Here is a 55945-nt window from a genome sequence, read left to right as displayed (position 1 = left end):
CTGAACCCGGCGCCCACATCGGCGACTGAGCCGCCAGACGCGCCAGCACCGCGGACACATCGAACCAGATCGTCGGATCGACCGCCTCGGAAAAGCCCGGCAGGCCCGACTGGTGGCTCATCAACTGAGCGACGGTGACCTCCGCCTTGCCCGCCGCGCCGAACTCGGGCCACAGCGAGGCGACCGTCTGATCATAGCCGATCTGACTCTCCTCGACCGCGCTCGCCATCAGGATGGCCATCACCGCCTTGCCGGTCGAAAACACCGACGTCAGGGTGGTGTCGGTGAACGGCGTCGTCTTGGCCGTATCCGCATGCCCCGCCCACAGATCGACGACCGTTTCGCCCTCGACCAGCACGGTGAACCGCGCCGCCTGCTCGTTCAGCCCCTCGGGAGCCTCGGTGAAGTTGGCGGCGAATGCCTCGCGCACGGCCTCATAGCCGGGGGCGCAGACGCCGTGGATGTCGATGAGATCGGTCATGGGCAGGTCCTAGCGCGCCCGCCGCCCACGAAAAAGGCCTCCCGCCGAAACGGGAGGCCTCAAATCGTTCGATCCTTCGACGGGATCAGGCCGCGACGACCTCGGTGGCCTGTTCCGCCAGGATGGTCAGGCCTTCGCCGTTCACGTCGGCGAAACCGCCGTGAACGTCGTACTGGGTCTTTGAGCCGTTGTTATAGACGGTCACCAGACCCTCGCGCAGGGCGGTCATGAAGGGCGCATGATCCGGCAAAACGCCGAAGTCACCCTCGACGCCCGGTGCATCGACCTGGTCCACGAGGCCCGAGAAGACCTCGCGTTCCGGCGAGACGAGGGAGAAGTTCAGCTTGCCGGCCATGATCAGGCTTCCGACGCCATCTTCTCGGCCTTGGCGACGGCCTCTTCGATGGAGCCGACCATGTAGAAGGCGGCTTCCGGCAGGTGGTCGTATTCACCGGCGACGATGCCCTTGAACGAGCGGATCGTGTCGGCCAGCTCGACGAACTTGCCGGGCGAATTGGTGAACTGTTCGGCCACGAAGAAGGGCTGCGACAGGAAGCGCTGGATCTTGCGGGCGCGCGAGACGACCAGCTTGTCCTCTTCCGACAGCTCGTCCATGCCCAGGATGGCGATGATGTCCTTCAGGCCCTTGTACTGCTGCAGCACTTCCTGAACCGAACGGGCGACGTTGTAGTGTTCGTCGCCGATGACCAGCGGGTCCATGATCCGCGAGGTTGAGTCCAGCGGGTCAACGGCCGGGAAGATGGCCTGGGCGGCGATGTCGCGGCTCAGAACCGTCGTCGCGTCCAAGTGGGCGAACGAGGCGGCGGGCGCCGGGTCGGTCAGGTCGTCGGCAGGCACGTAGATGGCCTGGACCGAGGTGATCGAACCCTTCTTGGTCGAGGTGATGCGCTCCTGCAGGTTGCCCATCTCGGTGGCCAGCGTCGGCTGATAGCCCACGGCCGAAGGGATGCGGCCCAGCAGAGCCGACACTTCCGAACCGGCTTGCGTGAAGCGGAAGATGTTGTCGACGAACAGCAGCACGTCCTTGCCTTCCTCGTCACGGAAGTATTCCGCGATCGACAGGCCGGTCAGGGCGACGCGAGCGCGGGCGCCGGGGGGCTCGTTCATCTGGCCGTAGACCAGGGCGCACTTGGAGCCCTCGGTCGAGCCGCCGTTCTTGGACGGGTCCACGTTAACGTTGGACTCGATCATCTCGTGATACAGGTCGTTGCCTTCGCGGGTGCGCTCGCCCACGCCGGCCAGAACCGAATAACCGCCGTACGCCTTGGCGATGTTGTTGATCAGCTCCTGCATGGTCACGGTCTTGCCCACGCCAGCGCCGCCGAACAGGCCGATCTTGCCGCCCTTTGTGTAGGGGCACATCAGGTCGATGACCTTGATGCCCGTGACCAGGATTTCAGACGAGGTCGACTGCTCTTCGAAGCTCGGCGCTTCCTTGTGGATCGGACGGTATTCGGTGGTGGCGATCGGGCCGGCTTCGTCGATCGGCTGGCCAACGACGTTCATGATGCGGCCGAGGGTGCCGGGGCCGACCGGCGCCTGGATCGACGATCCGGTGTCTGTCACGGGCTGGCCGCGCGTCAGGCCTTCGGTCGTGTCCATCGAGATGGCGCGGACCATGTTCTCACCCAAGTGCTGGGCGACTTCCAGAACCAGGGTGAAGGGCTCGCCCGTCTTCTGGTCGATGTTCTGGGTGTGCAGGGCGTTCAGGATCGCCGGCAGGTGGCCGTCGAACTCGACGTCGACGACGGCGCCGATGACCTGGGCGATCTTGCCCGTGGCGACGGCCGCGCCGGGCGCGGTCGCGGCGACAGGCGCCTTCTTGACGGCGGGCTTCTTGGCGGCGGGTTTCTTGGGGGCGACGGTGTCGGTCATGGTCAGGGTCCGTATCGGAATGTCTGTTCGGTCGGGATCAGAGGGCTTCGGCGCCGGCGATGATCTCGATCAGCTCGGTGGTGATCTGGGCTTGGCGCTTGCGGTTGTATTGCAGCGTCAGGGCGTTGATGAGGTCGCCCGCATTGCGCGTGGCGTTGTCCATCGCCGCCATCTGCGAGCCGAAGAAGCCGGCCTGGTTCTCATACAACGCGGCCAGGATCTGGGTCGTGAGCGCGCGCGGCAGCAGGGTTTCCAGGATTTCCTCTTCCGAAGGCTCGTACTCATAGACCGCGCCGTTCAGGTTGATCGGGGCCGCGTCGCCCTCGACCACGGCCGGGATCAGTTGCTTGGCCGTCGGGACCTGTTGGATCACCGATTTGAACTGGCTGTAGAACAGGGTGACCACATCGGCCTGACCCTCTTCGAACGCCGTGGAGATCATTTCGGCGACCGGCTGGGCCGACGGCAGGCCAACGGTCTTGTGCTCGCTCAGTTCGAAGGTGTGGATCACCTTGTCGCCGTACAGACGCGCCAACTGGTCGCGCGACTTCTTGCCGACGGCGATGATCTTCACGTCCTTGCCGGCGTTGATCAGGCTGTTGATCCGCTCGCGCGCGGCGCGGATGACGTTGGTCGAGAAACCGCCCGCCAGACCCTTGTCCGCTGTCGCCACCACGATCAGGTGGCGCTGGTCCTGGCCCGTGCCGGCCAGCAGCTTGGGCGCGTCGGCGCCCGAGACGCCGGCGGCCAGATTGGCGATGACCGAGGCCATCTTCTGCGCATAGGGCCGGGCGCTTTCGGCCTGGTCCTGGGCGCGCTTCAGCTTGGCCGCGGCGACCATCTGCATGGCTTTCGTGATCTTCTGCGTGGCTTTCACGCTTCCGATCCGATTGCGCATTTCCTTGAGGCTGGCCATCCGGCGCTTACTCTCTCAGCTTACCAGACGGGTTCAGGCGAAGGTCTTGACGAAGGCGGCCAGGATGTCCTTCAGCTCGGCTTCGAGGTCCGAGGTCAGGTCCTTCTTGGTGCGGATGCCTTCCAGCAAGGAGGCGTGGTTCGCATGGATGCGCGCCAGCAGCTCCTTCTCGAAGCGGCCCACGTCGCCGACGGCGATGCCGTCGATGTAACCGCGCGTGCCGGCGTAGACCGAGACGACCTGCTCTTCCATCGCCAGCGGCGAATACTGCGGCTGCTTCAGCAGTTCCGTCAGACGGGCGCCGCGCGCCAGCAGCTTCTGGGTCGAGGCGTCCAGGTCCGAGCCGAACTTGGCGAAGGCGGCCATCTCGCGATACTGGGCCAGCTCGCCCTTGATCGAACCGGCGACCTTCTTCATCGCCTTGGTCTGGGCCGACGAGCCGACGCGCGACACCGAGATGCCGACGTTCACGGCCGGACGGATGCCCTGATAGAACAGGTCCGATTCCAGGAAGATCTGGCCGTCGGTGATCGAGATCACGTTGGTGGGGATGTAGGCCGAAACGTCGTTGGCCTGGGTTTCGATGATCGGCAGGGCGGTCATCGAGCCCGAACCGTAATCCTCGTTCAGCTTGGCCGAACGCTCCAGCAGGCGGCTGTGCAGATAGAAGACGTCGCCCGGATAGGCTTCACGACCGGGCGGACGGCGCAGCAGCAGCGACATCTGGCGATACGCAACAGCCTGCTTGGACAGGTCGTCATAGACGATCAGGGCGTGCATGCCGTTGTCGCGGAAGAACTCGCCCATGGCGGTGCCGGCGAACGGGGCCAGGAACTGCAGCGGGGCCGGTTCCGACGCCGTGGCGGCGACGACGATCGTGTATTCCAGCGCGCCCGACTCTTCGAGGGTCTTGACGATCTGGGCGACGGTCGAACGCTTCTGACCGATGGCGACGTAGATGCAGTAGAGCTTGGCGCTCTCGTCGTCGGTCTTGTTGACGTTCTTCTGGTTCAAGATGGTGTCGACGGCGACGGCGGTCTTGCCGACCTGACGGTCGCCGATGATCAGCTCGCGCTGGCCGCGGCCGACCGGGATCAGGGTGTCGATGGCCTTCAGGCCGGTCTGCATCGGCTCGTGAACCGACTTGCGCGGGATGATGCCCGGCGCCTTGACGTCTACGCGGCGGCGCTCGGTGAACTGGATCGGGCCCTTGCCGTCGATCGGCTCGCCCAGCGGATTGACGACGCGGCCCAGCAAACCCTTGCCGACCGGAACGTCCACGATCTCGCCCAGGCGGCGCACGTCGTCGCCCTCGGCGATGGCGGCGTCGGCGCCGAAGATAACGGCGCCCACGTTGTCGCGCTCGAGGTTCAGGGCCATGCCCTTCACGCCGGCCTTGGTGAACTCGACCATTTCACCGGCTTGGACATTGTCCAGACCGTGGATGCGGGCGATGCCGTCGCCGACCGACAGCACGCTGCCGACGTCAGAGACATCGGCTTCGACGCCGAAGTTGGCGATCTGCGACTTGAGGATGGCCGAGATTTCAGCGGCGCGGATGTCCATGACGGGCTCTCTGTTCTTCAGTCTTCTGCGGGTGCGCCGTTCAGGCGCGCATTCTTGGTGGCGGGAGCGCGTTTAGGCGCGCTTGAGGGCGAACTTCATCTGGTCGAGCTTGGTCTTCAGCGAGGCGTCGAACAGTTTCGAGCCCACCTTGACCTTCAGGCCGCCCAGGATCGACGGATCGACGCGCGCGGTCAGTTCCGGCGCCTTGCCCAGGCTCTTGGACAGGGCGGCGGTAATGGCGGCGACCTGTTTGGCGTCCAGCGGCTGGGCCGAGACGACCTCGGCGGCGACGACGCCGGCGTGTTTGGCGTAGCGTGCCTCGAATCCGGCGATCACGGCAGGCAGATCCTTGGCGCGATGGTTCTGACCCAACAGACCCAGGAAGTTGGTCGTGGTCTGCTCGAACCTGGCCTTGACGGCGATGGCCACCAGACCCTTGGCCTGGTCGGGCGCGGCGATGACGGGCGAGGTGGCCAGACGACGCAGGTCGGCGCTTTCGGTCCAGGCCGCCTTCAGCGACTTCAGGTCGGCGCGGACGGCGTCCAGACGGCCGGTTTCCAGCGCCAGGTCGAACAGCGCCTGTGCGTAGCGATCGCCGACTTCCGTCGTTCTGAAATCATCAGCCACTGATTAGGGTCCGAGGTCGTTGTGTCAGGGTCGCAACCGACTGCGAGGCTCGCAACGGTCAAAAGCTTGAAATGCTTACGGAAAGCACGACGGAGGCCGTATCCGTAAATACGCCCCCTTCAAGCCGGGCGCCTGATAGCACGGGGTTTCGCCGCTCGCAACATTGCGTGAAGGCGCACCGATGCCGCAGGGCGAGAGCGCGCCGCCGATTCCTTCCACACAGCGTAGGAAGGGCGACCGCGCCCAGGGGGGTGCGACCATGACGCCGCACCCCGTCGCTTGATCGGAACCTGCGTCGGCCCTAGCGCTTTCCGCTCAAGCTTTATTTTCCATCAGGAACCCCAATGCTCGACAGCATCACCCCCTTGCTCTCCGATCCGGCCGCCTGGGCCGCATTGGTGACCCTCATCGTGATGGAGGTCGTGCTTGGTATCGACAACCTGATCTTCATCTCCATCCTCTCGAACAAGCTGCCCGAGCATCAGCGTCAGAAGGTCCGTCGCCTCGGCATCGGCCTGGCCCTGGTCATGCGCCTGGCCCTGCTGTCGATCATCGCCTGGCTGGTCGGCCTGGTTCAGCCCGTCTTCACCGTCATGGGCAACGAATTCTCGTGGAAGGATCTGATCCTGATCGCGGGCGGCCTGTTCCTGGTCTGGAAGGCGACCAAGGAAATCCACCACACCGTCGATCCCACGCCCAGCCATGACGTGATGGACAAGAAGGACGTGATGATCATGAACGCGGGCGCCGCGATCTTCCAGATCATCCTCCTGGACATCGTCTTCTCGATCGACTCGATCCTGACCGCCGTCGGCATGACCGAACACCTGCCGATCATGGTCGTCGCCGTCCTGGTCGCCGTGACCGTGATGCTGCTGGCCGCCGATCCCCTGGCCAACTTCATCAACAAGAACCCCAGCGTGGTCATGCTGGCGCTCGGCTTCCTCTTGATGATCGGCATGGTGCTGATCGCCGACGGCTTCGGCTATCACGTGCCCAAGGGCTACATCTACGCCGCCATGGCCTTCTCGGCCGGTGTCGAGGCCCTAAACATGATGGGCCGTCGCGGCGCCACCAAGAAGGAAATGGCCGAACGGGCCCGCAGCGACGCCAACGCCGCCGAGGTCCGCGCCCAGAAGGCCGAGGCCGAAGCCGCCGCCGAGCGGGGCTGAGGCTCATGAACCGCCTGTCGTCCCGTCTCGCCGGTCTGATCGCCGGTCTGATCCTGACGACAGGCGTTTGCCCGTTCGTCAGGGCCGAGGTTCCGGTCCAGTCCTGGGAGGTCGTGCGGGCCTATCCGCACGACACGGGGGCCTTCACCGAGGGCCTCTTCTTCCACGACGGCGGCCTGTACGAGAGCACGGGCCTGTATCCGTCCTTCATCCGCAAGGTGGATTTGGAAACCGGCCGCGTGGAGCGCCAGCGCGACCTGCCGACCATCTATTTCGGCGAGGGCATGACCACGCTGAACGGCAAGCTCTACAGCCTGACTTGGCGCAACCACATCGGCTTCATCTGGAAGCTGGACGATTTCTCGCCCCTGGGCGGTTTCTCCTATCCGGGCGAGGGCTGGGCGCTGACCACCGACGGCCGCCGCCTGATCATGAGCGACGGCACAGACCAGCTGCGCTTTTTGGACCCCGAAACCCTGGCCGAGACCGGCCGCGTCTCCGTCACCGCCGACGGCCGTCCGCTGGATCAGATCAACGAGCTGGAATGGATCGACGGCGAGATCTTCGCCAATATCTGGCAGGACAACCGCATCGCGCGCATCGATCCCGAGACCGGCGTGGTCAAGGCCTTCATTGACCTGACCGGCCTGGTCCCCAAGGGCGCGAACCTCGACCCCAACGATGACGTCCTGAACGGCATCGCCTGGGACGCGGCGGGCAAACGCCTGTTCGTCACCGGCAAACGCTGGCCGCAGCTGTTCGAGATCAAGCTGCGCTGATCCGCACGAAGAAAAGGCCGGACGCTGCGACAGCGCCCGGCCCTCTTCTTTTTCCGCCTCTGCCCCCGGCTCAGCCGTGCAGGTCGAACCGGTCCAGCTCCATCACCTTGGTCCAGGCCGCCACGAAGTCAGAGACGAACTTCCCTTCGGCGTCTGCCCCGGCATAGACCTCGGCCAGCGCGCGCAGCACGGCGTTGGAGCCGAACACCAGATCGACACGCGTGCCGGTCCACTTGGCTTCGCCCGTCTTGCGGTCGCGGCCTTCGAAGACGTCCTTGGCGTCCGAGGTCGCCGCCCACTTCACGTCCATGTCCAGCAGGTTGACGAAGACATCGTTGGACAGCACGCCCGGCCGTTCGGTCAGCACGCCGTGCGTCGCGCCGCCCGTATTGATGTTGATCGCCCGCAGGCCGCCGATCAGCACCGTCATCTCCGGCGCCGTCAGCGTCAGCCGCTGCGCCTGATCGATCAGCAGCGACTCGGCTGGCACCGCATAGCGGGCCTTCTGGAAGTTGCGGAAGCCGTCAGCGACCGGCTCCAGATAGCCGAAGGATTCTACATCCGTGTCCGCCTGGCTGGCGTCCGTCCGGCCGGGCGTGAACGGCACGCTGGCGTCGTGGCCCGCCGCCTTGGCCGCCTGCTCGACGCCGGCATTGCCGGCCAGCACGATCAGGTCGGCCAAAGAGACCTTCTTGCCGCCCGTCTGCGCCTGGTTGAACTCGGTCTGGATGCGCTGCAGCGTCCTCAGCACCCGATCAAGCTGTTCGGGCTGGTTGACGGCCCAATCCTTCTGCGGCCCCAGGCGGATGCGGGCGCCGTTGGCCCCGCCCCGCTTGTCCCCGCCCCGGAAGGTCGAGGCCGAGGCCCAGGCCGTGCCCACCAGTTCGGCGGCGCTCAGGCCCGAGTCCAGCACCTTGGCCTTCAGAGCCGCCGCGTCCGTGGCGTCGATCAGCGGATGATCCACCTCCGGCACCGGATCCTGCCACAACAGGACTTCGCTCGGAACTTCCGGTCCCACGTAGCGCGAACGCGGCCCAAGATCGCGGTGCGTCAGCTTGAACCAGGCCCGCGCAAAGGCGTCGGCAAAGGCCTGCGGATCGTTCAGGAACCGGCGCGAGATCTTCTCGTATTCCGGGTCAAACCGCATCGACAGGTCGGTCGTCAGCATCGTCGGCCGCTTCTTCTTGGCCGGATCGTGGGCGTCGGGGATGATCTCGCCCGCGTCCTTGGCCACCCACTGATGCGCCCCGGCGGGGGACTTCTCCAGCTCCCATTCGAAGCCGAACAGGTTCTCGAAATAGAAGTTGCTCCACTGGGCCGGCGTCTGGGTCCAGGTGACTTCCAGGCCGCTGGTGATGGCGTCGGCGCCATGTCCCGTGCCGAAGCTGGAGGTCCAGCCCAAGCCTTGCGCCTCCAGACCGTCGCCTTCCGGCTCTGCGCCGACGTGGTCGGCAGGGCCCGCGCCGTGCGTCTTGCCGAAGGTGTGGCCGCCGGCGATCAGGGCCACCGTCTCTTCATCGTCCATCGCCATCCGGGCGAAGGTGTCGCGGATGTCGCGCGCCGCCGCGATCGGATCGGGATTGCCGTCCGGCCCCTCCGGATTGACGTAGATCAGGCCCATCTGCACGGCGGCCAGCGGGTTCTCCAGATCGCGCGAATGCTTGTCGCCGTCCGCATTGTCATCGCTGACCAGCACGGCCTCGTCGCCCGGCTTCACAACACCGTCCGAGCCGTGGGCATAGCGCTCGTCGCCGCCCAGCCAGGTCGTTTCGCGACCCCAATAGACGTCCTGATCCGGCTCCCAGGTATCGGCGCGGCCGCCGGAGAAGCCGAAGGTGCGGAAGCCCATGGTCTCCAGCGCGACGTTTCCGGTCAGGATCATCAGGTCGGCCCACGAGATGGCTTGGCCATACTTCTGCTTGATGGGCCACAGCAGGCGACGCGACTTGTCGATATTGACGTTGTCGGGCCAGGAGTTCAGCGGCGCGAACCGCTGCTGGCCCCGCCCGCCGCCGCCCCGACCGTCGCCGACGCGATAGGTGCCGGCGCTGTGCCAGGCCATGCGGATGAACTGCGGGCCGTAATGGCCGAAGTCGGCCGGCCACCAATCCTTGGAGTCCGTCATCAGCGCGCGCAGATCCGCCTTCAGCGCCTCATAGTCCAGCTTGGAAAAGGCCTCGCGGTAGTCGAACGACTCCCCCAGCGGGTCGGACTTGGTCGAGTGCTGGTTCAGCAGATCGACCCGCAGCTGATTGGGCCACCAATCGCGGTTCTGAACGCCGCCGCCTGCGACCGACCGGGGCGTCCGGCCGGAAAAGGGGCATTTGGCTTCGTCGGTCATGGTGTTTTCTCCCTGCTGCTCTGGCGCACGACGGCGAGCGATTTTTGCATCGCCCTGTAGATGATGGGGTCATACGACACGGGTCAAACGGATAAAGCCAATCGATTATCCTTGGCGTCAGCATAGGACAGGCCTATTTCCCTTCCATGCTCCCCACGTTGCGTCAGCTCCAGTATCTCAAGCTCCTGGCCGAACACGGCAGCTTCTCGCGCGCCGCCGAGGCCGCTCATGTCAGCCAGCCCGCCCTCAGCGCCGGGGTGCAGGAGCTTGAGCGCATCCTGGGCGCGCCGGTGGTCGAACGCGCGCGCGGCGCCGTAATCATGACCGCCGTTGGAGCCGAGGCCGTTCGCCGCGCCGAGGACGTCCTGGCCCGCACCGAGGATCTGGTCGAGGCGGCCAAAAACGCCGGGCGTCTGCTGTCCGGCCGATTCCGCCTCGGCGTAATTCCGACCGTGGCCCCCTTCCTGCTGCCCGCCAAGCTCCCGTCGGTGAAGGCCGCCTATCCCAGCCTGAAGCTGTTCATCCGCGAGGATCTTACACCCCGGCTGATCGCGGCGCTGAAGGCAGGTCAGATCGACGCGGCGGTCATCGCCCTGCCTTATGATGCGCCGGGCATCGCCCACGCTCGCATCGGCGATGACGAGATCATGGCTGCAGCCCCCGCCGACCATGCCTTGGCCGCGCCCGGCCCCATCCGTCCCGGCTCGCTGCGGGCCGAGGATCTGATCCTGCTGGAAGACGGACATTGCCTGCGCGACCACGCTCTGGCGGCGCTGGACATCGAGGCCCCGCGCGGCGACGACGTCTTTGCGGCCACCAGCCTGCACACTCTGGTCCAGATGGTCGGCTCGGGCCTCGGCGTTTCCTTCCTGCCGAAGATGGCGGTGCAGGCCGGTCTGGCCGACAACCCCTGCGTCGCCATTCGCGCCTTCGAAAACCAGGCCGACGGCGTCCCGCCCCATCGCGAGATCGTCGTCGCCTGGCGCGCCGGCTCCAGCCGCGCCGCCGAGGCCCGGCTGCTGGCCGAGGCCCTGAAGCTAGATTGAAGCTAGAGTGAAAACGGACTGAGGCTCGATTGATCGATTGACCTGAGCGCCGAACAGGCCGCTTGGAAGCAGATGGCAACCGAAACCGTCTATATCGTCCAGGCCTATGTCCAGGGCCGGGGCAAGGCCCTGCGCGCAGAACCCCAGGTCGGCTGCAAGGACGCCGAAGAGGCGCGTCGCAAGGCCGAACGGCTGGGGCCGTTGCGTCTGGGCGTCGTCGCCTTCGCCGTCTCGGCCGACACCGAAATGGGCGATTACGACGAAGAGCCGACCATCCTCTTCAAGTCCGGCCAACTCCCGCCGCCGTTCAGCGATCCGGACTGAGGGCCAGGCAACCCGCCCCGATAGGTCGCGTTTGCTTTCCTGACAACGGATCGGCGCCGCCCCGGGCGTCCGACCGAAGCTTCAGGACGACCCATGGCCTATCGCACCCTCAATCCCTTCACCGAACAACTGGTCGAGGACTATCCGGAACACACTGACGACGCCGTCGAGGCCGCCCTGGCCAAGGCAGACGGCCTGTTCCATTCGGATTGGTCGAAGGGCGACATCCAGCCGCGCCTCGCCGTGCTGAAATCCCTGTCGGGCCTGCTGACCGAAAACCGCGACGACCTGGCCGGCACCATGGCCGAGGAGATGGGCAAGCCCCTGGCTCAGGGGCAGGGCGAGATCGATCTGTGCGCCGGCATCGCCGCCTACTATGCCGAGAAGGCTGCCGATTTCCTCAAGCCTGAAAAGATCGACAGCGAACTGGGCGAGGCCTGGATCGAGTTTCACCCGATCGGCGTGCTGCTGGCGGTCGAGCCTTGGAACTTCCCGATCTATCAGCTGATCCGCGTGGTGGCTCCCGCCATCGCGGTCGGCAATCCCGTGCTCTACAAGCACGCGGGCATCGTGCCGCGCTGCGCCGCCCGGTTCGCCGAACTGGTGCGCGAGGCCGGCGCGCCCGAAGGCTTCGTCGCCAACCTCTACATCTCCTCGGACAAGGTCGCCGAACTGATCGGCGACGACCGCATTCAGGGCGTGGCCCTGACGGGTTCCGAGGGCGCCGGCGCCAAGGTCTCGGCCCGTGCATCGGAAATGCTGAAGAAGTCCACGCTGGAACTGGGCGGCAGCGACGTCTTCGTCGTGCTGGACGACGCCGACATCGAAAAGGCGGTCGCGGCAGGCGTCGAAGGCCGCCTGTCCAACGCCGGCCAGGTCTGCACCGGCTCCAAACGCTTCATCGTCCAGAAATCGGTCGCTGACGCCTTCACCACCGGCTTCGTCGAGGGCATGAAGAGCGCCGTCATGGGCGACCCGCTGGACGAGGCCACCGTCCTGGGTCCGCTGTCGTCCGAGGACGCGCTGAAGACATTGACCAAACAGGTCGAGGAGGCGGTCCAGCACGGCGCCAAGGCGGTGATCGGCGGCAAGGCCGCCGACCGCACCGGCTTCTTCTACGAACCCACCGTCCTGACCGACGTCGCCCGCGACAACCCGGCCTTCTATCAGGAGTTCTTCGGCCCCGTGGCCCAGGTCTTCGTGGTCGAGGACGACGATGCGGTCGTGGCCCTGGCCAACGATTCCCGCTTCGGCCTGGGCGGTTCGATCTTCTCGGGCGACACGACCCGCGCCCGCAAGCTGGCCTCGCGGATCGAGACCGGCATGGTCTTCATCAACACCACCACGACCTCCATGCCCGAACTGCCGTTCGGCGGCGTCAAACGCTCGGGCTTCGGCCGCGAGCTGGGCGACGTCGGCATCAAGGAGTTCGTGAACCGCAAGCTGGTGGTCGTCAGCGCCGACTGACCACCGCCTTTCGGCAAACGGAAAAGGGCCGGCGGATCGCTCCGCCGGCCCTCTTTTCTTGTCTGGGCGAACCGCGACCTATTCGGCGGCGATCGGCGCTTCGGTTTCCGGACCGCGCGCCAGGTTGCGCAGCACATAGGGCATGACGCCGCCGGCCAGCAGATAGTCCAGCTCGGTCTGGTTATCGATGCGGCAGCGGACCGGGAAGCGGGCCATCTTGCCGTCCGACGGGCGGAACAGCTCGACCCACAGGTCCTGACGCGGCTTCAGCTTGCCGATGTTGGCGTCCGACAAGCCGCGGATCGTGACGATCTCTTCGCCCGTCAGGCCCAGCTTCAGCCAACCGTCCTGCTTGAACTGCAGCGGCACGACGCCCATGCCGACCAGGTTGGAGCGGTGGATGCGCTCGAAGCTTTCGGCGATGACGGCGCGAACGCCCAACAGACGCGTGCCCTTCGCCGCCCAGTCGCGCGACGAGCCGGTGCCGTATTCCTTGCCGGCGAAGACGACCAGCGGACGGCCTTCCGACTGATACCGCATGGCCGCGTCATAGATCGACATGGTGTCGCCCGACGGGAAATGCTTGGTGACGCCGCCTTCGATCTCGGGCGTGATGCGGTTCTTGATGCGGATGTTGGCGAAGGTGCCGCGCATCATGACTTCGTGGTTGCCGCGACGGGCGCCGTAGCTGTTGAACTCGGCCGCCTCGACGCCGTGGTTGGTCAGATAGACGCCGGCGGGCGAGGTCTTCTTGATCGAACCGGCTGGGCTGATGTGGTCGGTGGTGATCGAGTCGCCGAAGATGGCCAGAACGCGGGCCTCGACCACGTCCTGAACCGGGGTCAGGTCCATCGACAGGCCGTCGAAATAGGGCGGGTTGGCGACGTAGGTCGAGCTGTCGTCCCACTCATAGGTCTGACCGCCGGTGACCTTGATGGCCTGCCAGTGCTTGTCGCCCTTGAACACGTCCTTGTAGCGTTTGGCGAACATGGCCGGGGTGACGGACTTGCGCTGGATGTCGGCGATTTCCTGCGTGGTCGGCCAGACGTCCTTCAGGAAGACGTCGTTGCCCTTCTTGTCCTGACCGATCGGATCCTTAGTGATGTCGATCCGCATCGAGCCGGCGATGGCGTAGGCCACGACCAGCGGCGGCGAGGCCAGATAGTTGGCCTGGACGTCGGGGTTCACGCGACCTTCGAAGTTGCGGTTGCCCGACAGGACCGAGGTCGCGACCAGGGCGTTGTCGTTGATCGCCTTGGAGATGGCCGGATCCAGCGGACCCGAGTTGCCGATGCAGGTGGTGCAGCCATAGCCGACCAGGTTGAAGCCCAGGGCGTCCAGATCCTTCTGCAGGCCGGCGTCGGTCAGATAGTCGGTCACGACCTGCGAGCCGGGGGCCAGCGAGGTCTTGACCCAGGGCTTGGCCTTCAGGCCCAGCGCATTGGCCTTGCGCGCCACCAGACCGGCGGCGATCAGCACCGACGGGTTGGAGGTGTTGGTGCAGGAGGTGATGGCCGCGATGACCACGTCGCCGTCGCCGACGGTGAACTTCTGGCCATCGACCGAGACGCGCTCGGCGTCGGACGGACGGGCGAAGACGTCGGTCAGGGCGGTTTCGAACGCCGGAGCGGCGGTGGTCAGTTCGACGCGGTCCTGCGGACGTTTCGGCCCGGCCAGCGACGGCACGACGGTCGAGATGTCCAGTTCCAGCACGTCGGTGAAGACCGGATCTTCCGACGTCTCGTCGATCCACAGGCCTTGGGCCTTGGCGTAGGCTTCGACCAGGGCGACGCGCGCCTTGTCGCGGCCCGTGGCGGTCAGATAGCCGATGGTGGCGGCCGAGACGGGGAAGAAGCCGCAGGTGGCGCCGTATTCCGGGGCCATGTTGGCGATGGTCGCCTGGTCCTCGATGGTCATGTTCGGCAGGGCGTCGCCGAAGAACTCGACGAACTTGCCGACCACGCCCTTCTTGCGCAGCATCTGGGTGACGGTCAGCACCAGGTCGGTCGCCGTCGTGCCTTCGGGCATCGAACCCGTCAGTTTGAAGCCGATGACCTCGGGGATCAGCATCGGGATCGGCTGGCCCAGCATGGCCGCCTCGGCCTCGATGCCGCCGACGCCCCAACCCAGGACGGCCAGGCCGTTGATCATGGTGGTGTGGCTGTCGGTGCCGACGACGGTATCGGGATAGGCGACGGTCTTCTTGCCTTCGTCCAGGGTCCAGACGGTCTGGGCCAGGTTCTCCAGGTTCACCTGGTGGCAGATGCCGGTGCCGGGCGGCACGACGCGGAAATTGTTGAAGGCCGACGAACCCCAGCGCAGGAAGTTGTAGCGCTCGATGTTGCGCTCGTATTCGCGCTCGACGTTCTGGCCGAAGGCTTTCGACGTGCCGAAGTTGTCGACCATGACCGAGTGGTCGATGACCAGATCGACCGGCACCAGCGGGTTGATCTTGGCGGCGTCGGCGCCCAGGGCGCTCATGGCATCGCGCATGGCGGCCAGATCGACCACGGCGGGAACGCCGGTGAAGTCCTGCATCAGCACGCGGGCCGGACGGAAGGCGATCTCGTGCTCGACCGAGCCCTTGTTCTCGATCCAGGCGGCGACGGCCTTCAGGTCGTCTTCGGTGACGGAAACGCCGTCCTCGTTGCGCAGCAGGTTCTCCAGCAGCACCTTCATCGAGCGAGGCAGACGGGAAATCCCGGCAAGCCCTGCTTCCTCGGCGGCGGGAAGGCTGTAATAGGCGTATTTCTTACGCCCGACGGAAAGGTCCTGGCGGGTCTTGAAGCTGTCGATCGACGGCATGGAGAGTTCCTCTGGTCAGCGCCGCCCGACAATCCGGTTGCGCCTTCGCGCGGCAGACGCAGCGGCTCACAGGGCCCCTGCGCGCGCGGCGAAAGCCTGCTGCGGCGACCGTGCCTATAGCCCCGCCGCGCCGCACCGTCCATGTGTCCACACCCCTGACGTGGACATTGAGAAGGGTTCGCAGATTTGGCGCGGCGGGTGGAACGCGATGATCCACACACTCACCCTCTCCGGCCTGACTGTCTCGCGCGGCGAGCGGCGACTGTTCGACGATCTCGACCTGACCTTGCGCGCCGGCGAGGTGCTGGCCCTGACGGGCGCAAACGGGGCGGGCAAGACCAGCCTGCTGCGCGCCATCGCGGGCCTGTTGCACCCCGACGCCGGGACGGTCGCCTTCCAGGACGGCGACGGTAATCCGCTGGACGAACGGCAGGCGCGTGGACGTGAGACCCATTTCCTCGGTCATCTGGACGGGCTGAAAGGCGGCCGCACCGCGCGCGAAGAGCTGGGGTTTCAGTGCGACTGGCTGGGTCACACCCAGTACGGCGTCGATCACGCCGTCGAGGCCTTTGGCCTGAAGCCCCTGCTGGACCTGGAGGTCCGGCGTCTTTCGGCCGGTCAGCGCCGTCGCCTGGCCATGGGCCGGCTGGTCGGATCGCCGCGCGCCCTGTGGCTGCTGGACGAACCGATGGCGCCGCTGGACGCCCGCTGGCGCGAAGCCTTCACCGAGCAGATGCAGCGGCATCTGGACGCCGACGGCCTGATCGTCGCCGCCGTCCACGACCCCCTGCCGCTGCCGACCCGCTCTCTCGATCTGGGGGCGCTGAAGTGAGCCGCCACGATGTCGATCAGGAACCCCGTCCGCCCGGCCTGCGCGGCGCGACGCGCGTTCTGCTGGAGCGCGAGCTGGATCTGGCCTGGGGCGGGGGCGGCGGCCCGTTGCTGGCCTGCGGCTTTTTCGCCTGTCTGACCGCCATACTGCCGCTGGCGGCCGGCGGCGATCCGCGCACGCTCGGCCCGGTCGCCGGCGGCGTCGCGTGGTTGGCGCTCGCCCTGGCGTCCCTGCTGTCGCTGGAGCGGCTGTTCGAGCGCGACATGGAGGACGGGGCGCTGGATCTGCTGGCCCTCGGTCATCTGGCGCTGGAGCAGGTCGTCTTGATCAAGGCCCTGGCGCAGTGGATCGCCGTCGGTCTGCCGCTCGCTCTGACCGCTCCCGTCGCCGCCCTGGCGCTTGGCCTGCCCGCGTCGCTGACGCCCCTGGTCGCACTGACCGCCCTGATCGGCGGCGCAGGCTTCGCCTTCACCGGGGCGCTGGGCGCCGCCCTTGCGCTGGGCGCCAAGCGTGGCGGGCTGCTGATCGCCGTCGTCGTCCTGCCGCTCTTTATTCCCCCCGTCGTCTTCGGCGCCGGCGCCCTGGAGCGCGCGGGATCAGGCCAGCCGGTCGGCCCGGCGTTGGCGTTGCTGTGCGCCTACGTGCTGTTCGCCGCCATCGTCGCGCCCTTCGCCGGGGCCGCCGCTGTTCGCAACGCGCAAGGGTGAGCTTGCCCGCCGTCCATTCGTTGCGTAAGCGCTGAACCGATGTTCGGCCTGTCCAATCCGCAGCGCTTCATGGCCTTCACCGGCCCGTTGACGCCCGTTCTGTGGGGGCTCGCCGCCGTGCTGCTGGGCGTGGGCGCCTGGCTCAGCTTCACCGTTCCGGCCGATTATCAGCAGGGCGACACGGTGCGGATCATGTTCGTCCATGTCCCCGCCGCCACCCTGGGCCTGGGCGCCTATGCGGCGCTGGGCGTGTCCAGCTTCTTTGCGCTGATCTTCCGTCACGCCCTGGCCGACGCCGCCGCCCGCGCCGCCGCCCTGCCGGGCGCCGCCTTCACGGCCCTGGCCCTGTTCACCGGCTCGCTGTGGGGCCAGCCGATGTGGGGGACCTGGTGGGTGTGGGACGCGCGCCTGACCAGCGTGCTGGTGCTGTTTCTCTTCTACCTCGGCTATATAGCGCTGCGGGCCTCGATCGACGATGAGCAGAAGGCCGGGCGCGCCGCCGCCGTCCTCGGCCTCGTCGGGCTGATCAATCTGCCGATCGTCAAATTTTCGGTCGACTGGTGGAACACCCTGCATCAGCCCGCCAGCTTCCTGACCCCCGGATCGTCGGGTCTGGACCCGGTCTATCTGCCGCCCTTCCTGACCATGCTGGCGGCCTATGGGGTGCTGTTCGCGGCCCTTTGGCTGACCGCCATCCGCACCGAGATCCGCCGCCGCCGCGTCATGACCCTGCGCGCCCGCCAAGCCCAGGAGGCGTAGAATGCTCGACCTCGACATGACCCCCTACGCCGCCTTCGTCTGGCCCGCATGGGGCGTCAGCGCCCTGGTCCTGATCGCCCTGTCCGCCCGAGCCATCGTCGCCTCGCGCAAATGGAAACGGGAACTGGCCAGACTTGAGGCAGACCAAGGCACACCCCCGCAAGCAGCGGACATCAACCGCCCTCAAGTAGCGCGAAGCGCGATAGGGCCACAAAAATGAACCGCTGGCTGGCCCTGATCCCGCTGGTCGTCCTCGCGGCGCTGGCGGCCCTGTTCGTCGGCTGGTCGCTGAAGCGCGATCCAGCCTTCAAGCCCGACGCCCTGGTCGGCCAAACGATCCCCGAGACGGTCCTGCCCCTGCTGTCGGGCGACCAGGCGGGACCGGGCAATCTGGACCTGAAGACCGCCGGCGTCGGCCGGCCCATGCTGGTCAATGTGTTCGCCTCCTGGTGCGCGCCGTGCCGGATCGAACATCCCAAGCTGCTGGCGCTGAAGGCGCGCGGCGTCGCTGTGGTCGGCATCGCCTACAAGGACGAGCCGGTCGCCGCCCGCGCCTTCCTCGACGAACTGGGCGATCCCTACGCCATGGTGCTGGTGGACCGCGAAGGTCGTGCAGGCCTCGACCTCGGCATCTCCGGCGTGCCCGAGACCTTCGCGGTCGACGCCATGGGGCGGATCACCGCCAAACAGTCCGGCCCCCTACTGGACGACGCCGACATCGACCGGTTGGTCGCCTCCATGCAGGCCCCGCTCCGTCCCGCGCCTACCAAGCGGTGAGGCCGCGTTAACCCTTTTTCGAGGGTTTCCGTTAACCATGTCGGCATGAGCGCGATTCGTCCCGGCCTACCGCTGAACACGCCCGCCCAGGGCCTTGATCTGCCGAGCGCACGCAGCGCCCAGGCGGCCTTCTTCCGCGCTGCCCTGAACCAGAACGCGGTGGATCAGACTGCGACGCCCAAGCCGCCGGTGCCGGCCGCCGCAGTTATGTCCACGATCCGAACCGCCAACCCGGCCCGGCCGGTGGAGGCGCCCCCCGCCCCACCTCAGCGCGAGGAGGCGCGGATCATGCGCCCCGGCTCCTACCTCGACATCCGGGTCTGATCAGTTCCAGCCGCGGCTGGCGATATACTGCTGCAAGGCCTCGATGCGGGTCGCGTCCGACGGGTGGGTCGAGGCGAACTGCGGCGTCTGGGTCTGACGCTGCGCCGCCATCAGCCGCCATAGCGCCACGGCTTGCGACGGCTTGAAACCGGTTCCGGCCATATAGTCCACGCCCAGACGGTCCGCCTCCAGCTCGTCGCGCCGCGAATAAGGCAACAGCAGCCCGTATTGGGCGGCCAGACCACCATAGGCGTTGACCGCATCTCCGTATCGACCCGCCGCACCGCCGACGGCCGCCAGACCGACGCTGGTCACCGTCTGGTTCGAGGCGCGCTCGGCCGCATGGTTGGCGACGACGTGTCCGATCTCGTGGCCGATCACGCTGGCCAGCTGGTCGTCATTCTCGACCAGGGCCAACAGGCTGGTCGTCACGCCGATCTGGCCGGACGGCAGGACGAAGGCGTTGGGGCTGGCCTCCGTGAACACTGCATAGTCCCAGGTCCGCCCGCCCAGACCCGCCGCCTGGACCAGACGGTCGCCGACGCGCCGAATCCGGTCGACCTGGGCGCCGGTCGTCATCACGCCAGGCTTGGCGATAGCCTCGCGCCAGGCCGCCGTCGACTGCTGCGACAGGGCGGCGTTGTCCACCAGCAGCAACTGATTGCGGCCCAGGGCTTCGTTATAGGCGCAGGCGGACATGGCCGAGGCCGCGACGGCGGCGGCCAGGACAAGGGCGGAACGGCGGGGCAGGATCACGGAAGCGACCTCTTCGAGCAGGACGAAACAGCAAGGCAAATGGCCGCGCTGCGCCTGTGGTTCCACCGTCACTCGATCGGCGTCGCGCCCAGCAGGGTCCGGCACGCCTCCGCCTCGGCCGCCAGGGCCTTGCGCTTGGCCTCACCGAACTTCTCCAGCGTGCGGTACGGCATGGCCAGCCGCACATTGTCCCGCAGCCGGCCGCGATTGCGCTCCAGAAAGCCCCAGTACAGCCTGTTGAACGGACAGGCCGCGTCGCCGCTCTTGCTCTTCACGTCATAGCGACACGGCCCGCAATAGTCGCTCATCCGGTCGATATAGGCCCCGGAGGCCGCATAGGGTTTGGACCCCACGATGCCCCCGTCGGCGAACAGGGCCATGCCGCGCGTATTGGGCATCTCCACCCATTCATAGGCGTCGGCATAGACGCACATGTACCAGTCATCGACCTGATCAGGATGCACGCCCAGCAGCAGGGCCAGATTGCCCGTCACCATCAGCCGTTGGATATGGTGGGCGTAGGCATTGTCGCGCGTGGTCTTCACGACATCGGCGACGCAGGCCATGTCGGTCTCGCCGGACCAGAAGAACCAGGGCAGCTTGCGGTCCGCATCCAGGAAATTGCGCGCCCGATACTCCGGCGCCTTCAGCCAGTAGATGCCGCGCACGAACTCGCGCCACCCCAGGATTTGCCGGATGAAACCCTCCACCGCATTCAGGGGAGCCTTGCCCGCCCGATAGACCGCCTCGGCGCGCTTGCAGACGTCCAGCGGGTCCAGCAGGCCCAGGTTGATCGAGGTCGAGATCAGCCCGTGCCACATCCACGGCTGACCCTCGGCCATCGCATCCTGCCAGTCCCCGAATGAGGGCAGGACATCCTTCAGGAAGTGCTTCAGCGTCGTCTCCGCTTCGTCCGCCGTCGTGGCCCAGCCGAACCCGTCCAGCGATCCGAAATGGTCGCCGAACAGCCGCTCCACATCCGCCATCGCCTCGCGCGCCACGGCGTTGGGCGGGATGCGCAGGCGATCGGGCGGCGTCACGCCCTTGGCCAGCTTCTTGCGGTTCTCGGCGTCATAGTTCCAGCGCCCGCCCTCCGGCTGATCGCCGTCCATCAGGATGCCCGTCGCGCGGCGCATCTCGCGATAGAAGAACTCCATGCGCAGCTGCGACTTGCCCGAGGCCCAGCGACGAAAACGGTCGTGGCTGCTGATGAAGCGGCGATCCTCGCGAATCTCGACCGGCAGCCCCGCCCCTTGCGCAAAGGCGGCCAGATGCTCGGCCAGCCGCCACTCGCCGCATTCGGTCATCACCACCGCCTCATGGGCGCCGTCGTCCAACGCCCGGGCCAGTTCGCCGCTGATCGAGCCGCTGTTGTCAGCATCGTCGATCCGCACATAGCGCACATTGACGCCCCGCCCCTTCAGCCGCTCGGCGTGATTGCGCATGGCGGCGAAGACCAGGGCCAGCTTCTGCTTGTGATGCCGGACATAAGTCGCCTCGTCGCGAACCTCGGCCATCAGAACCGTGTCGGCGTCCGGGTTCAGATCCTTCAGCGCCGACAGGTCGTCCGACAACTGATCGCCCAGCACCAGCCTAAGCACGGACATGCGTTATTCCCATCACCGGGCCCATTTGCGAGCGAGAGATTGAAGTCGAGGACGCAGGCGCAGAAACACCCGGTACGTTCCCTCCAACGCCGCAAGGACCCAGGGGATGCGTGCGGCCAGGCCCAGTGGGCGCAACAGCGGAATAGCCCGCCACATCGCCGCAAAGGCCGCCGCACCCGACAGCAGCCTTCCGTTCTCCGTCGCGTGGAATCGCGCCAACAGCGTCTCGCGGTCCAGCGGGCAGCTCGTCTGACCGTCCGACACATCGACGAAGCGGATCGCGCCGCGTCGATCCAGCCGCCGCATCAAGGCGATCTCGCGTCGGCACATGGGACAGCCGCCATCGTACCAGACAAGCAAGGGGGTCATGACGGTCCAAGGTTCTCGGCGACGGCGAACGGGCTCGCCATCCTATACGGCCGTCCTCTACAGTCTGGATCGCAACCCGCCTCGACAGGTGTCCGATGACGATTGAACCCACCGGCCGACATCGCTTGCCGCCGCTCGCCCGCATCCTGGGTTTCGCCGGTCTGTTGCCCCAGGTGGCGGCGGTCGCCGTCCTTCTTGCAGGCGATGCGGACCAGAAGACCGCCGCCCTCGGCCTGGCCTATGCCTACGCCGCCCTGATCTTCAGCTTCCTGGGCGGCGTCTGGTGGGGACTGGCGGCCGCGACGGGCCTGAAGGCGCCCAAATGGGTCTGGATCGCCTCTGTGGCGCCCTCGCTTCTCGCGCTGGCGACCAGCGTCGTTTGGGCGGCGGGTTCCGATCCGGCCGTGTCGCTGGTCGTGCTGGGCGTCTTCATCGCCGCCAGCGTCCTTGTCGACCTGAAGCTGAAGGCGGCCGGTCTGACGCCCGAGGGCTGGCTCGCGCTGCGGGCGCCGCTGTCGATCGGTCTTGGCATGCTGACGCTCGTCGCCGGACTGATCTGAAAACATCTTAGGCAGCGGGCAAAAAATCGGGGCCTGCCGCAACCGACAGGCCCCTGATTTTATTCGTCTCGACTTGGAGCGGGCGAAGAGATTCGAACTCTCGACCCCAACCTTGGCAAGGTTGTGCTCTACCACTGAGCTACGCCCGCACTCCGTAGGAGCTAGGTGCGCTCCCCGTCGAGGAGGGGGCGTATAGCGGAGGGTTGATCGGTCCTGCAAGAGAGAATTTGCAAAAAGCGATCAAGTCCCGCTCACGCCCCCCGCGCCTCAGCGCGGCGCCAAACGAATGGCGCCGTCCAGACGGATGCATTCGCCGTTGATGTAGACGTTTCTAGCCAGCTCCAGCACCAGCGACGCATAGTCGGCCGGCGTGCCCAGACGGCTGGGGAAGGGGATGGCGGCGGCCAGGGCGTCCTGGATCTTCTGGTCCATCCCAGCCATCATCGGCGTCCACATGATGCCGGGCAGGATGGTGTTGCAGCGCACCCCTTCCTGAGCCAGATCGCGCGCGATCGGCAGGGTCATGGCATAGACGCCGCCCTTGGACGCCGAATAGGCCGCCTGGCCGATCTGGCCGTCCTGCGCCGCTACCGAGGCTGTGTTGACGATCAGGCCGCGCTCGCCGTCCGCCATCGGCTCCAGCGTCACCATGCCCGCCGCCGACTGCGACAAAACGCGGAAGGTGCCGAACAGATTGACCCGCACGGTGCGCTCGAACTGAGCCATGTCGTGGGCCTTGATCTCGCCGGTGTCCTTCTTGCGCGAGACGGTCTTCTGGCCCGTGGCGATGCCGGCGCAGTTGACGGTCAGACGTTCCTGGCCATGGGCGGCGCGGGCCTTTTCGAAGGCGGCGGCGACCGAGGCGTCGTCCGTCACGTCCACCTGACAGAAGACGCCGCCGATCTCTTTCGCGATTTCCTCGCCGCGTTCGGCGTTCAGATCGAACAGGGCGACCTTGGCCCCCGTCGCCGCGATGGCGCGCGCGGTGCCTTCGCCCAGGCCCGAGGCGCCGCCGGTGACCACTGCGGCGATGGTGTTGTCGAGTTTCATCCTGTTCGTTCCTATATTGTCGTGAACCTGAGTTTCGATTGAGGATTTAGCGGCCATGACCGCCAAAGCCAAACCCGCCGATCCGTCGGATGTCCTGGACCCGAAAAAGGCGCTCGTGCCGTCGGTCGTGAAGATCAACGAGGCCCGCGTGGCCAAGGGCTTCTGGCCCAAGATCCAGCGCACGGCCGCCCGCATCCCCTTTGCGGACCAGGCCCTGGCCGCCTGGTACGCCGCGCGCGATCCGCAGACGCCGATGGCGGCTAAGGGCATGATCTTCGCGGGTTTGGCCTATTTCGTCATGCCTGTGGACGCCATTCCCGACATCTTCGCGGGCATCGGTTACACCGACGATGCGGCCGTCATCACCGCCCTGCTGGCCCTGGTCGGCGCCAACATCAAACGCCGCCACCGCGACCAGGCCGAGGACGCGGTGCAGCGGCTGAAGGCGAAATAATGATCCTCCCCCGCTCCGCGAGGGAGGATTCAGCTCTCGACCGTCACCACGATCTTGCCCAGGGCTTGACGGTCGCCCAGGGCCTTGATGGCTTCGCCGGCCTTTTCCAGCGGGAAGGTCTTTGACACGCGCGGCCTGATCTTGCCGTCGGCGTACATCTGCATCAGCTCGGCCATGTTGGCGGCGTGGGCCTTGGGATCGCGCATCACCGCCGCGCCCCAGAAGACGCCGATCACCGACACCGACTTCAGCAGCGTCAGGTTCAGCGGCAGGGACGGAATGCCCGCCGGGAAGCCGACCACCAGATAGCGCCCGTTCCAGTCCATGGCCCGCAGCGCCGGATCGGCGTAGTCGCCGCCGACCGCATCATAGACGACGTCCGCGCCGTCGCGGCCGGTCGCCAGCTTGAACTCGCCCGACAGCTCTTTCTGCGCCGCCTTGTCCATCGGTCCCGACGGATAGATCAGGCCGTTGTCGGCGCCCAGTTCAAGCGCGAACTCCACCTTGTCGTTGGTCGAGGCGGCGGCGACCACTCGCGCGCCCATAGCCTTGCCCAGTTCGACGGCGGCGGCGCCGACGCCCCCGGCCGCACCCAGCACCAAGAGGGTTTCGCCCGCCTTCAGCTGCGCCCGGTCCTTCAGCGCATAGTAGCTTGTGCCATAGGTCATGATCAGGGCCGCCGCTTCTTCGAAGCTCATGGCGTCGGGGATGGGGATGACCGTCTCGGCCCGCACCGCCAGCCGTTCGACCAGCCCGCCCCAGCCCGGCACGGCGATGACCCGGTCGCCCTTGCGCACGCCCTTGACGCCCTCGCCCACCGCCTCGACCACGCCGGCAACTTCGGCGCCCGGCGAGAAGGGCCGCTCGGGCCGGAACTGGTATTTGTCCTCGATGATCAGGGTGTCGGGATAGTTGATCCCAACCGCTTTGACCTCGATGATCACCTCGCCCGTCTTTGGCGTCGGGTCGAGCACGTCCTCCACGACCAGGGTTTCGGGGCCACCAGGCGTCTTGGACAGAACAGCGCGCATCTTTCCTCCTTGGCCGACATGGCGCGGCCTTCATCGCGACGCTAAAGAGCGCCACGCCCGTTTGAAAGAGGCGATAAGGACAAGGCTCAGGAAGACGACATGACCGCCCTCATCCTCCACGGCGGCGCCGGCGCCCGGCGCGAACGCAACTACGACGCCGAGGTCGTGCATATGCGCGAGGTGGTCGACGCCATGAAGGTTCGGCTGGAGGCGGGCGACAGCGCCTTGGACGTCGCCACCGCCGCCGTCGTCATGCTGGAGGATTCCGGTCTTTACGTCGCGGGCAAGGGCGCCTCGCCCAATCTGGCCGGCGCCTATGAGCTGGACGCCAGCATCATGGACGGATCGACCAAACGCGCTGGCGCCGTCGCCGCCCTGCAAGGCTTCCGCAATCCCGTCGTCGCCGCGCGCGCGGTGATGGAGAAGACGCCGCATATCATGCTGGCGGGCGAAGGCGCTGGCCTGTTCGCCCACGACCAGGGGCTGGAGCCCATCGCCGACGAGGCCGCCTGGTTCACCGGCGCGGGCAAGGGTGAGGACAACCATCCGCCCGGAACCCTCAGCCACGGCACCGTCGGCGCCTGCGTGCTGGACAGCCAGGGCCGTCTCGCCGCCGCCACCTCGACCGCCGGCGTCTTCGGCAAGATGCCGGGCCGCGTCGGCGACACGCCGATCCCCGCCGCCGGAACCTGGGCCGACGCCCACGCCGCGACCTCCTGCACCGGCCAGGGGGAATATTTCATCCGCGTCGCCGCCTCCGCCCAGGTCGCCTGGCGCGTCGCCGCCGGCCAGACCTTGGCCCAAGCGACCCAGGCCGTGATCGACGAAATCGGATCCATGGGCGGCGACGGCGGCATGATCGCCCTGGACGCCGCCGGAAACATCGCCGCCCCCTTCAACAGCCAGGGCATGAAGCACGCCTGGCTGACGCCCGCCGGCGAGATCGGCGTCCAGGTCTTCCGCGACTAGGTCTTTGCGGACATCACGTCGGAGATGGTGGTCAGCAGCAGCTTCAGGTCGATGGGCTTGCTGACCACCGCGTCCATGCCCGCCGCCAGATAGGCCTCGACCTGCTCCACCATCGCATTGGCCGTCAGGGCGATGATCGGCGTGCGGACCAGCCCCTGGTCGGCCTCGCCTTGCCGGATCGTCCGTGTCGCCGTCGGACCGTCCATGTTCGGCATCTGCACATCCATCAGGATCAGGTCCCAGTCGCGCGTTTGCGTCGCTTCGACCGCCTGAAGACCGTCATCGACGATCTCGACCTCGATCCCGACCTGGCCCAGAAGGCCCCGGATTACCTGCTGATTGACCGGATGGTCCTCGGCGACCAGCACCCGCAGCGCCCGCTCTGGCTCGGCGTCCGGCGCATCCTCGCCGGCCTTCACAGGTTGCGCCGGCGTCAGCGGCAGCGTGACGACGAAGATCGCCCCTTCGCCCGCCTCGCTCTCCACCTCGATCCGGCCGCCCATCAGCTCCACCAGGGTCGCCACGATCGACAGGCCCAACCCGGCCCCGTCACGCCGGTCGACGGCCGCCGCCTCGATCTGGGCGAAGCGCGTGAAGAGTTGCCCGATCTGGTCCGCCGGTATGCCCCGCCCGGTGTCCGACACCCTGAACACCACTCCGGCGTCCGTGCGCGCGACATCCAACGCCACCTGCCCCTCCGCCGTGAACTTGATGGCGTTGGACAGCAGGTTGAACAGGATTTGACGCAGCCGGACCGGATCGGCGCTGACCCAGCCCAGGCCCGGCGACACCACGTGGACGGCCAGGCCCTTGCTTTCGGCCAAGGGCCGCAGCGTCTCAGTCACCTCGTGCACCAGGGCGTCCGCATCGATGGGCTGCGCCACGATCTCCAGCCGCCCCTCCTCGATCCGCGACAGGTCCAAAATCTGGTTGATCAGGTCCAGCAGCGTGTGGGCCGAACGGTCTAGGATCTCCAGTCGCGCCTTCTGCCGACCCTCCAGCGCGTCGCCCGCCATGATCTGCGCCATGCCGATGACGCCGTTCAGAGGGGTGCGGATTTCATGGCTCATATTGGCCAGGAAGCGGGATTTGGCGGCATTGGCCTCGTCCGCCTCCTGACGCGCGCATCGGGCGGCGTCGCGGTCCAGCACGGCCGCCTCATGCGCCGCCTGCACGTCTATCAGCAACGCCTTGTTGCGCTGGTCCGCCGCGAACAGGTCGCACCACAGGGCGTGGGTCGCGCGCGAGATGATGAACAGGATCGTCGCCAGCATGACGAAGGCCGCCGCCACCGCCAGACCGTGCGGCCCCATCAGCGAGGGATAGATCACGACCAGCACCGTCGCGCAGATCGGCGCCGCCGCCAGCGCCAACAGCCGAGGCGCCGCGCTGAACTGAACGAAGGCCACACCGATCGACCAGACCTGGATCAGCACCACCACCAGCATCACATCGGCGCGGGGATTCATCAGCCAGGCGATCAGCGGCCCGGACACCCCCAGGGCGAAGCGGATCGCCACGATGGCCATCAGCAGCGGCGGCCAGCCCGCGACGGGCGCCTCAGCCTTCTGGTAGCGCCTGACGCGCCCTTGCGCCCAGGCATCGAACGCCATGCCGACGAGGGCGAACCCCAGCCCCACCCACGGCTGGCCGAGGGCCGCCAGGATCAGCCCGGCGGCAGCCCAACTGCCGTAGAGAACGGCGGGCGGAGTAACCATATTTTGCAGGACGAAGGCCCAGACCGCGATCTTTTCGTCGGAGACAGAAGTCGCTTTCGCTCGTCTCGGCACGCGTCCTCGGCTTGGGTGGTCGCTGGGATGCGACCTCTTGGCGAATAGAGCGCCGTCGGGGGTTTGTCCATGAACGACCCGCGCCTTATCCGGTTCATTACAGCTCGGTAAGGTGCAAGACGCCCAATCGCTGATACGGTCTCGGCGCCCGGCGTTCCGGGCTTCGGAGCCTCTCATGAAATCCCGCCTGATCGCCACAGCTGCCGCCTCGGCCCTCCTTCTCGGCCTCGCCGCCCCCGCCTTCGCAGAGGGCGCGCCCGCCCCCGCAGCGGTCCAGGCGCCCCAGGGCGTCGTCGTCCCCCCGCTGGGCTTCGCCAAACGCGTCCTGCCGAACGGGCTTGAGGTCTACACCTCGCGCGACGCCGACACGTCCAACGTCACGGTCCAGGTCTGGTACAAGGTCGGCTCCAAGGACGATCCGGCCGGCCGCTCGGGCTTCGCCCACCTGTTCGAACACCTGATGTTCAAATCGACCACCAACCTGCCACCCGAGACCTTCGACCGGCTGACCGAGGACGTGGGCGGCTCCAACAACGCCTTCACCGCCGACGACACCACCGCCTATTTCGAAACCGTGCCCGCCAACCATCTGGAGCGGATGCTGTTCGCCGAGGCCGACCGCATGGGTTCGCTGGTTGTGGACGAGCCGACCTTCGTCGCCGAGCGCGACGTGGTGAAGGAGGAATACCGTCAGCGGATCCTGGCCAATCCCTACGGCCGCCTGTTCGGCCTGTTTGTGCCTGAAACCATCTATCAGGACAGCCCCTATCGCCGTCCGGGCATCGGCTCGATCGAGGAGCTTGAGGCCTCGTCGCTGGAAGACGTGCGCCGCTTCCACGCCACCTACTACCGTCCCGACGCCGCCTATCTGATCGTGGCCGGCAACTTCGACCAGGCCCAGCTGGATCGCTGGATCGACCAGTATTTCGGCCCGCTGAAGAACCCGACCACGCCGGTCCCCACCAACAATGTCGTCGAGCCCGAGCCGACGGGTCCGCGCAACGTCACCTACTATGCGCCGAACGTGCCGCTGCCGGCCGCCGTCGTCGCCTGGCCGACGGTGAAATACGCTGACGCCGACCGCGCCGCCCTGACCGTTCTGGACGGCATCCTGTCCACTGGCGAATCCAGCCGCCTGTATCGCTCGCTGGTCTATGACAAGCAGATCGCGGCGCAGATCGGCTCGACCCCCGACTTCTCTCAGCAGGCCGGCAATCTGTCCGCCCTGGCGATCATGGCCCAGGGCCATACGGCCGAGGAAGGCATCGCCGCCCTGAACGACGAGATCGCCAAGCTGCGCGACGTTCCGGTCAGCGCCGCTGAACTGGCCGAGGCCAAGAACGAACTGGTCGCCGACGCCCTGCGCAGCCGCGAGACGGTGGACGACCGCGCGACCGCCCTGGGCTTCTCGCTGATCAACACCGGCTCGGCCGCCGCCGCCGACGAAGAGGTCGCCCAGATCCAGGCCGTCACCGTCGCCGACATTCAGCGCGTCGCCCGCAAATATCTGACGCCGCAGCGCCAGTCGACGATCACCTTCCTGGCCGCCGACGACCAGAACCCCGCCTCGGTCCAGAAGATGAACGTGGACGCCCCCGTGAAGGTCGCCGACCTGGCCCCCGCCGGTCCGCCCGCGGTCCTGCTGCCTGAGGCGGAGCGCAAGCCCCTGCCCCAGCCGGGCGCCGAGGTCGCGCCCGTGACGCCGACCGTCGCCGACTTCCGCCTGGATAACGGCCTGCGGGTCCTGGTCGCCCCGACCGACGGCGTGCCGCTTGTCTCGGCCCGCCTCAGCTTCGACGCCGGTTCGTCCGATGATCCGACGGGCAAGGCCGGCGTCGCCGCCATGACCGCCGCGCTTTTGACCCAGGGCACCAAGACCAGGACCGCCCCCGAAATCGCCACCCAGATCGAACAGCTGGGCGCCAGCGTCGGCGCATCGGCCGGGGTCGACTTCTCCAACGTCTACGCCAACGCCCCGTCGAACGCCTTCCCGGCGACCGTTGCCCTGATGGCGGATCTGGTGACGAACCCGACCTTCGCCGGCGAAGAGCTTGAACGTCAGCAGGCCCAGACCCTGGACGGCCTGCGCGTCGCCCTCAGCCAGCCGGCGTCCATCGCCGGCATGACGGTCGGCCGCGTCATCTACGGCGACGCCCCTTATGGCGCGACGATCACCCAGCAGACGGTCCCGGCCATCACGGCGGCCGATGTCGCCGCCTTCCACGCCGCCCGCTACCGGCCTTCGGACGCGACGCTGGTCTTCTCGGGCGACATCACGCCGGCCGCCGCCCGCGCCCTGGCGCAACAGGCGTTCGGCGACTGGCGCCCGACCGGCGCGGCCCCGGCCGCTGCGACCAATCCGGCCGGTCAGCCCCTGGCGCCCCGCATCGTCGTGGTGAACCAGCCCGGCGCCGGTCAGGCCGCGGTCGTCGCCGCCGTTCGCGGCGTGTCGCGCACCGATGCGGACTTCTTCCCGCTGACGGTCGGCAACACCCTGCTGGGCGGCGGCTTCTCGTCGCGCCTGAACCAGGAGATCCGCATCAAGCGCGGTCTGTCCTACGGCGCCTCGTCGTCGCTGGGCGCACGGGCGGATGCTGGCCTGTTCACCGCCTCGACCCAGACAAAGAACGAGACCGCCGACGAGGTCGCCGATCTGATCCTGGCCGAGATCGCCAAGCTGGGAACCGAAACCCCGACCCAGGCCGATCTGGCCCCGCGCCGCGCCACCCTGATCGGCGGCTTCGGCCGCTCGCTGGAGACGGTGGACGGCCTGGGCGCCCTGGTCGCCAACCTGGCGCTTTATGATCTGCCGATGAGCGACCTGGCCGACTACGCCGGCCGGGTTCGCGCCGTCACGCCGGAACAGGTCGAGGCCGCCTTCGCCGAACATCTGCCCGTCAATCGCGCTAGCCTGGTCATCGTCGGCGACGGCTCGAAGTTCCTGGACGATCTGCGCGCCAAACATCCGAACCTCGAAGTCATCGAGGCCGGCGCCCTGAACCTGAACAACGGCTCGCTGAAGTAAGGCCGGATCGGCAAGCCCCCTCCTTCCCTGGCGGCGAAGGAGGGGGTCGGCCGCCAGCCGTCCTATTTTCAGGACCGAAGTCGTCTTTTTTCAGGGACTTTTGGGCGACCGTCGACAATCATCCATACAGGCTTCGAACGGGGATATGATCCATCTCCGATCTTCACATCGCGATCCGCCACGCCGAGGCATTGGGTCTCAAGGCTAGGCCCGACCCGCCTCGACAATTGCACACGTCCAATTCAAGCGGAGATTTCGCCGAACGATTTCTGTCCCTTGCCGCCAAATTGCACGCCATTGCACGCTTTTCGCCGCGTGCAATTTCCGTCCGCTAGACCGACAGACACACCACTTGGGCCACGCGCAGGTCGCGCCTCAGCCGGTTGGAGACCTGACCGTAATCCTCGGTCGTGATGGCCTGGCCGCGCGCGTCGTCGGCCGGCGTCTGTTCGCCGCGAATGGCCGGCCCGAACGTCTCCGGGGCCGTCGTATAGATCCGGCCCCGTCTCGGCGCCTCGGCGATGGTGACGCCCACGACGCGGCCCTGCGCATCCAGGGCCGGCGCGCCAGACAGGCCCGACAATGTGCCCTCAAGTCCGTTGGTGCGCCCCACCTCGGCCCAGGAAAGCACCGGCTCGTCACGCGCGCCGCGCCCGAAGACCTTCAAGGTCTCGCGCCCCAGCAGGCGAGACGTCACCTCGCCGGGACGCCCCTGCGGAAAACCCGGATGAAAAGCGCGCTGGCCCTTGCGCAGCGGCGCCTCGACCGCCACCGGCAGCGCGGCGGGACCGCCGTCGGTGATCAGCAAGGCGACGTCGGCGCGCGGCGCCAGACGGACGTCGGCCGCGACCGCCCGCCCCTCGCCGACCACCAGCGCCGGCTTGCGGCACCCCTCGACGACATGGCGGGCCGTCACCCAGCGCCCCCGTCCTGCGATGGAGAAGGCCGTGCCCGACGACGGCTTGAACGGCGCCTCGCCCGCATCGACGGTGACGGCGGCGTCAAAGGGGGTGATGGGGCCTAACAGCGCGCCCTCGGCGACATCAGCGCCGGCCTCAGCGACCGGCGGCGCATCGGCGTTCTCGCGTCGCCCCAGGGACACCGCCAGAAACACGGCCGCCACCGCTCCATAGATGGCCCAGTCCGGCAGGCGGGGAAACTGCATCGCTCCGGCCGATCAGCCGGTTAGCGCGGCGGACAGGATGACGGCCGTCGCCAGCTTGGCGCCCAGCAGCACCACCGCCGCCGAGATTTCGCCATGGCGGATGCGCTCGGGCAGGCCCGTCAGCAACAGGTCCACGACCCGGAAGGCCAGAAGCTGCAGAACCACGGTCGCCACCCCCCAGATGGCGATGTCGCGCACCGAGGTCGACACCGACAGCGACACCGCCAGCGGCACCGCCAATCCCACCAGAATGCCGGCGAAGGCGATGGCGGCGGCGACATTGCCCTGACGGATCAGGGCGACCTCCTTCCACGGCGTCAGCAGCGCATAGACCGTCGCCCCCGCCGCGAGCAGCAGCAAGGTCACGATCAGGTGCATCACCATGACCGGGAAGCCCGAGGCGAAAGCCTGCACCTCGGCGCTGGAAAGGACGTTCGACAAGGACGGGTCCATACCCAGACGCCTTGCCCGATTGTCGCCCCAATCCGCAAGCGCGCCGGGGACACACTGCGTGACATTATGTGTCCGAAGGTTGTGCCCTCTCACTAAGAGAGGACACGAGGATCAGGCCGCCGCCTGCTCCGCCTTCCTGAGCGTACTGGCCCGGACCTTTTCGCTTTCGGACTTCAGCTGGCCGCAGGCGGCCAAGATGTCGCGGCCGCGAGGGGTGCGGATGGGTGACGCGTAGCCGGCCTTGTTCAGGATGGCGGCGAAGCGCTCGATCGTCTTCCAGTCCGAGCATTCGTATTCGACGCCAGGCCAGGGATTGAACGGGATCAGATTGATCTTGGCCGGAATGCCCTCGATCAGCTTCAGCAGGGCGCGCGCCTCTTCGGGGCTGTCGTTGACGCCCTTCAGCATGACGTATTCGAACGTCACCCGACGCGCGTTCGACAGGCCCGGATAGGCCCGGATCGCCGCCATCAGCTGGTCCAGCGGGTACTTCTTGTTCAGCGGCACCAGCACGTCGCGAAGCGCGTCATTGGTGGCGTGCAGGCTGATGGCCAGCATGGCCGCCGTTCGGTCGCCCAAGGCCTGAAGCTGCGGCACCACGCCCGAGGTCGAGACCGTGATCCGACGACGCGACAGGGCGATGCCCTCATTGTCCGAGATGATGTCGATGGCGTCGGCGACGTGGTCCAGATTGTAGAGCGGCTCGCCCATGCCCATGAAGACGATGTTGGACAGGCGCCGGTCTTCCTTGGGCGACGGCCATTCCTCAAGGTCGTCGCGCGCCACCTGGACCTGGGCCACGATCTCGGCGGCGGTCAGGTTGCGCACCAGCTTCTGCGTGCCGGTGTGGCAGAAGGTGCAGTTCAGGGTGCAGCCGACCTGGCTGGACACGCACAGGGCACCGGCCCGGCCCACGTCGGGAATATAGACGGTCTCGATTTCGATGCCCGGCGCGGTGCGGATCAGCCATTTGCGCGTGCCGTCCTTGGACACCTGGCGTTCGACGACCTCGGGGCGCGCCAGGGTGAAATGCTCGGCCAGCTTGGCCTGCATGTCCTTGGCGACATTGCTCATGGCCGAAAACTCGGTCACGCCATAGTGGTGGATCCAGCTCCACACCTGGCTGGCGCGCATCTTGGCCTTTTCGGGCGGACAGACGTCCGCGTCGATCAGGGCCTGGCGCAGGCCGGCGCGCGTCAGACCGCTGAGGTTGACGGTAGCCTTGACGGCGGGCGCGTTAGAGACGCGCGAAAGATCGAGCGTGATGCTCAAGGCGGCGATCCTGCGTGAGGTTGAGCCGGCCTATATAGCACGGATCCCGGCGATTGCATGGCCGGGGCGGATTCGACTGCCCTTAGAGGCCCACGTCCCAGACGCCGGCGTCGCGCATCCGGGTCTCGCGCGCCTCCTCGGCCCGACCGCCCATATCCTTGGCCATGCTGCGGATCGCGGTCGAGACGGTGGTCTTGTGCACGCCCGGCACGATCGCGTGGGCGAAGGCGGCGCCCGCCAGACCCAGCAGTTTGAAGCCGAAACCCGCCGAAGCGACCATGTGCTGAAGATAGGTCTCGTCAACCTCGCGCGGGTGGTCGCGGAACAGGCGGTCGAACGGGGTCGAGCCCGAACGGCGGCGGTCGATCGTCGTCTGGCTCATGGCGGCGGCCTTCCCTGCTTCGTCGCCTTATGGTCACGCCGGACGGCCGACGACGCAACCCCCATCGCAATCTGTTCATTGGACGTGACCGACGCGCGACCCGCTCGCTTCAGACCCATCGTCAGAAGTGAAAACTCGGTCTAGGGTCGGCGTTCGATCAAGGAAATGCCCATGCCGATCCGCCTTTCGCCCGCCTCTTCCATGGCCGTCGCCCTGGCCCTGTTGGCCGCAGCGACGCCGGTGCTGGCGCAGTCGAGCGCGGCAGGCCTGCCTTATGACGCCCGGCGCGGGGTCTTCAGCTTCTCGTCGGGGCTCGAGGGCTCGCTTCCGGCGGTGGTGCAGGTCACGACCCTGGGCCAGTCGCGCGGTCCTAGTTCGGACGCGGCCGATCCCAAACCCTACGCCTCCGGTTCCGGCGTCATCGTCGATGCGGCCGAGGGGCTGGTGATCACCAACAATCACGTCGTCGAGGGCGGGCGAAAGTTCACCGTCGATCTGACGGACGGCCGCCTGTTCGACGCCGTGCTGGTCGGGGCGGACAAGGCGACCGACATCGCCGTGCTGCGCATCACGCCCGACGGTCGGCCGCTGAACCTCAAACAGGTCCAGACGGTGGATTCCGACACCCTGCGCACCGGCGACCTGGCCTTCGCGGTCGGCTATCCGCTGGGCCTGGACCAGACCCTGACCATGGGCGTCATCTCGGGCCTGAACCGCTCAGGGCTAGGCGATGCGGTCGAGGACTATATCCAGACCGACGCGGCCGTGAACTCGGGCAATTCGGGCGGGCCGCTGCTGGATAGCCGAGGCCGGCTGATCGGCATCAACACCTCGATCCTGTCGGGGGGTCTCGGCGGCGGCAACGACGGCATCGCCTTCGCCGTGCCGACGCGGATCATGCTCTACGTCGCCGACCAGCTGAAGAAGAACGGCGAGGTCAAGCGCGGCGCGACCGGGGCCATCTTCGGCTCGCTGAACGCCGAACGCGCGCGCGATCTGCATCTGGGCATCGTGCGTGGGGCCGTTGTCGCCGATGTCGCGCCGGGATCGCCGGCCGAGCGCGCAGGCCTGCGCCACAACGACGTCATCACCCGGATCCAGGGCCGCCCCGTCGCGAACGCCGGCTCGGTCAACGCGACCATCGGTATCGCCGCGCCAGGCTCGGATCTCAGCGTCTCCTATCTGCGCGGGGGACGCGAGGCGACCACGTCGCTGGCGGTCGAGACTCCCGCTGAACAGCCCGTGATTGTCGGCGCCCAGTCGGTGCTGGCCTATGGGGCGACGCTGCGTGACCAGGACGGCGGCGCCCAGGTCACGGCCGTCGCGGCCGGCTCGCCTGCCGCCCAGGCCGAACTGACGGCCGGCGATGTGATCACCGCCATCGCAGGCGTGCCCGTCGCCGACGCTCGCGCGGCCGCCACCGCCCTGCAGGGCGCCTCGGGATCGGTCGAAGCGACCGTGCTCAGAAACGGAGAGACCCTGAACCTGACCTTGTCGCTCTAGGCGGGGTCAGACGCCGACGTTTCGCTGTCTGGCGGGCTCCAGACAGCGAAACGCCCGCCTTGCCAGGGAGGGGGAGGGGAAAGGCAGGGCGGGCGCTCGCTTGGAGGAAGCATCGGCCGCCGGAGCCCGTAAACTGGAAACATCCAGGGGGGCTGGGGGGGCTGTTCAGGATCCGGGACGCTTCCGAACTCCGACGAGCCGATGGTCGATATTTCGTTGCGCATACGGGCGGGCGAAGGACCGAAACGGGGCCATTTCGTGTCTGCGTCGATTTCCTGACCGCCTCTGGCGTCGGGCATCCAGCGGCCTAAGTTAAACCTATGAGCCTGAACCCTCACGACACGACGCCGGCGCCCGGCCCCGTCTTCTTCGACCGTCGCGAACTGGACCCGATCCTCAGGGTCTATGGCCGCATGGTCGCGCTGGGCGAATGGCGCGACTACGCCATGGTCGGGCACAAGGACTTCGCCGAGTTCGCCGTCTTTCGCCGCAGCGGCGACGCCCCGCTCTACCGGATCGAAAAGCGACCTGCCCTTCAGACCCGCCAGGGCCAGTGGGCCGTCATCGGCGAAGGCGGCCAGATCCTGAAACGCGGCCGCGACCTGACCCAGGTGCTGCGCGTCTTCGACGGCCGCCGGTTTCAGGTGGTGGAGTAGCTCAGGTCGCCTCGCCCCGGCGGACGATGATGCCGATCGACGTGGTCGTGAAGCCCATCAGCATCATCTTCAAATGCGGGTCATGGCGATACGGCGGCATGTCCAGGTATCGATCAACAGCCCCTTCGCCGGGATTCCAGTCCATCGCCGACATTTCGTGTCCTTTGGCCCGCAGACGATCCGCAAGCGCCTCAAAGTCGCGCTTGCGGAACAGAACCGTTCCCAAGTTGTCGACGGTCTCATCATCGGACGACACATTGTACTCAGTGGTGTGAACGGCCCAGCCGCCCGGCTTCAGACAGTCGATCGACCGCTCGATGAAGGCTAAACCCTTCTCGATCGACCCCAGGTGCTCCAGCGCACAGGCCGACCAGCAGAAATCATAGCCTGTAAGCTCTTCCGGAATGGCGTTCATGTCACAGAAGCGGAACTCCACATTGCGATCGAACAGGTCATCAGCACAAATAGCGCGATTGCGCAGCGCTTCCTTGCCGTCGGCATGTTGTTTGGTTGCGGCCCAGCCCGTTTCGGCCTTGCCGTCCGGCGCCAAATCAGTCGCCGTAACAAAGACGCCTTCCGAAGCGAACATCGCCGTAAGCGGCTCGCGTCCGACGCCGAATCCCACCCCACGGCGCCCACTGACGCACACGCCACGCTCCCAGAGCGCCTGCGAGATGAACACGAACTCCCAGAGCTTTCTGTGATACCGCAAGCCCTCGCCCAGGCGCGAGGTCCAGAATGAGAAATAGGGCTGCTGAAAGCTGTCCTGCCGACACAGAGCGCCACGATCGAACACTCTGTTTCCAGGGCTCGCATCGGTGAGCAGCGGCGGCTGTCCGCGCCAAACAACCTCTTCCGGCAGCATCAGCTGTGCAAGCCCCTGCTGGATTTCGCGGCGCTGCTCGCGCTGGCTGATCTCCATCCGGCGTACCGAACGTTCCACTGCAACCATCCGGGAAGGCAGCGTCCTGAGTCGAGCGATCATTCGTAGCCCACGACCAAGCCTGCTCACAGTCATGGTGGATATCTCCTCATAGCGCGACGCCTTCAGGAGAGCGCAGACCGCATACCCTTGCCAAGCCTCGTTACCACCTGTGAGCGCAGACACAACAGGTAGCTAGACGAGCAGCACTTTTGCTGGCCCCATCTAATTGATTCTACTGAATACAGAGAAAGGGCCCCGCGAGGGGCCCTTTCCGTATCCGTCTTGCGACCGATCTCAGTTCCGGTTGCCGCCCATGAAGGCCAGCAGGAATTGGAACAGGTTCACGAAGTTGATGAACAGGCTCAACGCGCCGAAGCCGGTCGCCACGCCCATCGCGTTCTGGTCGCCGCCCAAGGCGTAGTAGGTCATCTTCAGACGCTGAGTGTCATAGGCGATCAGACCCGAGAAGATCAGCACGCCCAGGCCGGAGATGATCAGGTAGAAGGTCCCGGACTGCAGGAACATGTTCACGATCGAGGCGATGATCAGGCCGATCACGCCCATGATCAGGAAGGTGCCCATGCCGGTCAGGTCCTTCTTGGTCGTGTAGCCCACCAAGCTCAGACCGCCGAAGGCCGCCGCCGTCACTAGGAAGGTGGTGGCCAGCGAACCGCCCGTATAGCGCAGGAACAGGATGCCCAGACCCGCGCCGATCGTGGCGACCACGGCCCAGTAGAGCATGTTCACGCCCTTGGCCGTCGGGTTCTTCATGAAGAACATCGAGCCGAACAGCATCACCAGCGGCGAAAACTGGACGATCATGCCCAGGATCGTCAGGCCGATCCGGCCGTCCGCCGTCTGCACGAACAGCAGCTGCTGCACCGCCGGCACATTGCCGGTGACATAGGCCAAGGCGCCGGCGACCACGAGGCCCAGGGCCAGCTTGTTGTAGACGCCCAGCATGAAGCTGCGCAGGCCGGCGTCGACCGACATGTCGGCCGTCTGCGGCAGAGGACGGGCGTAACCGTTGTTGAAATCGCTCATGGCGACGAACTTTCTCCGATTGGCCGGAGAGGCTTCTCCGGTCACAGGCTTTGAATATCGTGAGCCGAGGCCCGCGCTGCAAGGAAAACCGGACTTGGAGGCTTGTGTTCCGGCCGCTACTTTCGGTCGCATGCTTCGTCTGTTCACCGCCCTGACCCTGCCGCCCGACGTCGCAGAGACGCTGAAACGACGACAATCGGGCCTGCCCGGCGCGAGGTGGCGGCCGCTGGACGCCCTTCATGTCACGCTCGCCTTCTATGGCGAGACCGACGAACGCCGCGCCGACGACCTGGCGTCGGAGCTGACGCGCGTGACGGGCGGTCCGTTCGAAATCGCGCTGAAGGGCGTCGGCTGTTTTGGCGACGACCACCGCAGCCATACGCTGTGGGCCGGGGTCGAAACGCCCAATGAGCGCCTGTCGGTTCTCGCCGGGCGCTGCAAGGCCGCCGGAGAACGGGCCGGGATCGGCATGGAGGCGCGCACCTACAAACCGCATGTGACCCTGGCCTATCTGAAGACCCAAACCAATCCCGACCGGCTCGGCGCCTGGGTGTCGGGGCATAATCTGCTGCATTCGCCGCCGATCCGCATTGATCGCTTCGGCCTGTATTCCAGCGTTTTGACCGACAGCGGCAGCCATTACGAACTGGAGCGGGAGTATCTGCTGTGAGCACTGCCGCCTACGCCCTGCCGCCCCATGTCGCTCTGGGGCCGACGCTGGAGACCGAGCGGCTGATCCTGCGTCCACCGGCGGTTGAGGACTTTCCGCGCTGGGCTGAGTTCATGGCCGATCCCGAGACCGCCCGCTTCATCGGCGGGGTCCAGCCCGCACCCCAGGTCTGGCGCCTGATCTGCACCGTCGCGGGCATGTGGGCCCTGACTGGAGAGGGCATGTTCTCCATCCTGGAAAAGGAGACCGGCCAGTGGATCGGCCGTATCGGGCCGCTGCACCCCTATGGCTGGCCGGGCCGCGAGGTGGGCTGGAGCCTGCATCGCGACGCCACCGGCAAGGGTTATGCGGTTGAAGCGGCCGCAGCCACGATGGACTACGCCTTCGAGGTGCTGGGCTGGGAAGACGTGATCCACTGCATCGCGCCCGAGAACCTGCCCTCGGCGGCGGTCGCGACACGGCTGGGATCACGCAATCGCGGGCCGGGCGCCCTGCCCGAACCTCTCCAGGACATCGCCATCGATCTGTGGGGCCAGACGCGCGACGAATGGGCGATCAATCGGACGCGCCTGAAGCGCTGACCACAACCGAACGCGTCGGCGCGTCGTATCCCTTCCAAACCGAACGAGGATACGCCCATGTTCCGCGCCAGCCTGATCGCCGCCTCCGCCGCCCTCGCCGTCCTGCCGTCATTAGCGTTTGCGCAGGCGTCGACTGTCGATCTGAACCGCTTCGACGGCCGGTGGTTCGAGATCGAGCGCAATCACAACAACGTCCAGAAGGACTGCAGCCGGGCGCAGATCGACTTCACGCCGCAGGGCGCCGCCGACCGCTACGCCATCACCGTCATCTGCGTCCGGCGCGCCGATGGCAAGGTCGAGACGCTGCGCGCCAACGCCCGCGTCACCGACACCACGACTAATGCGAAGTTCCGATTCAGCCTGACCGGCCTGCTCAGCTTCGGCGGCCTGGCGGGCCAGAACTATTGGGTCTACGACCATGCTCCGGACTACAGCTGGGCCATCATGGGCCTGCCGGACAAGTCGAACTGGTGGATCTGGCACCGCAACCAGAATGCCTCGCAGGCTGAGCGCGACCGCATTCTGAGCCGCGTCCGCGCCCTGGGCTTCAGCACCGGCCGTATGGTCCATACCGGCCTTTAAGGCCCCGCTTGCGATAGGAACGTAGGCGGAACATAAGCTGTCGGCATGTCCGCCGTCGCCCATCTCGAACTCGTCTTCAGCCGTCCCGAGACCACCCTTTCGGTCACGCGCGGCGCGGCGCGGCTGATGATGGACATGGGGTATGCGCCGCTTCTGGAAGTCTGCCTGCCCAACGGCCGACGCGCCGATGTCATGGCGATCGGGCGCAAGGGCGACATCGTCATCTGCGAGGTGAAGTCAGGCGTCGAGGACTATCGGGTCGACCGCAAATGGCACGAGTACGGACCGTTCTGCGACGCCTTCTTCTTCGCCGTTGCGCCCGAGTTTCCCCAGGACATCCTGCCCGACGAACCGGGCCTGATCGTCGCAGACGGATTCGGCGGGGCGGTCGTGCGAGACGCGCCGGTGATCGGCTTGGCGCCCGCCCGCCGCAAGGCGCTGACGCTGGCCTTCGCCCGGTTGGGGGCGATGCGGACTTTGCGGGACTAAAGTCGGCGGAAGACGGCGGTTGCGAAACCCTCGGCGACCAGACGCGCCTCGACCTCGGCCAGGCCCTCGATAACCACGCCCTTGCCGCCTGTCGCGTGAATGATGCGTTCGCCATCCAGCATCAGCGCCGAATGGCCGGTCCAGTCCTGATCGTCGTTCGGCGCCAGCCAGACGACGACGTCGCCGCGCTTAAGGTCCGACGAAACCACCGCTCGACCCATGTGGGCCTGCGCGTCCGACCGACGCGGACCGGGCAGGCCGCATGCCAGCAGGGCCTGCTGCACCAAGCCGGAACAGTCGGTGGAGATCGAGGATCGCGCGCCAAGTTCATGCGGCCTCCCGAGCAACCGCTCCGCCACCGCGACCAGATCCGACTCGAACGCGCCCACGGGTTTCAGATCAGCCTCCGCCAAATCCGCCGCCTCGACCACCAGAGCGTTCAGCGGCAGGGCCGCATCCACGCCGGCGATCCAGTGGGTCGCCAAGGGCGCGCCGGCCGACAGACTGTCCAGCACGACCCAGCCGACGACGCCGTCGCGGCGCGCCCGGCCCCAGGCCCGTCCGTTCGACCGATCCAGGACGTCGAAGACCTCGCCATGCAGAAGCTGGTCGATCCGACCGTCAACGTCGGACAGGATGTCGGCCACGGCGACACGACAATGCATGGCCTCGGTCGCCCGATAGGCGTCTGCGCGCACCAGCCCTTCCAGCGCCTGTTCGGCGAGGTCAGGGCGAACGAGGCGGTCGCCGGGCGGAAGAAGGTCGAGGACGTCGGTCAACGTGAACTCGCATTGCTGAACCCACAGCCTTATCCCCCGATGGCTTAGGGGCCGTTAACGCGAGACGGTTTTGCGAAAGAAAATCAACAGAACCGCGTTCTCGAAAACACGACGCCGCCTTGAAGCTTCGCCCAGCAACGCCATGTCGCTTGGCGGACATCATGTCGATGCGTTGGAGGCTCTGGTGATTTTGTGGCTGGTTTTGCTGATTGTGCTGGCCCTGACGGTCGCAGACCAAGGACCTGTCGGGATCGCTCTAAGACGATGGCTTGTGGAAGCGCCGGCGCGCCATCTCTCGCGTATGACCGCAGGACAGACGGCGGGCCTTTGTCTGGTCGTGACGCTGGGCGTCGCCGCCATTGTTCTGTTCGAGGCGGATGGCGCCCGAATGTTCGCTATGGCGGCGCCAGACATGATCGCTTGGGCACTGATGTTCGACGTGACCGTGATTTTCGATCTGGTCGTACTAGCCATCAGTCTGCCCGCTGTCGCCGGGTGGCGTGGCTTGATGCAGCAGCGGGAATTTGCGACCCGCGTTGTCAGCACCGTGTTGAGACGCATTAGACGCCGCGCACGGTCGCGGGGCGGACGCCTCGGAAAGCCCAGGCCGCCGCGATCCCCCTCCGACGACTCCGAGCCGGAGCCGGGGTTCGCCTTCGCCTGATCCGTCAATCGGCGTAGCGCGCCCTGAGCATGGCGTAGCACGCCCTTAGCGCCTGGGCCTCGCCGCCTTCTGGGTAGCCGGGGCGGGCGCGGGGGTTCCAGGCGAAGATGTCCATGTGCCCCCAGGCGCCCGTGGTCGGAGCAAACTTCTGCAGAAACAGGGCGGCCGTCACCGAGCCGGCCTGGGCCCAGCCGGCCGGGTCGTTCCGGAGATCCGCGATCTCGGCGTCCAGCGCGCCGCGATAGCCGGGCCACAGCGGCATCCGCCACAGGGGATCGCGCACCTGATCTGCCGCCGCCAGCAGCCCGGCCGCCAGGGCTTCGTCATCAGTATAAAGTGGCGGCAGCTCCGGCCCCAGCGCGATCCGCGCGGCGCCGGTCAGGGTGGCGAAGTCCAGCGTCAGGTCGGGTTGGTGCTCGCCCGCCCGTGTCAGGGCGTCGGCCAGGATCAGCCGGCCCTCGGCGTCGGTGTTGCCGACCTCGATGGTCAGACCCTTGCGACTGTTCAGGATGTCGCCGGGGCGGAAGGCGTCGGCCGACACGGCGTTCTCGACCGCCGCGACGATGACCACCAACCGCACCGGCAGGTCGGCCTGCATCACCAGACGTCCCAAGGCCAGCGCATGGGCCGAGCCGCCCATATCCTTCTTCATGTTGCGCATGCCGGCGGCGGGCTTCAGGTCCAGACCGCCGGTGTCGAACACCACCCCCTTGCCGACCAGGGCGACCAGCGGCAGGTCGGTCCGGTCCAGCTTCCAGCCGATCTCGATCAGGCGGGGCGCCCGGTGTGAAGCGGCGGCGCGCCCCACGGCGTGGACGGCCGGATAGTTGTCTTCCAGCAGGGCGTCGCCGGTGATGACGGTGATCTCGGCGCCGGCGCTCTCTGCAATCTCGCGGGCGATGGTTTCGATCTGCAACGGCCCCATATCAGCGGCGGGCGTGTCAACCATTTCGCGGGCCAGGGCGCAGGCGGCGGCGATGCGCGAGATTTCGGCGACATCCACCCCGGCCGGCGCGACCAGCCGCACGGGCGTCCGGTCCGGCCGGGCCTTGTAGCGGTCGAAGACATAGGCCCCCAGCAGGAAGGCCAGGGTCGCCAGTTCGGCATCGGGCGCTGCGACCTCAAGCCGATACACACCGCCCGGCAGCCGCGCCGAGAGTCCCCGCACGGTCATGGGGTCAAACGTCGCGCCCGCACCGACAACCACGTGGCCGATCTCGCCATCCGCGCCCGGCACGACCAACAGCTGGCCCGGCTTACCTTCGAACCCGTGCAGGACGCCCCAGCGGCGGGCCGCACCCTCCAGCACGCCGCCCGCCTGAACGAAGCGGATCGGGATGGCGCCGTCGCCGTCTTGGGCGGAAACCAGCAGGGGATGCGAGACGGACATGAGGCCCTCGAAACGAAGTTAACCATCGGTTGACGCGAACCGGCGATTCTAGGGGTTAGACCTCTAGGACCGTCTGGACCTGACCCATGTCGCGCATGCCCGCCCTTCTCGCAACCGTCGCCCTGATCGCCCTGTCCGGCGCGCCGGCGCTGGCGGCTGATCCGACGGCGGCGTCCGCAGCCCAGGCTCGCGCGCCGTCGTCCGCTGCGGTGCGGGCCACCTATGACCGGATGGACGCCCTGTCGCGCTCGGTCTTCTGGGCCTCGGAGCAGCAGGCCGATCCGACCGACGCCGTGGCGGGCGTGAAACTGGCCCAGGCCCTGCGAGAGCTGGGCCGCTACGATCAGGCGGCCGAGGCCGCGCAGGCGACCCTGACGATCCAGCCCAACAATCTGGACGCCCTGCTGGAGCTGGGCCGCGCCCACATCGCGCGCGGCCAGGCCTTTTATGGCGTGGCGCCGCTGGAGCAGGCGCGCGACCTGGCGCCACGCGATTGGCGCCCCTATTCCCTTCTGGGCGTGGCCTATGAGCAGGTGCGTCGCACCGACGACGCGCGCGCCGCCTGGAACCAGGCCCTGGCCCTGTCGCCCGACAACCCCGACGTCCTGACCAATGCGGCCACCGCCGCCCTGACGCATGGCGATGCGCCGGGCGCCGAGACCCTGCTGCGTCGCGCCGTGGCCCAGCCGACCGCATCGGCCAAGGTGCGCCAGAACCTGGCCATGGTGCTGGGCCTTCAAGGCAAGATGGGCGAGGCCGAACAGATCCTGCGCCGCGAACTGCCGCCCGAGCAGGCCGAGCAGAACCTGCAATGGCTGCGTTCGCGCAGCACAGGCGGCGCGGCGACGTCCGGCGGCGGCGCGGTAAGTCCGTCGCCCGCGACCGACACCGCCCGCACCTGGAATTCGCTGCAAGGCGGCTGATCCGCCCGTTGCGGTCTGACCGCCCGCATGTTGGATGAGGCCATGACCGCCCTCCCTGCGTCCCGCGCCTATCAGGCCTTCCTGTTCGACATGGACGGCACCCTGATCACCTCGACCCTGGCCGCCGAGCGCGTCTGGACCCGCTGGGCCGCGCGCCACGGGCTGGATGCCGCCGCCTTCATCCCCACCATCCACGGCGTGCGCGCCATCGACACCATTCGTCGTCAGAACCTGCCCGATATCAACCTGGACGCCGAGGTCGCCTGGGTCGAACGTGGCGAGATCGAGGATGTGGACGGCGTCGCCCCCATCCCCGGCGCCGTCGACTTCGTCAAACGCCTGCCGCCCGACCGCTGGGCCGTGGTCACCTCCGCTTCAATCCCCCTCGCGCGCGCTCGGCTGAGGGCCGCAGGCGTGACCCCGCCCGCCGTCATGATCACCGCCGAGGACGTCGAACGCGGCAAGCCCGACCCGGCCGGCTATCTGAAGGCCGCCGCGACCCTGGGCTTCGACATCGCCGACTGCCTGGTGTTCGAGGACGCCGAGGCCGGCATCAAGGCGGGCGAAGCGGCCGGCGCCGACGTGCTGGTCGTCACCGCCGCCTGGACCCATCCGCTGGAGACGGATCATCCCACTCTGGCGGACTATGCGGACGCCACGTTGGAAGTCCGATCCGAGGGGCGTCTCGTCCTGACGCTGTAATCCTCCCCCATTACGCCGCGCTTCACGGGGGAGGATTGAGCGCCTATCTTCATCCCATGATCGACGACCTCTACAGCGCGCGCATCCTGTCGCTGGCGGCGAACCTGCCGCATGCAGGCCGTCTGCCCACGCCGCAGGGCACTGGCGAGCGGGTAGCCAAACTGTGCGGGTCGCGCGCAACGGTCGATGTGACGCTGGACGACCAAGGCCGCATCGCCGACTTCGCCCAGGACGTGAAGGCCTGCGCCCTCGGCCAAGCCGCCGCCGGGGTGCTGGGTCAATCGGCGATCGGGGCGTCGGTCGATGATCTCAAGGACGCCCGCGACGCCATGATCGCCATGCTGAAATCCGGCGGCGACGGCCCCGTCGGCCGGTTTGAGGATCTGCGCCTGCTGAAACAGGTCGCCGACTACCCCGCCCGCCACGCCTCGACCCTGGTCTCGCTGGAGGCGACGCTGGAGGCGGTGAACAATGCCCTCGCCGCCCGAACGCGTCTCGCCGGCGCGGCCTGACAGGCACGACCGGTTGATCCCCCTGCGATGACAGGGGATAAGCGCGGCGAACCTCTCAAGCCCCCGGCCCCACCCAACTCCGGCAAAGGGATGTGATGTCTCTCTATGAACGCGGCGTGCGCGCGGCCCATCGGGGCTACAAGCTGACGCTGTCTCCCCTGATCGGCCAGCAGTGCCGGTTCCTGCCGACCTGTTCGGATTACGGGCGCGACGCCCTGATCCAGCACGGCCCGGTAAAGGGGGGGTGGCTCACCATGCGCAGGCTCTGTAAATGCCATCCCTTCGGGGGATCGGGATACGACCCGGTCCCGCCAGTTAAAGACTGACAAATGATCGACCTCAAATTCCCCGACGGCGCGGTGCGCCAATATCCGGCCGGTTCGACGGCGCGCGACGTCGCGACCTCGATCTCGCCGTCGCTGGCTAAGAAGGCCGTGCTGGCCGAACTGAACGGCGAACAACGCGACATGGGCCGGGTGCTGGAGACGGGCGGCGACTTCCGCCTGATCATGCGCGATGACCCCGCCGCCCTCTATACGATCCGCCACGACACCGCCCACGTCCTGGCCGAGGCGGTCCAGACCCTGTTCCCCGGCACCCAGGTCACGATCGGCCCGGCGATCGATGACGGCTTCTACTACGACTTCTACCGGGAAGAGCCTTTCTCGACCGACGACTTCGCCGCCATCGAAAAGGAGATGGGCCGGATCGTGGATCGCGACGCCAAGTTTGAGCGCGAGGTCTGGGAACGGGACGACGCCATCCAATTCTTCGAGGCGCGCGGCGAAAAGTTCAAGGCCGAGCTGATCCGCGACCTGCCGGGAACCGAGACCATCACCCTGTACAAGCAGGGCGACTGGATCGACCTGTGCCGGGGCCCCCACTTCCCCTCGACACGCCATGTCGGCAAGGCGTTCAAACTGACGAAGCTGGCCGGCGCCTATTGGCGAGGCGACTCCAAGCGCGAGCAGCTGCAACGCATCTACGGCACCGCCTGGGCGACCAAGGAGGATCTGGACGCCCATCTGCAGCGTCTGGAAGAGGCCGAGAAGCGCGACCACCGCAAGGTCGGCAAGGCCATGGAGCTCTTCCACATGCAGGAAGAGGGCCGGGGCATGGTCTTCTGGCACCCCAAGGGTTGGGTCCTGTGGCGCGTGCTGGAGGCCTATATGCGCCGCCGCCTGGACGCCGCGGGCTATGTCGAGGTCAAGACGCCCCAGGTGCTGGACCGCAAGTTCTGGGAGCAGAGCGGCCACTGGGACAAATATCGTCCGAACATGTTCGTCTGCGAGACGGTCGAGGGCGAGGAACTGAGCCTCAAGCCGATGAACTGCCCCGGCCACGTGCAGATCTTCGACCAGGGCCAACGGTCCTATCGCGAACTGCCGCTGCGCATGGCCGAGTTCGGCGCCTGCCACCGCTATGAGCCGTCGGGTTCGCTGCACGGCCTGATGCGGGTGCGCGGCTTCACCCAGGACGACGCCCACATCTTCTGCCGCGAGGACCAGATCGTCGAGGAGACGGCTGAGTTCATCAAACTGGCCCGCAGCGTTCACGCCGACCTCGGCATGGAGACGGCCTACATCAGCCTGGGCACCCGGCCCGAGAACCGCGCCGGCACGGACGAGTTCTGGGACAAGGCCGAGACCCTGATGGCCGAGGCCGCCCGCGCCGCCGGGACCGAGCCGGTCGTCACCGAGGGCGACGGCGCCTTCTATGCACCCAAGCTGGACTTCATCGTCAAGGACGCCATCGGCCGCGAATGGACCTGCGGCACGATCCAGCTGGACTATGTCCTGCCCGAACGGCTCGATGCGACCTACATCGCCGAGGATGGCCAGAAGCACCGTCCGGTCATGCTGCACCGGGCGATCCTGGGCAGCTTCGAGCGGTTCATCGGCATCATGATCGAGAACTACGCCGGCGCCTTCCCCCTGTGGCTGGCCCCGACCCAGGCCGTGGTGGCCACCGTCACCTCGGACGCCGACGATTACGCCCGCGACGTGATGGCCAAGTTCAAGGCCGCAGGCCTGCGCACCGAGATCGACCTGCGCAACGAAAAGGTCGGCTACAAGGTGCGTGAACACTCGGTCGGCAAGGTGCCGGTCATCGCCGTGGTCGGCAGGAAGGAGGCGGAAGAGGGCATGGTCGCCATCCGCCGCCTGGGTTCGCAGGCCCAGACCCTGGTCACCGTCGAGGACGCCATTCGCATCCTGACCGACGAGGCGACCCCGCCGGATCTGAAGCGCGCCGGCTGATCCGCTGCGCGCGAATTCGCGCATAGGAACACTAACGGGATGGATCGCTTGTGATGGGGCGCGCGCCTGCGCTCCATCACAGATGCGAGACCTCACCATGGCCGACAAGACCCTGGACACCCTGTTCCACGACACGCTCAAAGACATCTATTACGCTGAGCGCAAGATCCTGAAATCCCTGCCCAAGATGGCCCGTGCGGCTCAGTCGCCAGAGCTGAAGGCCGCCTTCGAGAAGCATAAGGGTCAGACCGAGGGCCAGATTGAACGCCTGCAACAGGTCTTCGAGCTGATCGGCAAGCCCGCGCGTGGCAAGACCTGCGACGCCATTGAGGGCATCCTGGCCGAAGGCGACGAGATCATGGAAGAATACAAGGACACCCCGGCTTTGGACGCCGGTCTGCTGGCCGCCGCCCAGGCGGTCGAACATTATGAGATCACCCGCTACGGCACACTGAAACGCTGGGCTCTGGTGTTGGGTTTGAAGGACGCCGTCGCTCTTCTGGACGAGACGCTTCAGGAGGAATCCCAGACGGACGAAAACCTGACTGGCATCGCCGACGCGACTGTCAATGCGGACGCCATTAAGACGGCCGCCTGATCAGGGATGGGAGGCGGCTGACGACCGCTTCCTGCCTCTCCGCTCATTTCGCGCTGTGTCCGACGCCGGACACTTCACGCATAAAGTTTAGCGTTCATAGTCTCTTAGTCGGATCTGGGCGACGATGCGTCATCGAACCCCGAGATCCGACAATGACGAACCACACGCCCGGCCAAGATCGCTCATTGGTGCAACATCTGATTGCCGACGGTCATATGCGGTATCTGATCATCGCCAGTTGGGCGGTCGCCTTGTTCACCGTCACCGATTTGGCGACTGCAGTGTTGTGGTTTGCAGCAGCGACCGCGTCGGGCCTGCTGCGGACGTTCGCCGAACGTGTGCTGGTGTTGCGGGATGAGGGGCTTCACGGCCGGATCAAGCTGATGGCCGCCACCATTTCCTGCATCGCCTGGTCAGCGGCGCCGCTGCTCGCCTTCCTCTACGGCGGCACCTATGGCGTGCCGCTGGGCGTGGCCCTTCTGATGGCCGGATACGTTCTGGTCTTCACCCAGATGCGCGCCGCGCCCCGTGAGGCCCTGATCGCATCAGCGCCCTATTCGGTGGTCGTGGTGCTGCTGTTCGCGAAACTGTGGGGCACGACCGGTTTTTGGGTGGTCGTCAGCATGATCCCGGTTCTGGCGCTGGCCTTGCTGATCAAGGTGGCCATCACCCAGATGAAGGACAGCGATCTGGAAGCCGTCAACCGCCGCCAGGCCGAACTGATCGCCGAGTTGGAAACCGCCCGTGACACAGCCAACGCCGCCAGCGCCGCCAAATCCAACTTCTTGGGCGTTATTTCACACGAGCTTCGCACGCCGATGAACGGGGTTCTGGGGGCCGCGCAACTGTTGCAGATGTCCGAGCTCAGCGACCGCCAGAAAGAATTCGTCGGGGTCATCCGCGACTCCGGTGAAGGGCTTATGGTGCTGCTGAACGACATCCTCGACATCACCAAGATCGAGTCCGGCAAGATGGAACTGGACTTCGTTGATGTCGAAGCCGAGACCCTCGCCGCCCGCCTGACGGGCCCGTTCAAGGCCCAGGCCGAAGCGCGCGGCCTGACCTTCACGACCGACATCCGCGGCCCGCTGCCGCCGCTTCTCAGAATGGACCCGCTGCGCCTGGCGCAGGTGACGCATAACCTGCTGGCCAACGCCATCAAGTTCACGCCCCAGGGCGAGGTTCGCCTGATTATCGACAGCGAGCCGGCAGGCGAGGGCCGCACGACCTTGCGGCTTGGTGTGGTCGATTCCGGCATCGGCATCGCCGCCGACGATCTGACGCGCCTGTTCCAGCCCTTCTCTCAGGTGGACGGGTCGTCCACCCGCAAGTTCGGCGGCACCGGCCTGGGCCTCAGCATCTGTCAGCGTCTGGCCGCCCTGATGGACGGCGAGATCACGGTGACGTCGATCCCCGGCCAGGGATCGACCTTCACCCTCCACGCGACGTTCGACGCGCCTGCGATGCAGCCTGTCCGCGCCGCCGCCTGATCAGTCGCGCAGCAGTTCGTTGACGCCGGTCTTGGCCCGCGTCTGCGCGTCCACACGCTTGACGATGACGGCGCAATACAGCGACGGCCCGCCATTCGGATCCGGGAGCGAACCCGGCACGACCACTGAATAGGCCGGCACCTCGCCCCGGAACACTTCGCCGGTCGCCCGGTCCACAATCTTGGTCGAACCCGACAGATAGACGCCCATGGCCAGGACCGCGCCCTCGCGCACGATCACGCCCTCGGCCACCTCGGCGCGTGCGCCGATGAAGCAGCCGTCCTCGATGATGGTCGGATTGGCCTGCAGCGGCTCCAGCACGCCGCCGATGCCCGCGCCGCCCGACAGGTGCACATTCTTGCCGATCTGGGCGCAGGAGCCGACCGTGGCCCAGGCATCGACCATCGAGCCCTCGTCGACGAAGGCGCCGATGTTCACGAACGACGGCATCAGCACCACGTTTCTGGCGATATGCGCGCCGTGACGGACGATGGCGCCGGGCACCGAGCGGAAGCCGGCCGATTGGTAATCCGATGCGGTCCAGTCGCCGAACTTGTTGGGCACCTTGTCCCAGAAGGGACCGACGGCGACGGGGTGATCCACCGACAGCGGCATGACGGACGGCGCGCCCGCCCGCATGATCTGGTTGTCGTTCAGGCGGAAGGACAGCAGCACCGCCTTCTTCAGCCACTGATGCGTGGTCCAGACGCCATCCGCGCCGCGCGAGGCGACGCGCGCCTGCCCGGAATCCAGCAGGGCCAGGGCGGTTTCAACGGCGTCGCGCACCTCGCCATGCGTGGCGGCGGACACCTCGGCGCGCTGTTCCCAGGCGGCCTCGACGACGGATTCGAGATGCGACAGATCGGTCATGCGGCGTCCTTGAAGCTCAGATCGGAGAGGAAGTCGAAAAGGTCGGGGGCCACATGGTCGATATGCGGCCCGATCGGCTTGCCATGGCCGTCGCCGATCAGGACCGTCGCCATGCCCAGCGCCTTGGCCGGCTCGAGGTTCTTGGGCGTGTCCTCGAAGAAGGCGGATCGGTGCGGATCGATGCCGAACTGCTCCAGCATCCGGCGGAAGGTCGCAGGATTGGGCTTGGGCGTCAGATCACCATCCTCGATGGCGAAGACGCCTTCGAAACAGTCAGCGACGCCGATCCGGTCCAGTACACGGTGGGCGTATTCACGCGCGCCATTGGTGAAGACATAGCAACGACCGGGCAGAGCCTTCAGCCGCTCGGCCAGACGCGGGTTGGGTTCGACGCCATCCAGTGGCACGTCGTGCACCTCGCGCAAAAACCGCTCGGTATCGACCGCATAGTTAGCCATCAGTCCGGCAAGGGTCGTGCCGTGCTCGTCCAGAAACTGGCGCTGCATCGCGGCTGCGGCCTCGGGCTCCAGCCCGACGGCCTCGACCACGAAGGCGTTGATGCGCGCCTGGACCAGCCGCATCAGACCCTGCTCGCGCGGGTACAGGGTGTCGTCCATGTCGAACACCCAGGCGCGCACATGCGACAGGTCGATCAAGACGCCTTCACCAGGGTGCCGGCGCCGAACTCGGTGAACAACTCGACCAGCATGGCGTGCGGCCGACGCCCGTCCAGAATGACCACGGCTTCGACGCCTGCGCGAACGGCGGCCATCGCGGTCTCCAGCTTGGGGATCATGCCGCCGGTGGCCACGCCCGTGTCGATCAGGTTTTGCGCTTCTTCCAGCGTCATCTGACGGATGATGTCGCCGTCCGCGCCCTTCACCCCCGGCACGTCGGTCAAAAGCAGCATCCGCTTGGCGTTCAGCGACCCCGCGACCGCGCCCGCCACCGTGTCGGCGTTGACGTTGTAGGTCTGTCCGTCCTCGGCCACGCCGATCGGGGCGATGACCGGGACCCAGTCTTCGGTCTCGGACGCGATCAGGCCGGCGATCAATTTGGGATCCACCTTGGTCGGCTCGCCGACATAGCCCAGGTCGACCTCGTGCTCGATCATGCTGTCGGGATCGCGCTTCGTCCGACGCGTCTTCTCGACGGTCAGCAAACCGGCGTCCTTGCCCGACAGGCCGACGCCGCGCACGTCCGCCTCCTTGCCGGCCATGGTGATCCAGTGGGCGATCTCTTTGTTCACCGCGCCCGACAGCACCATCTCGGCGACCTCCATCGTCGCCGGATCGGTGACCCGCAGCCCGTCGACGAAGCTGGATTTCACCCCCGCCTTGTCCAGCATGGCGCTGATCTGCGGCCCGCCGCCATGCACCACCACCGGGTTCACGCCCATCAGCTTCAGCAGCACCACATCGGCCGCAAACTGCCGCGCCACGGCGCTCTCGCCCATGGCGTGACCGCCGTATTTGATGACCACGGTCTCGCGGTCATAGACCTGAATATACGGCAAGGCCTCGGCGAGCGTCTTCGCCGTCTCCCAGCTGCGTTCTTCCGACTGGCGTTCTGTTTCGTTCATCACGCGCGCGAGATAGCGGGGGACGGGGGTGGTGTCACGCGGGAAGCATGATAGGGACGAAAACCGGCTTCGGCGCAGACTGGACGAACCGCCCGTTCACGACGGCCGATCGCCTCAATTCGGCCGAGAGTTTGCATGAGCAGCGACCGCATCGCGATTTTGGAACGCTACATCGTCGCCAGCAAACACGCCGCCTTGGATCTGTACTATCGCGGGCTTGGCAACAGGGAAGTTCGCTGCATCGTCTGCGACGCGTCGGACAGCACCGACAAGATGCGCGCGTCGCATGTCGTCTGCCGGTTCGGCGGCGGCGAGTTGGTTCGGCATCAGTGTCGGTCATGCGGCGCCCTGTTCGGGCCGGAGAAGATGCTCGTCATGAGCGAGGCCGAGCTTTCCTCTGAATACGAGATCCTCTACGCCTCCTATCAGGAAGGCGACACGGCCGAGGACACCGCACGAACCTTCCATGCGCTCGAACCCGTCGCCGGCGCCGTTTATCTGGACTGGGGCTGCGGCTGGTGGTCGTCATCGCTGGCGCAACTGCGGTCAGAAGGCTGGAACGTCTGGGGCTACGAGCCGACGCCGGGAGGGGCTTCGGAGTTCATTGTGAACGATCTTGGCCAGGTAGCGCCGGGCCTTGCGGGCATCTATTCGAACAACACCATCGAACATTTCATCCGCCCGGTTGACGAATTTCGCAAAATGAGGGCCCTGCTGCTGCCGGGCGCTCGGATGTCGCATTCGTCGCCCTGCTATGACGAGCGCTATCTCGACACGCGTTTCCACACCGTCTTTTATCTTGAAGAAAGCGTCGACGTCGTTGCCCAGCGGGCGGGCTTTCGCATTCTCGCGAAAGAACGAGACGGCGAGTACATCAACACGGTGTTTGAGGCCGTATAGGCGGCCGGACCTCGGCATGCGGCTCCGCTTGCCAAGATGTCGAAGCGCGCTAGGGTGGCGCGATAACATCGAGAGGATGCCGGATCATGCCTGCCACGCTCAATAGCCGGGTCTTCAATACGGTAGACGACAGCGGCCATTCCGGTCCTTCGTCCGGTTGGAGTTTCGGATCAGGGGCCGGCGGAATGGTATCGGGCTTTGCGATCTGCGGCTGCTGCGGCCGACTGGTTTCGGACGGCGCGACCGATGGTCATCAGGGCGTCATCGTCAACATAGACAACCGCGGCAATTTTGGACCGAATGGCAAGCCATCGCTGTCCACGACGGACGCAGGCCTTCAAATCACCCGTGGCAATCAGTCTTGGGTTACGGCAGGTCAACCTCTAGGCACACCTGCAACGGTGACGTTCGCCTTCAGAGCCAGCGTCACGACCATGCCGACCGACACCGCGGGCTTCACACAGTTCACCGCCATTCAGATCGCCGCTACCCTTCTGGCGCTACGGTCCTGGTCGGATGTCGCCAACATCGTCTTCCAGCGCGTGGACGACGGTGCAGGTTACTCCGACAACGCCTCGATCCTGTTCGGCAACTATTCCAGCGGCCAGAGCGGCGCAGCTGCATTCGCCTATGGCCCAGGCGCGCCGGCGACGGGATCGGTTTCCGGCGACGTGTGGGTAAACTCAACCTTCAGCTACAACGCCAACCCAGCCATGCTTGGCTACGGCCAGCAGGTTCTGACGCACGAGATCGGCCACGCGCTCGGTTTACGCCACCCAGCGGACTACAACGCAAGTGAAGGTGTCTCGATCACCTATCAGAACGACGCGACCTACTTCGAGGATTCTCGGCAGTACACGCTGATGAGCTACTTTTCTGAAACAAACACCGGTGGTGCGTTTCTCGGCAGCTACTCCTCAGCCCCGCTGCTAGACGATATTTCCGCCGCTCAACGTCTGTACGGCGCCAATATGACCACCCGCACGGGTGATACCGTCTATGGATTTAACTCCAACACCGGCCTGGCCTGGTACGCGCCAGGCGTCCAGGACAGGATGATCTTCGCTGTATGGGACGCCGGCGGCGTCGATACGCTCGACTTCTCCGGATATGCCGGGCCGCAGACCATAGACTTGCGCCAAGGACATTTCTCGAGCGTCGTAGGCCTGACAGGGAACGTTTCCATCGCCTTGGGCGCAGTGATCGAGAACGCCATCGGCGGCACGGGGGCCGACACAATCTTCGGCAATGCGGTCGATAACGTCATCACTGGAAACGGAGGCTCGGACACCATCGATGGCGGACTGGGGGCGGACACCGTCGTATTCTCCGGTCCGCGCAGCGCCTATCAGATTTACTGGGACGGTCAGGTCGGCACGATCACGGGCAATGGATCGACGACAACGGTTCGCAACGTCGAGCTTCTCAGGTTCTCGGACCAGACCATCACCCTGACACCCAACGGTCCAGTGACCGTCACGGGCGACGTGACCGACAACCGGATTGACGGCTCCAACTTCGGGGACAGCCTGGGCGGCGCAGGCGGCAACGATGTGCTGAACGGATTCGGCGGTGCTGACTACCTGAACGGCGGATCTGGTAACGATACGCTGGACGGCGGGGATGGCGACGACACTTTGATCGGCGGCACAGGAGACGACACTCTGATCGGCGGCGCGGGTTGGGATACGGCGGATTACACGACGACCTCGTCGGGGTTGAACGCAAATCTCGTGACCGGTGTCGTCACCAGCGGGTTTGACACCGATCGGCTGTCCGGCGTGGAACAGGTGAACGGCACGACGGCGAACGACATCATTCGCGGCGACGCCGGGTCGAACATCATTCGTGGTGGCGGCGGCGCAGATCGTCTCTATGGCGGCGATGGCGACGATCAACTCTTCGCTGGCGGCGGCGGCGTAAGCGATGCTTCCGACATCTTCAAGGCGCGTTCGCTTGCCAACTCCGGCACGGGGTCTGCGGTCAATCTGGACGACGGCTTCGATCTGGTCACGCGCGACGGCGTGCCGGACAACGTCATGCCGCACGCCACCGTACTGGCACAGACCCATGGGGGACTAGAATATTACAGCGTGACACTCGCGGCCGGAGCAATTCTGCGCGTCGACATCGACAACGCTTCCTTCGATTCGACGGTGCGAATCTTCGACGCCAACGGAAACGAGATCGCTCAGAATGACGATACGCCGGCCTCGAATTCTGAGGGCTCATCCCAGAATTCATACATCAACATCACAGTTCAGGCGGCTGGCATCTACTATATTCAGGTAGGCCAGTTCGCAAGTGGAACGGGTGTTGGAGGTTTCGCGACGTCCAGCCCTCCGTCCGGCAATCAATACACGATGCACGTCTCCGTCAGCAGCCACAGCTACGCGAACGGCGTAGCGACCGGAAGCTTGCTCGATGGTGGCGAGGGTGCCGACATTCTGAACGGCAACTCAGCGAATGACACCTTGTTGGGAGGCAACGGAGACGATCGTCTTTACGGCGGTGGCGGAAACGACACGCTTGATGGGGGAGCAGGCCTAGATACCGCCGTCTATATCGGCGCGCGCTCGGCCTATACGATATCCACGGCGAACGGCGTCACCACGGTAACGGGTCCAGACGGCGAGGACCGCCTCAGCAACGTCGAGCGATTGCAGTTCGACGACATGACGATTTCGCTCAATGACCCAGGCGTCAACCTGTCCGGCACGGCGGCCGCCGACACGCTCACAGGCACGGCGTCGGACGATGTCCTGTCGGGGCTAGGCGGCAACGATGTGCTGAACGGCTTGGACGGTAATGACATCCTATTTGGGGGTGTGGGAGCTGATCAACTCAACGGCGGTAACGGCATCGATACCGCCTGGTACGAAAACACCGCCGGCGGGGTTCTGGTCGTCGATCTTCTGAACACGTCGCAGAACACGGGCGAAGCGGTGGGAGACACCTACAATTCCATCGAACGGGTCGTGGGATCGACTGGCGACGACATCATTCGCGGCACCGCCGCAACCGACTATTTCGTCGGACGCGAGGGCAATGACGTCTTCTTGGGGCGTGGTGGCGGTGACGTATTCGACGGGGGGGCAGGCATCGACACCGTCTGGTACGATCAG

General features: G+C 66.6%; 56 protein-coding genes and 1 tRNA gene (2 of these 57 only partly in view). 31 read left to right on the top strand and 26 right to left on the bottom strand.

Translation table 11 applies throughout. The annotated features are described in order from the left end of the window. The 6 genes from ASF31_RS08735 to ASF31_RS08710 all read right to left on the bottom strand — a co-directional run. Positions 1-481 carry the start of a serine hydrolase domain-containing protein gene (locus tag ASF31_RS08735; RefSeq protein WP_055754292.1) on the bottom strand. 653 nt of this gene lie to the left of the window's left edge, so only the first 481 of its 1134 coding nucleotides appear in the window; the start codon lies at positions 479-481; the stop codon falls past the left edge of the window. Between the two features lie 85 nt (positions 482-566). Further along, positions 567-836 carry an ATP synthase F1 subunit epsilon gene (locus tag ASF31_RS08730; protein WP_039243854.1) on the bottom strand — a complete coding sequence of 90 codons (270 nt, stop codon included), beginning with the start codon at positions 834-836 and terminating at the stop codon, positions 567-569. Between the two features lie 2 nt (positions 837-838). Beyond that, the gene (atpD, locus tag ASF31_RS08725; protein WP_055754291.1) at positions 839-2377 is read right to left on the bottom strand and encodes a F0F1 ATP synthase subunit beta; all 1539 of its coding nucleotides are present in this window, start codon (positions 2375-2377) and stop codon (positions 839-841) included. Between the two features lie 37 nt (positions 2378-2414). Next, positions 2415-3293: a F0F1 ATP synthase subunit gamma gene (locus ASF31_RS08720; protein WP_055754290.1), complete on the bottom strand. Its 879-nt coding sequence runs from the start codon at positions 3291-3293 to the stop codon at positions 2415-2417. A 33-nt stretch (positions 3294-3326) separates the two neighbouring features. Then, complete coding sequence (gene atpA, locus ASF31_RS08715) at positions 3327-4859, bottom strand: F0F1 ATP synthase subunit alpha (RefSeq protein WP_055754289.1); 1533 nt, start codon at positions 4857-4859, stop codon at positions 3327-3329. A gap of 72 nt (positions 4860-4931) precedes the next feature. Continuing rightward, positions 4932-5486, bottom strand: coding sequence for a F0F1 ATP synthase subunit delta (locus tag ASF31_RS08710; protein WP_055754288.1), 555 nt, complete (start codon positions 5484-5486; stop codon positions 4932-4934). A gap of 344 nt (positions 5487-5830) precedes the next feature. Here ASF31_RS08710 and ASF31_RS08705 point away from each other — a divergent pair, with 344 nt between their 5' ends. Together ASF31_RS08705 and ASF31_RS08700 are read left to right on the top strand one after the other, a co-directional pair. Beyond that, positions 5831-6658 (top strand): TerC family protein, encoded by an 828-nt coding sequence (locus ASF31_RS08705; RefSeq protein WP_055754287.1) that lies wholly within the window; start codon positions 5831-5833, stop codon positions 6656-6658. 5 nt (positions 6659-6663) lie between these two features. Next, complete coding sequence (locus ASF31_RS08700; RefSeq protein WP_055754286.1) at positions 6664-7437, top strand: glutaminyl-peptide cyclotransferase; 774 nt, start codon at positions 6664-6666, stop codon at positions 7435-7437. A gap of 70 nt (positions 7438-7507) precedes the next feature. Here the strand turns inward: ASF31_RS08700 and katG are convergent, their stop codons facing one another. Then, on the bottom strand, positions 7508-9778 hold the full coding sequence (gene katG, locus ASF31_RS08695) for a catalase/peroxidase HPI (protein WP_055754285.1): 2271 nt from the start codon (positions 9776-9778) through the stop codon (positions 7508-7510). Between the two features lie 146 nt (positions 9779-9924). Between katG and ASF31_RS08690 the strand changes: the two genes are divergently transcribed. The 3 genes from ASF31_RS08690 (at position 9925) to ASF31_RS08680 (ending at position 12615) form a co-directional block, all read left to right on the top strand. Continuing rightward, complete coding sequence (locus ASF31_RS08690; protein ID WP_055754284.1) at positions 9925-10824, top strand: hydrogen peroxide-inducible genes activator; 900 nt, start codon at positions 9925-9927, stop codon at positions 10822-10824. Positions 10825-10896: 72 nt separating this feature from the next. Next, positions 10897-11148 (top strand): hypothetical protein, encoded by a 252-nt coding sequence (locus ASF31_RS08685; RefSeq protein ID WP_055754283.1) that lies wholly within the window; start codon positions 10897-10899, stop codon positions 11146-11148. A gap of 93 nt (positions 11149-11241) precedes the next feature. Beyond that, entirely contained in the window at positions 11242-12615 is a 1374-nt protein-coding gene (locus tag ASF31_RS08680) for an NAD-dependent succinate-semialdehyde dehydrogenase (RefSeq protein ID WP_055754282.1), read from the top strand. A 78-nt stretch (positions 12616-12693) separates the two neighbouring features. Here the strand turns inward: ASF31_RS08680 and acnA are convergent, their stop codons facing one another. After that, positions 12694-15420, bottom strand: coding sequence for an aconitate hydratase AcnA (acnA, locus tag ASF31_RS08675; protein WP_055754281.1), 2727 nt, complete (start codon positions 15418-15420; stop codon positions 12694-12696). Between the two features lie 208 nt (positions 15421-15628). On the opposite strand from acnA, the gene ccmA reads away from it, so the two are divergent. Genes ccmA through ASF31_RS08645 form a run of 6 tightly spaced genes read left to right on the top strand, consistent with a single transcriptional unit; the run spans position 15629 to position 18819 of the window. Then, a complete protein-coding gene (ccmA, locus tag ASF31_RS08670) occupies positions 15629-16252 on the top strand; it encodes a heme ABC exporter ATP-binding protein CcmA (protein ID WP_055754280.1) in 624 nt (207 codons plus the stop codon). Next, a complete protein-coding gene (gene ccmB / locus ASF31_RS08665; RefSeq protein WP_082465091.1) occupies positions 16249-16959 on the top strand; it encodes a heme exporter protein CcmB in 711 nt (236 codons plus the stop codon). Before ccmA ends, ccmB begins: the two co-directional genes overlap by 4 nt. A gap of 39 nt (positions 16960-16998) precedes the next feature. Continuing rightward, on the top strand, positions 16999-17718 hold the full coding sequence (locus tag ASF31_RS08660; protein WP_055754279.1) for a heme ABC transporter permease: 720 nt from the start codon (positions 16999-17001) through the stop codon (positions 17716-17718). 1 nt (position 17719) lies between these two features. Next, positions 17720-17938 carry a heme exporter protein CcmD gene (gene ccmD / locus ASF31_RS08655; protein WP_055754278.1) on the top strand — a complete coding sequence of 73 codons (219 nt, stop codon included), beginning with the start codon at positions 17720-17722 and terminating at the stop codon, positions 17936-17938. Continuing rightward, the gene (locus ASF31_RS08650) at positions 17935-18495 is read left to right on the top strand and encodes a DsbE family thiol:disulfide interchange protein (RefSeq protein WP_055754277.1); all 561 of its coding nucleotides are present in this window, start codon (positions 17935-17937) and stop codon (positions 18493-18495) included. Before ccmD ends, ASF31_RS08650 begins: the two co-directional genes overlap by 4 nt. Before the next feature lie 45 nt (positions 18496-18540). Then, entirely contained in the window at positions 18541-18819 is a 279-nt protein-coding gene (locus tag ASF31_RS08645; RefSeq protein ID WP_055754276.1) for a hypothetical protein, read from the top strand. Here ASF31_RS08645 and ASF31_RS08640 read toward each other — a convergent pair whose 3' ends face one another. The 3 genes from ASF31_RS08640 to ASF31_RS08630 all read right to left on the bottom strand — a co-directional run bounded on the left by ASF31_RS08640 (position 18820) and on the right by ASF31_RS08630 (position 21551). Further along, entirely contained in the window at positions 18820-19518 is a 699-nt protein-coding gene (locus ASF31_RS08640) for a M48 family metallopeptidase (RefSeq protein WP_055754465.1), read from the bottom strand. A gap of 125 nt (positions 19519-19643) precedes the next feature. Beyond that, complete coding sequence (locus ASF31_RS08635; RefSeq protein WP_055754275.1) at positions 19644-21182, bottom strand: cryptochrome/photolyase family protein; 1539 nt, start codon at positions 21180-21182, stop codon at positions 19644-19646. Positions 21183-21194: 12 nt separating this feature from the next. Then, positions 21195-21551: a thiol-disulfide oxidoreductase DCC family protein gene (locus tag ASF31_RS08630; RefSeq protein ID WP_055754274.1), complete on the bottom strand. Its 357-nt coding sequence runs from the start codon at positions 21549-21551 to the stop codon at positions 21195-21197. Positions 21552-21646: 95 nt separating this feature from the next. On the opposite strand from ASF31_RS08630, the gene ASF31_RS08625 reads away from it, so the two are divergent. Continuing rightward, a complete protein-coding gene (locus ASF31_RS08625) occupies positions 21647-22111 on the top strand; it encodes a DUF3429 domain-containing protein (protein ID WP_055754273.1) in 465 nt (154 codons plus the stop codon). A gap of 74 nt (positions 22112-22185) precedes the next feature. Here ASF31_RS08625 and ASF31_RS08620 read toward each other — a convergent pair. Both ASF31_RS08620 and ASF31_RS08615 read right to left on the bottom strand, forming a co-directional pair. Continuing rightward, a tRNA-Gly gene (locus ASF31_RS08620) sits at positions 22186-22260 on the bottom strand. Between the two features lie 118 nt (positions 22261-22378). Then, entirely contained in the window at positions 22379-23161 is a 783-nt protein-coding gene (locus ASF31_RS08615; protein ID WP_055754272.1) for an SDR family NAD(P)-dependent oxidoreductase, read from the bottom strand. Between the two features lie 55 nt (positions 23162-23216). On the opposite strand from ASF31_RS08615, the gene ASF31_RS08610 reads away from it, so the two are divergent. Continuing rightward, on the top strand, positions 23217-23615 hold the full coding sequence (locus ASF31_RS08610) for a YkvA family protein (RefSeq protein ID WP_055754271.1): 399 nt from the start codon (positions 23217-23219) through the stop codon (positions 23613-23615). Between the two features lie 29 nt (positions 23616-23644). Here the strand turns inward: ASF31_RS08610 and ASF31_RS08605 are convergent, their stop codons facing one another. Further along, positions 23645-24646 carry an NADPH:quinone oxidoreductase family protein gene (locus ASF31_RS08605; protein WP_055754270.1) on the bottom strand — a complete coding sequence of 334 codons (1002 nt, stop codon included), beginning with the start codon at positions 24644-24646 and terminating at the stop codon, positions 23645-23647. Positions 24647-24745: 99 nt separating this feature from the next. Here ASF31_RS08605 and ASF31_RS08600 point away from each other — a divergent pair, with 99 nt between their 5' ends. After that, entirely contained in the window at positions 24746-25615 is an 870-nt protein-coding gene (locus ASF31_RS08600) for an isoaspartyl peptidase/L-asparaginase family protein (RefSeq protein WP_055754269.1), read from the top strand. Here the strand turns inward: ASF31_RS08600 and ASF31_RS08595 are convergent. Continuing rightward, positions 25612-27333, bottom strand: a complete 1722-nt coding sequence (locus ASF31_RS08595) for an ATP-binding protein (RefSeq protein WP_055754268.1) — start codon at positions 27331-27333, stop codon at positions 25612-25614. The two genes, ASF31_RS08600 and ASF31_RS08595, sit on opposite strands and share 4 nt — an antisense overlap. Positions 27334-27580: 247 nt before the next feature. On the opposite strand from ASF31_RS08595, the gene ASF31_RS08590 reads away from it, so the two are divergent. Then, positions 27581-30430, top strand: a complete 2850-nt coding sequence (locus tag ASF31_RS08590) for a pitrilysin family protein (protein WP_055754267.1) — start codon at positions 27581-27583, stop codon at positions 30428-30430. 331 nt (positions 30431-30761) lie between these two features. On the opposite strand, the gene ASF31_RS08585 is transcribed toward ASF31_RS08590, so the two are convergent. From ASF31_RS08585 to ASF31_RS08570, 4 genes are all read right to left on the bottom strand, one after another. Then, complete coding sequence (locus ASF31_RS08585; protein WP_055754266.1) at positions 30762-31595, bottom strand: serine protease; 834 nt, start codon at positions 31593-31595, stop codon at positions 30762-30764. A gap of 12 nt (positions 31596-31607) precedes the next feature. Next, the gene (locus tag ASF31_RS08580) at positions 31608-32048 is read right to left on the bottom strand and encodes a DUF350 domain-containing protein (RefSeq protein WP_017506264.1); all 441 of its coding nucleotides are present in this window, start codon (positions 32046-32048) and stop codon (positions 31608-31610) included. 111 nt (positions 32049-32159) lie between these two features. Then, entirely contained in the window at positions 32160-33320 is a 1161-nt protein-coding gene (gene rlmN, locus ASF31_RS08575; RefSeq protein ID WP_055754265.1) for a 23S rRNA (adenine(2503)-C(2))-methyltransferase RlmN, read from the bottom strand. Positions 33321-33402: 82 nt separating this feature from the next. Continuing rightward, a complete protein-coding gene (locus tag ASF31_RS08570; RefSeq protein ID WP_055754264.1) occupies positions 33403-33702 on the bottom strand; it encodes a DUF6356 family protein in 300 nt (99 codons plus the stop codon). Between the two features lie 171 nt (positions 33703-33873). Here ASF31_RS08570 and ASF31_RS08565 point away from each other — a divergent pair, with 171 nt between their 5' ends. Together ASF31_RS08565 and ASF31_RS08560 are read left to right on the top strand one after the other, a co-directional pair. Further along, a complete protein-coding gene (locus ASF31_RS08565; protein WP_200918607.1) occupies positions 33874-35205 on the top strand; it encodes a trypsin-like peptidase domain-containing protein in 1332 nt (443 codons plus the stop codon). A gap of 320 nt (positions 35206-35525) precedes the next feature. Next, the gene (locus tag ASF31_RS08560) at positions 35526-35861 is read left to right on the top strand and encodes a DUF2794 domain-containing protein (RefSeq protein ID WP_055754262.1); all 336 of its coding nucleotides are present in this window, start codon (positions 35526-35528) and stop codon (positions 35859-35861) included. Between the two features lies 1 nt (position 35862). Here the strand turns inward: ASF31_RS08560 and ASF31_RS08555 are convergent, their stop codons facing one another. Together ASF31_RS08555 and ASF31_RS08550 are read right to left on the bottom strand one after the other, a co-directional pair. Continuing rightward, complete coding sequence (locus ASF31_RS08555) at positions 35863-36783, bottom strand: cyclopropane-fatty-acyl-phospholipid synthase family protein (RefSeq protein WP_055754261.1); 921 nt, start codon at positions 36781-36783, stop codon at positions 35863-35865. Between the two features lie 297 nt (positions 36784-37080). Next, a complete protein-coding gene (locus ASF31_RS08550) occupies positions 37081-37830 on the bottom strand; it encodes a Bax inhibitor-1/YccA family protein (protein WP_055754260.1) in 750 nt (249 codons plus the stop codon). A 130-nt stretch (positions 37831-37960) separates the two neighbouring features. On the opposite strand from ASF31_RS08550, the gene thpR reads away from it, so the two are divergent. From thpR to mmcB, 4 genes are read left to right on the top strand one after another with little or no spacing between them, the layout of a single operon-like run. Then, positions 37961-38500 (top strand): RNA 2',3'-cyclic phosphodiesterase, encoded by a 540-nt coding sequence (gene thpR, locus ASF31_RS08545; protein ID WP_055754259.1) that lies wholly within the window; start codon positions 37961-37963, stop codon positions 38498-38500. Then, positions 38497-39081 (top strand): GNAT family N-acetyltransferase, encoded by a 585-nt coding sequence (locus ASF31_RS08540; protein WP_082465089.1) that lies wholly within the window; start codon positions 38497-38499, stop codon positions 39079-39081. Before thpR ends, ASF31_RS08540 begins: the two co-directional genes overlap by 4 nt. A gap of 57 nt (positions 39082-39138) precedes the next feature. Further along, positions 39139-39663, top strand: a complete 525-nt coding sequence (locus ASF31_RS08535; RefSeq protein WP_055754258.1) for a lipocalin family protein — start codon at positions 39139-39141, stop codon at positions 39661-39663. 45 nt (positions 39664-39708) lie between these two features. Further along, on the top strand, positions 39709-40152 hold the full coding sequence (gene mmcB / locus ASF31_RS08530; RefSeq protein ID WP_055754257.1) for a DNA repair putative endonuclease MmcB: 444 nt from the start codon (positions 39709-39711) through the stop codon (positions 40150-40152). On the opposite strand, the gene ASF31_RS08525 is transcribed toward mmcB, so the two are convergent. Then, entirely contained in the window at positions 40149-40931 is a 783-nt protein-coding gene (locus tag ASF31_RS08525; protein ID WP_055754256.1) for an NlpC/P60 family protein, read from the bottom strand. The genes mmcB and ASF31_RS08525 overlap by 4 nt on opposite strands. 70 nt (positions 40932-41001) lie before the next feature. Between ASF31_RS08525 and ASF31_RS08520 the strand changes: the two genes are divergently transcribed. Continuing rightward, on the top strand, positions 41002-41595 hold the full coding sequence (locus ASF31_RS08520; protein WP_156355985.1) for a hypothetical protein: 594 nt from the start codon (positions 41002-41004) through the stop codon (positions 41593-41595). 4 nt (positions 41596-41599) lie between these two features. On the opposite strand, the gene ASF31_RS08515 is transcribed toward ASF31_RS08520, so the two are convergent. Continuing rightward, entirely contained in the window at positions 41600-42985 is a 1386-nt protein-coding gene (locus ASF31_RS08515) for a M17 family metallopeptidase (RefSeq protein ID WP_055754254.1), read from the bottom strand. A gap of 86 nt (positions 42986-43071) precedes the next feature. On the opposite strand from ASF31_RS08515, the gene ASF31_RS08510 reads away from it, so the two are divergent. The 7 genes from ASF31_RS08510 to ASF31_RS08480 all read left to right on the top strand — a co-directional run bounded on the left by ASF31_RS08510 (position 43072) and on the right by ASF31_RS08480 (position 49468). Beyond that, on the top strand, positions 43072-43908 hold the full coding sequence (locus ASF31_RS08510) for a tetratricopeptide repeat protein (RefSeq protein WP_055754253.1): 837 nt from the start codon (positions 43072-43074) through the stop codon (positions 43906-43908). A 42-nt stretch (positions 43909-43950) separates the two neighbouring features. After that, positions 43951-44610: an HAD-IA family hydrolase gene (locus tag ASF31_RS08505; RefSeq protein WP_055754463.1), complete on the top strand. Its 660-nt coding sequence runs from the start codon at positions 43951-43953 to the stop codon at positions 44608-44610. Between the two features lie 56 nt (positions 44611-44666). Next, positions 44667-45122 carry an iron-sulfur cluster assembly scaffold protein gene (locus ASF31_RS08500; protein WP_055754252.1) on the top strand — a complete coding sequence of 152 codons (456 nt, stop codon included), beginning with the start codon at positions 44667-44669 and terminating at the stop codon, positions 45120-45122. A 95-nt stretch (positions 45123-45217) separates the two neighbouring features. Beyond that, positions 45218-45448 (top strand): membrane protein insertion efficiency factor YidD, encoded by a 231-nt coding sequence (gene yidD, locus ASF31_RS08495; protein WP_055754251.1) that lies wholly within the window; start codon positions 45218-45220, stop codon positions 45446-45448. A 3-nt stretch (positions 45449-45451) separates the two neighbouring features. Continuing rightward, entirely contained in the window at positions 45452-47380 is a 1929-nt protein-coding gene (gene thrS / locus ASF31_RS08490) for a threonine--tRNA ligase (RefSeq protein ID WP_055754250.1), read from the top strand. A 97-nt stretch (positions 47381-47477) separates the two neighbouring features. After that, a complete protein-coding gene (locus ASF31_RS08485; RefSeq protein ID WP_055754249.1) occupies positions 47478-47978 on the top strand; it encodes a ferritin-like domain-containing protein in 501 nt (166 codons plus the stop codon). A 188-nt stretch (positions 47979-48166) separates the two neighbouring features. After that, positions 48167-49468 carry a HAMP domain-containing sensor histidine kinase gene (locus tag ASF31_RS08480; protein ID WP_162233955.1) on the top strand — a complete coding sequence of 434 codons (1302 nt, stop codon included), beginning with the start codon at positions 48167-48169 and terminating at the stop codon, positions 49466-49468. Here ASF31_RS08480 and dapD read toward each other — a convergent pair whose 3' ends face one another. Genes dapD through argB form a run of 3 tightly spaced genes read right to left on the bottom strand, consistent with a single transcriptional unit; the run spans position 49469 to position 51920 of the window. Beyond that, positions 49469-50338, bottom strand: coding sequence for a 2,3,4,5-tetrahydropyridine-2,6-dicarboxylate N-succinyltransferase (gene dapD / locus ASF31_RS08475; RefSeq protein WP_039243810.1), 870 nt, complete (start codon positions 50336-50338; stop codon positions 49469-49471). Next, positions 50335-50994: a pyrimidine 5'-nucleotidase gene (locus ASF31_RS08470; RefSeq protein ID WP_200918606.1), complete on the bottom strand. Its 660-nt coding sequence runs from the start codon at positions 50992-50994 to the stop codon at positions 50335-50337. Before ASF31_RS08470 ends, dapD begins: the two co-directional genes overlap by 4 nt. Continuing rightward, a complete protein-coding gene (argB, locus tag ASF31_RS08465) occupies positions 50991-51920 on the bottom strand; it encodes an acetylglutamate kinase (protein ID WP_045810017.1) in 930 nt (309 codons plus the stop codon). Before argB ends, ASF31_RS08470 begins: the two co-directional genes overlap by 4 nt. Positions 51921-52055: 135 nt before the next feature. Between argB and ASF31_RS08460 the strand changes: the two genes are divergently transcribed. Continuing rightward, entirely contained in the window at positions 52056-52820 is a 765-nt protein-coding gene (locus tag ASF31_RS08460) for a bifunctional 2-polyprenyl-6-hydroxyphenol methylase/3-demethylubiquinol 3-O-methyltransferase UbiG (protein WP_055754247.1), read from the top strand. 86 nt (positions 52821-52906) lie between these two features. Continuing rightward, positions 52907-55945, top strand: partial view of a M57 family metalloprotease gene (locus ASF31_RS14880; protein WP_304438839.1) — the 5' portion only. It continues 1431 nt past the right edge of the window; only the first 3039 of its 4470 coding nucleotides appear in the window; the start codon lies at positions 52907-52909; the stop codon falls past the right edge of the window.

The sequence above is a fragment of the Brevundimonas sp. Leaf280 genome, assembly GCF_001422455.1.
GTDB lineage: Bacteria > Pseudomonadota > Alphaproteobacteria > Caulobacterales > Caulobacteraceae > Brevundimonas.
Note: the sequence above shows the minus strand (reverse complement) of the source record. Positions and strands in the feature narration are given on the sequence as shown.

Bases quoted from the DNA above. Each gene is read 5' to 3' on its own strand.
- ASF31_RS08730 (WP_039243854.1), bottom strand. From the start codon at position 836: ATGGCCGGCAAGCTGAACTTCTCCCTCGTCTCGCCGGAACGCGAGGTC.
- atpD (WP_055754291.1), bottom strand. From the start codon at position 2,377: ATGACCGACACCGTCGCCCCCAAGAAACCCGCCGCCAAGAAGCCCGCC.
- ASF31_RS08720 (WP_055754290.1), bottom strand. From the start codon at position 3,293: ATGGCCAGCCTCAAGGAAATGCGCAATCGGATCGGAAGCGTGAAAGCC.
- atpA (WP_055754289.1), bottom strand. From the start codon at position 4,859: ATGGACATCCGCGCCGCTGAAATCTCGGCCATCCTCAAGTCGCAGATC.
- ASF31_RS08705 (WP_055754287.1), top strand. From the start codon at position 5,831: ATGCTCGACAGCATCACCCCCTTGCTCTCCGATCCGGCCGCCTGGGCC.
- ASF31_RS08700 (WP_055754286.1), top strand. From the start codon at position 6,664: ATGAACCGCCTGTCGTCCCGTCTCGCCGGTCTGATCGCCGGTCTGATC.
- katG (WP_055754285.1), bottom strand. From the start codon at position 9,778: ATGACCGACGAAGCCAAATGCCCCTTTTCCGGCCGGACGCCCCGGTCG.
- ASF31_RS08690 (WP_055754284.1), top strand. From the start codon at position 9,925: ATGCTCCCCACGTTGCGTCAGCTCCAGTATCTCAAGCTCCTGGCCGAA.
- ASF31_RS08685 (WP_055754283.1), top strand. From the start codon at position 10,897: ATGGCAACCGAAACCGTCTATATCGTCCAGGCCTATGTCCAGGGCCGG.
- ASF31_RS08680 (WP_055754282.1), top strand. From the start codon at position 11,242: ATGGCCTATCGCACCCTCAATCCCTTCACCGAACAACTGGTCGAGGAC.
- acnA (WP_055754281.1), bottom strand. From the start codon at position 15,420: ATGCCGTCGATCGACAGCTTCAAGACCCGCCAGGACCTTTCCGTCGGG.
- ccmA (WP_055754280.1), top strand. From the start codon at position 15,629: ATGATCCACACACTCACCCTCTCCGGCCTGACTGTCTCGCGCGGCGAG.
- ASF31_RS08660 (WP_055754279.1), top strand. From the start codon at position 16,999: ATGTTCGGCCTGTCCAATCCGCAGCGCTTCATGGCCTTCACCGGCCCG.
- ccmD (WP_055754278.1), top strand. From the start codon at position 17,720: ATGCTCGACCTCGACATGACCCCCTACGCCGCCTTCGTCTGGCCCGCA.
- ASF31_RS08650 (WP_055754277.1), top strand. From the start codon at position 17,935: ATGAACCGCTGGCTGGCCCTGATCCCGCTGGTCGTCCTCGCGGCGCTG.
- ASF31_RS08645 (WP_055754276.1), top strand. From the start codon at position 18,541: ATGAGCGCGATTCGTCCCGGCCTACCGCTGAACACGCCCGCCCAGGGC.
- ASF31_RS08640 (WP_055754465.1), bottom strand. From the start codon at position 19,518: ATGTCCGCCTGCGCCTATAACGAAGCCCTGGGCCGCAATCAGTTGCTG.
- ASF31_RS08635 (WP_055754275.1), bottom strand. From the start codon at position 21,182: ATGTCCGTGCTTAGGCTGGTGCTGGGCGATCAGTTGTCGGACGACCTG.
- ASF31_RS08630 (WP_055754274.1), bottom strand. From the start codon at position 21,551: ATGACCCCCTTGCTTGTCTGGTACGATGGCGGCTGTCCCATGTGCCGA.
- ASF31_RS08625 (WP_055754273.1), top strand. From the start codon at position 21,647: ATGACGATTGAACCCACCGGCCGACATCGCTTGCCGCCGCTCGCCCGC.
- ASF31_RS08615 (WP_055754272.1), bottom strand. From the start codon at position 23,161: ATGAAACTCGACAACACCATCGCCGCAGTGGTCACCGGCGGCGCCTCG.
- ASF31_RS08610 (WP_055754271.1), top strand. From the start codon at position 23,217: ATGACCGCCAAAGCCAAACCCGCCGATCCGTCGGATGTCCTGGACCCG.
- ASF31_RS08605 (WP_055754270.1), bottom strand. From the start codon at position 24,646: ATGCGCGCTGTTCTGTCCAAGACGCCTGGTGGCCCCGAAACCCTGGTC.
- ASF31_RS08600 (WP_055754269.1), top strand. From the start codon at position 24,746: ATGACCGCCCTCATCCTCCACGGCGGCGCCGGCGCCCGGCGCGAACGC.
- ASF31_RS08595 (WP_055754268.1), bottom strand. From the start codon at position 27,333: ATGGTTACTCCGCCCGCCGTTCTCTACGGCAGTTGGGCTGCCGCCGGG.
- ASF31_RS08590 (WP_055754267.1), top strand. From the start codon at position 27,581: ATGAAATCCCGCCTGATCGCCACAGCTGCCGCCTCGGCCCTCCTTCTC.
- ASF31_RS08585 (WP_055754266.1), bottom strand. From the start codon at position 31,595: ATGCAGTTTCCCCGCCTGCCGGACTGGGCCATCTATGGAGCGGTGGCG.
- ASF31_RS08580 (WP_017506264.1), bottom strand. From the start codon at position 32,048: ATGGACCCGTCCTTGTCGAACGTCCTTTCCAGCGCCGAGGTGCAGGCT.
- ASF31_RS08570 (WP_055754264.1), bottom strand. From the start codon at position 33,702: ATGAGCCAGACGACGATCGACCGCCGCCGTTCGGGCTCGACCCCGTTC.
- ASF31_RS08565 (WP_200918607.1), top strand. From the start codon at position 33,874: ATGCCGATCCGCCTTTCGCCCGCCTCTTCCATGGCCGTCGCCCTGGCC.
- ASF31_RS08560 (WP_055754262.1), top strand. From the start codon at position 35,526: ATGAGCCTGAACCCTCACGACACGACGCCGGCGCCCGGCCCCGTCTTC.
- ASF31_RS08555 (WP_055754261.1), bottom strand. From the start codon at position 36,783: ATGGAGATCAGCCAGCGCGAGCAGCGCCGCGAAATCCAGCAGGGGCTT.
- ASF31_RS08550 (WP_055754260.1), bottom strand. From the start codon at position 37,830: ATGAGCGATTTCAACAACGGTTACGCCCGTCCTCTGCCGCAGACGGCC.
- thpR (WP_055754259.1), top strand. From the start codon at position 37,961: ATGCTTCGTCTGTTCACCGCCCTGACCCTGCCGCCCGACGTCGCAGAG.
- ASF31_RS08535 (WP_055754258.1), top strand. From the start codon at position 39,139: ATGTTCCGCGCCAGCCTGATCGCCGCCTCCGCCGCCCTCGCCGTCCTG.
- mmcB (WP_055754257.1), top strand. From the start codon at position 39,709: ATGTCCGCCGTCGCCCATCTCGAACTCGTCTTCAGCCGTCCCGAGACC.
- ASF31_RS08515 (WP_055754254.1), bottom strand. From the start codon at position 42,985: ATGTCCGTCTCGCATCCCCTGCTGGTTTCCGCCCAAGACGGCGACGGC.
- ASF31_RS08510 (WP_055754253.1), top strand. From the start codon at position 43,072: ATGTCGCGCATGCCCGCCCTTCTCGCAACCGTCGCCCTGATCGCCCTG.
- ASF31_RS08505 (WP_055754463.1), top strand. From the start codon at position 43,951: ATGACCGCCCTCCCTGCGTCCCGCGCCTATCAGGCCTTCCTGTTCGAC.
- ASF31_RS08500 (WP_055754252.1), top strand. From the start codon at position 44,667: ATGATCGACGACCTCTACAGCGCGCGCATCCTGTCGCTGGCGGCGAAC.
- yidD (WP_055754251.1), top strand. From the start codon at position 45,218: ATGTCTCTCTATGAACGCGGCGTGCGCGCGGCCCATCGGGGCTACAAG.
- thrS (WP_055754250.1), top strand. From the start codon at position 45,452: ATGATCGACCTCAAATTCCCCGACGGCGCGGTGCGCCAATATCCGGCC.
- ASF31_RS08485 (WP_055754249.1), top strand. From the start codon at position 47,478: ATGGCCGACAAGACCCTGGACACCCTGTTCCACGACACGCTCAAAGAC.
- dapD (WP_039243810.1), bottom strand. From the start codon at position 50,338: ATGACCGATCTGTCGCATCTCGAATCCGTCGTCGAGGCCGCCTGGGAA.
- argB (WP_045810017.1), bottom strand. From the start codon at position 51,920: ATGAACGAAACAGAACGCCAGTCGGAAGAACGCAGCTGGGAGACGGCG.
- ASF31_RS08460 (WP_055754247.1), top strand. From the start codon at position 52,056: ATGAGCAGCGACCGCATCGCGATTTTGGAACGCTACATCGTCGCCAGC.